This window comes from Carnobacterium divergens (assembly GCF_900258435.1).
Lineage (GTDB): Bacteria > Bacillota > Bacilli > Lactobacillales > Carnobacteriaceae > Carnobacterium > Carnobacterium divergens_A.
The window spans coordinates 1,451,014-1,508,684 of record NZ_LT992558.1; the positions used below are offsets into that span (position 1 = coordinate 1,451,014).

At 35.2% G+C, this 57,671-nt stretch carries 48 protein-coding genes (1 of these 48 running past the window's edge); 43 read left to right on the forward strand and 5 right to left on the reverse strand.

All coding sequences use genetic code 11. The features are described 5' to 3' along the window. The 5 genes from CDIMF43_RS13815 to CDIMF43_RS07405 form a co-directional block, all read left to right on the forward strand. Positions 1 to 507 (forward strand): hypothetical protein (locus CDIMF43_RS13815; protein WP_233218302.1); only part of this gene is annotated, 507 nt, incomplete at its 5' end. Positions 508 to 526: 19 nt separating this feature from the next. Continuing rightward, positions 527 to 895 (forward strand): hypothetical protein, encoded by a 369-nt coding sequence (locus CDIMF43_RS07390; protein WP_109841619.1) that lies wholly within the window; start codon positions 527 to 529, stop codon positions 893 to 895. 406 nt (positions 896 to 1,301) lie between these two features. Beyond that, complete coding sequence (locus tag CDIMF43_RS07395; RefSeq protein WP_074402880.1) at positions 1,302 to 1,538, forward strand: YneF family protein; 237 nt, start codon at positions 1,302 to 1,304, stop codon at positions 1,536 to 1,538. A gap of 181 nt (positions 1,539 to 1,719) precedes the next feature. Further along, a complete protein-coding gene (locus tag CDIMF43_RS07400; protein WP_109841620.1) occupies positions 1,720 to 3,471 on the forward strand; it encodes an ABC transporter ATP-binding protein in 1,752 nt (583 codons plus the stop codon). Further along, entirely contained in the window at positions 3,471 to 5,249 is a 1,779-nt protein-coding gene (locus CDIMF43_RS07405) for an ABC transporter ATP-binding protein (protein WP_109841621.1), read from the forward strand. The genes CDIMF43_RS07400 and CDIMF43_RS07405 overlap by 1 nt, the downstream gene beginning before the upstream one ends. Positions 5,250 to 5,438: 189 nt before the next feature. On the opposite strand, the gene CDIMF43_RS07410 is transcribed toward CDIMF43_RS07405, so the two are convergent. Next, positions 5,439 to 6,269 carry a hypothetical protein gene (locus CDIMF43_RS07410; protein ID WP_109841622.1) on the reverse strand — a complete coding sequence of 277 codons (831 nt, stop codon included), beginning with the start codon at positions 6,267 to 6,269 and terminating at the stop codon, positions 5,439 to 5,441. A gap of 245 nt (positions 6,270 to 6,514) precedes the next feature. On the opposite strand from CDIMF43_RS07410, the gene CDIMF43_RS07415 reads away from it, so the two are divergent. Continuing rightward, the gene (locus tag CDIMF43_RS07415; RefSeq protein ID WP_109841623.1) at positions 6,515 to 7,297 is read left to right on the forward strand and encodes a YdcF family protein; all 783 of its coding nucleotides are present in this window, start codon (positions 6,515 to 6,517) and stop codon (positions 7,295 to 7,297) included. A gap of 51 nt (positions 7,298 to 7,348) precedes the next feature. On the opposite strand, the gene CDIMF43_RS07420 is transcribed toward CDIMF43_RS07415, so the two are convergent. Next, positions 7,349 to 7,969: a lysophospholipid acyltransferase family protein gene (locus CDIMF43_RS07420; RefSeq protein ID WP_074402875.1), complete on the reverse strand. Its 621-nt coding sequence runs from the start codon at positions 7,967 to 7,969 to the stop codon at positions 7,349 to 7,351. Between the two features lie 224 nt (positions 7,970 to 8,193). Here CDIMF43_RS07420 and CDIMF43_RS07425 point away from each other — a divergent pair, with 224 nt between their 5' ends. Together CDIMF43_RS07425 and CDIMF43_RS07430 are read left to right on the forward strand one after the other, a co-directional pair. Next, positions 8,194 to 9,345, forward strand: a complete 1,152-nt coding sequence (locus tag CDIMF43_RS07425; RefSeq protein ID WP_074402874.1) for an exonuclease SbcCD subunit D — start codon at positions 8,194 to 8,196, stop codon at positions 9,343 to 9,345. Then, positions 9,342 to 12,476, forward strand: coding sequence for an AAA family ATPase (locus tag CDIMF43_RS07430; protein WP_109841624.1), 3,135 nt, complete (start codon positions 9,342 to 9,344; stop codon positions 12,474 to 12,476). Before CDIMF43_RS07425 ends, CDIMF43_RS07430 begins: the two co-directional genes overlap by 4 nt. Positions 12,477 to 12,539: 63 nt before the next feature. Here CDIMF43_RS07430 and CDIMF43_RS07435 read toward each other — a convergent pair whose 3' ends face one another. Beyond that, positions 12,540 to 14,159, reverse strand: a complete 1,620-nt coding sequence (locus CDIMF43_RS07435) for a leucine-rich repeat domain-containing protein (RefSeq protein WP_109841625.1) — start codon at positions 14,157 to 14,159, stop codon at positions 12,540 to 12,542. A 340-nt stretch (positions 14,160 to 14,499) separates the two neighbouring features. Here CDIMF43_RS07435 and CDIMF43_RS07440 point away from each other — a divergent pair, with 340 nt between their 5' ends. From CDIMF43_RS07440 to CDIMF43_RS07480, 9 genes are all read left to right on the forward strand, one after another. Continuing rightward, positions 14,500 to 15,315, forward strand: coding sequence for a hypothetical protein (locus CDIMF43_RS07440; protein WP_109841626.1), 816 nt, complete (start codon positions 14,500 to 14,502; stop codon positions 15,313 to 15,315). A gap of 238 nt (positions 15,316 to 15,553) precedes the next feature. Next, entirely contained in the window at positions 15,554 to 16,219 is a 666-nt protein-coding gene (gene isdC, locus CDIMF43_RS07445; protein ID WP_109841627.1) for a heme uptake protein IsdC, read from the forward strand. A 10-nt stretch (positions 16,220 to 16,229) separates the two neighbouring features. After that, positions 16,230 to 18,383: an NEAT domain-containing protein gene (locus tag CDIMF43_RS07450; RefSeq protein ID WP_109841628.1), complete on the forward strand. Its 2,154-nt coding sequence runs from the start codon at positions 16,230 to 16,232 to the stop codon at positions 18,381 to 18,383. Between the two features lie 58 nt (positions 18,384 to 18,441). After that, positions 18,442 to 19,320: a heme ABC transporter substrate-binding protein IsdE gene (gene isdE / locus CDIMF43_RS07455; protein WP_109841629.1), complete on the forward strand. Its 879-nt coding sequence runs from the start codon at positions 18,442 to 18,444 to the stop codon at positions 19,318 to 19,320. Further along, positions 19,310 to 20,284: a FecCD family ABC transporter permease gene (locus tag CDIMF43_RS07460; protein ID WP_109841630.1), complete on the forward strand. Its 975-nt coding sequence runs from the start codon at positions 19,310 to 19,312 to the stop codon at positions 20,282 to 20,284. The genes isdE and CDIMF43_RS07460 overlap by 11 nt, the downstream gene beginning before the upstream one ends. Next, a complete protein-coding gene (locus tag CDIMF43_RS07465; RefSeq protein WP_109841631.1) occupies positions 20,271 to 21,032 on the forward strand; it encodes an ABC transporter ATP-binding protein in 762 nt (253 codons plus the stop codon). The genes CDIMF43_RS07460 and CDIMF43_RS07465 overlap by 14 nt, the downstream gene beginning before the upstream one ends. Positions 21,033 to 21,046: 14 nt before the next feature. Beyond that, positions 21,047 to 21,769 carry a class B sortase gene (srtB, locus tag CDIMF43_RS07470; protein WP_109841632.1) on the forward strand — a complete coding sequence of 241 codons (723 nt, stop codon included), beginning with the start codon at positions 21,047 to 21,049 and terminating at the stop codon, positions 21,767 to 21,769. A gap of 209 nt (positions 21,770 to 21,978) precedes the next feature. Then, positions 21,979 to 25,212: a DEAD/DEAH box helicase gene (locus tag CDIMF43_RS07475; RefSeq protein WP_109841633.1), complete on the forward strand. Its 3,234-nt coding sequence runs from the start codon at positions 21,979 to 21,981 to the stop codon at positions 25,210 to 25,212. Positions 25,213 to 25,228: 16 nt separating this feature from the next. Further along, the gene (locus tag CDIMF43_RS07480) at positions 25,229 to 26,002 is read left to right on the forward strand and encodes a DUF2785 domain-containing protein (RefSeq protein WP_109841634.1); all 774 of its coding nucleotides are present in this window, start codon (positions 25,229 to 25,231) and stop codon (positions 26,000 to 26,002) included. A gap of 32 nt (positions 26,003 to 26,034) precedes the next feature. On the opposite strand, the gene CDIMF43_RS07485 is transcribed toward CDIMF43_RS07480, so the two are convergent. Then, a complete protein-coding gene (locus tag CDIMF43_RS07485) occupies positions 26,035 to 26,763 on the reverse strand; it encodes an HAD family hydrolase (protein WP_109841635.1) in 729 nt (242 codons plus the stop codon). A 357-nt stretch (positions 26,764 to 27,120) separates the two neighbouring features. Between CDIMF43_RS07485 and rpsB the strand changes: the two genes are divergently transcribed. The 17 genes from rpsB to CDIMF43_RS07570 all read left to right on the forward strand — a co-directional run bounded on the left by rpsB (position 27,121) and on the right by CDIMF43_RS07570 (position 47,071). After that, entirely contained in the window at positions 27,121 to 27,912 is a 792-nt protein-coding gene (gene rpsB, locus CDIMF43_RS07490) for a 30S ribosomal protein S2 (RefSeq protein WP_074402862.1), read from the forward strand. Positions 27,913 to 28,081: 169 nt separating this feature from the next. Then, the gene (gene tsf, locus CDIMF43_RS07495; protein WP_074402861.1) at positions 28,082 to 28,963 is read left to right on the forward strand and encodes a translation elongation factor Ts; all 882 of its coding nucleotides are present in this window, start codon (positions 28,082 to 28,084) and stop codon (positions 28,961 to 28,963) included. Positions 28,964 to 29,076: 113 nt separating this feature from the next. Further along, entirely contained in the window at positions 29,077 to 29,799 is a 723-nt protein-coding gene (pyrH, locus tag CDIMF43_RS07500) for a UMP kinase (protein WP_074402860.1), read from the forward strand. 3 nt (positions 29,800 to 29,802) lie between these two features. Next, a complete protein-coding gene (frr, locus tag CDIMF43_RS07505; protein WP_034570018.1) occupies positions 29,803 to 30,360 on the forward strand; it encodes a ribosome recycling factor in 558 nt (185 codons plus the stop codon). Positions 30,361 to 30,624: 264 nt separating this feature from the next. Beyond that, positions 30,625 to 31,401, forward strand: a complete 777-nt coding sequence (locus CDIMF43_RS07510) for an isoprenyl transferase (protein WP_074402859.1) — start codon at positions 30,625 to 30,627, stop codon at positions 31,399 to 31,401. An 18-nt stretch (positions 31,402 to 31,419) separates the two neighbouring features. After that, complete coding sequence (locus CDIMF43_RS07515) at positions 31,420 to 32,205, forward strand: phosphatidate cytidylyltransferase (protein WP_109841636.1); 786 nt, start codon at positions 31,420 to 31,422, stop codon at positions 32,203 to 32,205. 55 nt (positions 32,206 to 32,260) lie between these two features. Further along, positions 32,261 to 33,406, forward strand: a complete 1,146-nt coding sequence (locus CDIMF43_RS07520; RefSeq protein WP_109841637.1) for a 1-deoxy-D-xylulose-5-phosphate reductoisomerase — start codon at positions 32,261 to 32,263, stop codon at positions 33,404 to 33,406. 14 nt (positions 33,407 to 33,420) lie between these two features. Further along, complete coding sequence (gene rseP, locus CDIMF43_RS07525) at positions 33,421 to 34,698, forward strand: RIP metalloprotease RseP (RefSeq protein WP_109841638.1); 1,278 nt, start codon at positions 33,421 to 33,423, stop codon at positions 34,696 to 34,698. Positions 34,699 to 34,762: 64 nt separating this feature from the next. After that, positions 34,763 to 36,469, forward strand: a complete 1,707-nt coding sequence (locus tag CDIMF43_RS07530; RefSeq protein WP_074402855.1) for a proline--tRNA ligase — start codon at positions 34,763 to 34,765, stop codon at positions 36,467 to 36,469. A gap of 167 nt (positions 36,470 to 36,636) precedes the next feature. Further along, entirely contained in the window at positions 36,637 to 40,980 is a 4,344-nt protein-coding gene (locus CDIMF43_RS07535; RefSeq protein WP_109841639.1) for a PolC-type DNA polymerase III, read from the forward strand. Positions 40,981 to 41,170: 190 nt separating this feature from the next. Then, a complete protein-coding gene (gene rimP, locus CDIMF43_RS07540; RefSeq protein ID WP_074402853.1) occupies positions 41,171 to 41,644 on the forward strand; it encodes a ribosome maturation factor RimP in 474 nt (157 codons plus the stop codon). A gap of 39 nt (positions 41,645 to 41,683) precedes the next feature. Further along, positions 41,684 to 42,961, forward strand: coding sequence for a transcription termination factor NusA (gene nusA / locus CDIMF43_RS07545; RefSeq protein WP_109841640.1), 1,278 nt, complete (start codon positions 41,684 to 41,686; stop codon positions 42,959 to 42,961). Positions 42,962 to 42,975: 14 nt separating this feature from the next. Then, positions 42,976 to 43,260, forward strand: a complete 285-nt coding sequence (gene rnpM, locus CDIMF43_RS07550; protein ID WP_074402851.1) for an RNase P modulator RnpM — start codon at positions 42,976 to 42,978, stop codon at positions 43,258 to 43,260. Beyond that, the gene (locus CDIMF43_RS07555) at positions 43,257 to 43,565 is read left to right on the forward strand and encodes a YlxQ-related RNA-binding protein (protein WP_074402850.1); all 309 of its coding nucleotides are present in this window, start codon (positions 43,257 to 43,259) and stop codon (positions 43,563 to 43,565) included. Before rnpM ends, CDIMF43_RS07555 begins: the two co-directional genes overlap by 4 nt. Positions 43,566 to 43,580: 15 nt before the next feature. After that, on the forward strand, positions 43,581 to 45,995 hold the full coding sequence (infB, locus tag CDIMF43_RS07560; RefSeq protein WP_109841641.1) for a translation initiation factor IF-2: 2,415 nt from the start codon (positions 43,581 to 43,583) through the stop codon (positions 45,993 to 45,995). A gap of 35 nt (positions 45,996 to 46,030) precedes the next feature. Beyond that, on the forward strand, positions 46,031 to 46,378 hold the full coding sequence (gene rbfA, locus CDIMF43_RS07565; RefSeq protein WP_034569991.1) for a 30S ribosome-binding factor RbfA: 348 nt from the start codon (positions 46,031 to 46,033) through the stop codon (positions 46,376 to 46,378). Between the two features lie 96 nt (positions 46,379 to 46,474). Continuing rightward, positions 46,475 to 47,071 carry a hypothetical protein gene (locus CDIMF43_RS07570; protein ID WP_109841642.1) on the forward strand — a complete coding sequence of 199 codons (597 nt, stop codon included), beginning with the start codon at positions 46,475 to 46,477 and terminating at the stop codon, positions 47,069 to 47,071. A gap of 57 nt (positions 47,072 to 47,128) precedes the next feature. Here CDIMF43_RS07570 and CDIMF43_RS07575 read toward each other — a convergent pair whose 3' ends face one another. After that, positions 47,129 to 47,971: a DegV family protein gene (locus CDIMF43_RS07575; protein WP_109841643.1), complete on the reverse strand. Its 843-nt coding sequence runs from the start codon at positions 47,969 to 47,971 to the stop codon at positions 47,129 to 47,131. A 204-nt stretch (positions 47,972 to 48,175) separates the two neighbouring features. On the opposite strand from CDIMF43_RS07575, the gene truB reads away from it, so the two are divergent. The 9 genes from truB to dnaJ form a co-directional block, all read left to right on the forward strand. After that, on the forward strand, positions 48,176 to 49,090 hold the full coding sequence (gene truB / locus CDIMF43_RS07580) for a tRNA pseudouridine(55) synthase TruB (RefSeq protein WP_109841644.1): 915 nt from the start codon (positions 48,176 to 48,178) through the stop codon (positions 49,088 to 49,090). A 19-nt stretch (positions 49,091 to 49,109) separates the two neighbouring features. Beyond that, the gene (locus CDIMF43_RS07585) at positions 49,110 to 50,054 is read left to right on the forward strand and encodes a bifunctional riboflavin kinase/FAD synthetase (RefSeq protein ID WP_074402845.1); all 945 of its coding nucleotides are present in this window, start codon (positions 49,110 to 49,112) and stop codon (positions 50,052 to 50,054) included. A 24-nt stretch (positions 50,055 to 50,078) separates the two neighbouring features. After that, positions 50,079 to 51,221, forward strand: a complete 1,143-nt coding sequence (hemW, locus tag CDIMF43_RS07590; protein ID WP_109841645.1) for a radical SAM family heme chaperone HemW — start codon at positions 50,079 to 50,081, stop codon at positions 51,219 to 51,221. 317 nt (positions 51,222 to 51,538) lie between these two features. Next, positions 51,539 to 53,137, forward strand: a complete 1,599-nt coding sequence (locus tag CDIMF43_RS07595; protein WP_109841646.1) for an ABC-F family ATP-binding cassette domain-containing protein — start codon at positions 51,539 to 51,541, stop codon at positions 53,135 to 53,137. 147 nt (positions 53,138 to 53,284) lie between these two features. Further along, on the forward strand, positions 53,285 to 53,749 hold the full coding sequence (locus CDIMF43_RS07600) for an NUDIX hydrolase (protein WP_109841647.1): 465 nt from the start codon (positions 53,285 to 53,287) through the stop codon (positions 53,747 to 53,749). Positions 53,750 to 53,937: 188 nt separating this feature from the next. Beyond that, positions 53,938 to 54,975: a heat-inducible transcriptional repressor HrcA gene (gene hrcA, locus CDIMF43_RS07605; RefSeq protein ID WP_109841648.1), complete on the forward strand. Its 1,038-nt coding sequence runs from the start codon at positions 53,938 to 53,940 to the stop codon at positions 54,973 to 54,975. 20 nt (positions 54,976 to 54,995) lie between these two features. Next, the gene (gene grpE / locus CDIMF43_RS07610) at positions 54,996 to 55,577 is read left to right on the forward strand and encodes a nucleotide exchange factor GrpE (RefSeq protein ID WP_109841649.1); all 582 of its coding nucleotides are present in this window, start codon (positions 54,996 to 54,998) and stop codon (positions 55,575 to 55,577) included. Positions 55,578 to 55,654: 77 nt separating this feature from the next. Further along, positions 55,655 to 57,481: a molecular chaperone DnaK gene (gene dnaK, locus CDIMF43_RS07615; RefSeq protein WP_109841650.1), complete on the forward strand. Its 1,827-nt coding sequence runs from the start codon at positions 55,655 to 55,657 to the stop codon at positions 57,479 to 57,481. Positions 57,482 to 57,622: 141 nt separating this feature from the next. Beyond that, positions 57,623 to 57,671: the 5' portion of a molecular chaperone DnaJ gene (dnaJ, locus tag CDIMF43_RS07620; protein ID WP_074402839.1), read on the forward strand. Its footprint extends 1,127 nt past the window's final position; only the first 49 of its 1,176 coding nucleotides appear in the window; the start codon lies at positions 57,623 to 57,625; its stop codon lies off the right edge, out of view.

A 57,671-nucleotide genomic window follows, 5' to 3' on the forward strand; every position in this document is an offset into this window, starting at 1 on the left:
TATCAAGGTGCTAATATGGTGATTAAAGGTCTACAAGGAATGGCTGGAGCAACTGTTATGAGTGGTGGAGCTCTTGCACCTGGAGCTGGAGCAATTGCTGGCGCAGGCGCCACAGTCGGAGCTGAAGCACTGGCTCACGGTGGGCTTGTGTTTAGTAACACGATTCAGAACGGCATGGATAACATTCAGCAAATGCAAAATTCTAAAATAAAAGATCAAAGTGATTTAAAAAAATCTATTGAAGATGGAAAACCTGCAAAGAAACATACTCAACAAGTATATGATAAAAAGAAAGCTAGATTAGGATCTGAAGGTGAACCTAATTCTTCAAAAGACTTATTAAATCCAGATGGAAGTATAAAACAGAGAAGGTATTATGGTGAAGATGGAAAAGTAATAGAAGATATAGATTACAATCATTCTGATGATGGATCTCATACCTTTCCTCATAGACATAAATGGGATTGGACAAATCCTAAACCTAGACAATCAGAATCTAAATATTAAATAAAGTGAGGAAATAATTATGTTACATGACAATGAAATAATATCTTATGAAGTAAATTTAACGGACAAAATAATTAAAATGACAACTAAAACTGAATCAGGAGAACAAGTTGTGGTTATTTTTAGTGAGGTTTTTGCTTATTTTTTTGAAGACCAATTATTTGGTAGTGTGATCCTTGATTTATTTGAAGCACCTTTAGACGATTTTATTGAAGGAAACATGGAAATACTAAATAAAGGGAAAGAAAACTCATGGCCTATGAGTTACAAAAAAATTGATGAACTTTCAGATAAATTAAAATTAGAAAACTTTTCTTACTTCATTTTATCACCATCTTATGGCTTAGGAGGATGGGTTGTTGCTAAAAATTTAAGTATTCAAAAATAGATATAGATGATTATTTAATCAAGAAAATCTCAGCTACTTTTCACAAGGAACACTTGTCTCTAAAATTTGATTTCTCAACGTTACTCAACTAGACCAATTCCTTTTCGCAATCTTTCGTTGGGAATCGGTTGAAAAACTTCGGTTAATGGCGATTATGTAAAGAATTTTAACTAGAAAATAAAAGTTTAGAGAGAGACAAAGTAAAATGAAATAAACCTAATGACAACCTTACCCGTTAGTAGGTTTATTTTGCTGTTTTCCTTCTTTAAGTTTTCTAACCACTCAATTTTCTACTTAATGTTGCATAAAATCACATTTTTTTGAAATAATAGTCAGTATCTATTTATTTTTACCAAATAATCTAGTACAATTGATAAATGAGAAGTCTCGAAAGGAGTGAATGGAAATGTCAATCGGAATTGCTATTTTATTAATTGTACTTGCTTTAGTTGCAGGTTTAGTTGGTGGGTATTTTATTGCAAGAAACTATATGATGGATTACTTTAAAAAGAATCCTCCCGTTAATGAGGATATGCTACGTATGTTGATGATGCAAATGGGTCAAAAACCGTCTGAAAAGAAAATTAAACAGATGATGGCCTCTATGCAAGTTCAACAAGAAAAAGCGAATAAGAAAAAATAAACTCTAATTTTTTTGGAGTCTATCGATTCTTTCAAACGGGCAGAGGTTTTCTGTTCGTTTTTTTGTTGCAATAAACCACAAATTAAATGTATTTAGCTAAAAAGTGCGAATAGTTCTAATGATTAAGCACTTCTCTAAGTTGAATTTGAATATAAAAGAAATAGGTAGGTGAAAGAAACGAATGGGAATTTTTAAAAAGTTAGGTTGGTTTTTTAAACAAGAAAAAAAATCATATATAATTGGTATTTTCTTTTTAATTTTAGTGGCACTAGTTCAATTGGTCCCACCACGAATTATTGGAGTAGTTGTGGATGAAATCGCAGCTGGAAAAATGACGGCACATTCGTTAACAAAATGGTTGATTATTTTAGTAGCAGCAGCAATTGCACAATATATTTTCCGCTATATTTGGCGAGTGAATATTTGGGGAACTGCTGCAAAATTAGAACGAACCTTACGAACGAATTTATTTAAACATTTTACACAGATGGATCATGTCTTTTTTCAAAAGTATCGCACAGGGGATTTGATGGCACATGCGACGAACGACTTATCTGCGATTCAAATGGTAGCTGGTGGTGGAATTTTAACATTGGCGGATTCAATGATTACAGGAGGCGCTACAATTGTTGCAATGGCGTTATTTGTTGATTGGCGCTTAACACTGATTGCATTGATTCCTTTACCCCTCCTAGCCGTAGCTTCACGTATCTTAGGGCAAAAGCTACATGTTCGCTTTAGAAGTGCGCAGGCGGCCTTTTCTAGCATGAATGATAAGACACAAGAAAGTATCAGTGGGATTAAAGTAATTAAAACTTTTGGGCAAGAACAAGAAGATGTAGCTGATTTTAAAAAACAAACAGATAATGTGGTTGGGAAAAATAAAAAAGTTTATTTAGTCGACTCATTATTTGACCCTGCAATTACATTTATTATGGGTATATCGTATGTACTAACCATTGTTTTAGGCGGGAATTTTGTAATGAATGGAACGATTTCAATTGGACAATTAATTTCATTTATTAGTTATATTGCGATGTTAATTTGGCCGATGTTTGCAATTGGTCGTTTATTTAATATTTTAGAGCGAGGCAGTGCGAGCTATGACCGCGTTCAAGAGTTATTAAATGAAACGTCTGAAATTATTGAAAATCCTAATGCGATTACTACACCAGTACAGGGCAAAATTGACTACCGAGTTGATGCATTTAACTATCCAGAAGATGATTCCATAGCCTTAAACCATATTCATTTTGAGATTGATAAAGGCAACACTCTGGGACTTGTTGGGAAAACAGGGGCAGGTAAAACAACAATCTTTAAGCTCTTGTTAAGAGAATATGATGGTTATAATGGTCGAATTCAGTTTGGAAAAGCAGATATTCGTGAGTATTCCTTAAATGCTTTGTTGCACGGAATTGGTTATGTACCTCAAGACCAATTTTTGTTTTCAACTACCATAAAAGAAAATATTCGTTTTGCTGATCCAACGCTAAGTGATGAGGAAGTTGTGAAGGCAGCGAAGTTAACGGCGATTCATGAAGATATTTTAGCAATGCCAGAAGGATACGATACTCTAGTAGGGGAACGTGGGGTTTCATTATCTGGTGGACAAAAGCAACGTATTTCAATTGCAAGAGCGCTCATTACAAATCCTGAACTTTTAATTTTAGATGATGCCTTATCAGCAGTGGATGCTAAAACCGAAGAAGCGATATTGTCAGCTTTAAAAAAAGAACGTAGTGATCAAACGACCATTATTGCCGCTCATCGAATTAGTAGTGTGATGCATGCAGAAGAAGTGATTGTGATTGATGAGGGAGAGATTGTCGAACGAGGCAATCATAGTGAATTGATTCAATTAGATGGTTGGTACAAAAAAATGTATGAAAAACAACAATTAGAAGCAAAACTGGAAGGAGGAGCAAACTAATGGAAAAATCAGATTGGTCCAAATCCATTCCACTTAAAGAACAATTTCAAATCATCAAACGAATGTTTTATTATGCGAAGCCGTATAAAAAGCAATTTTTTATCGCGATCTTTTGGGGTGCTTGTTTAGCAGTTATCAATGTCATGTTACCTAAAATATTACAAGTCTTTATGGATGATTATTTGACTACAAAAACAGCTACATCTCAAGTGATTTTAACCTTTGCAGCTCTTTATTTTGGTGTTACTTTAGTCAAAATCGTTGTTTGGTTCTTGCAAATGTACCTCTACCAAATGGCGACAGAAAAAACTGTTCAAAATATTCGGAATCAATTGTTTGAAAAATTGCATACACTAGGAATGCGATATTTCGACCAAACACCAGCAGGATCAATTGTTTCAAGAGTGACGAACGATACCGAAACAATTAAAGACTTTTGGGGCGTGTATTTAACCGTCTTACAAGGATTGTTTGCAATTGTATCAGCTTTTACAGCCATGTTTTTATTAAATCGAACCATTGCGTTATGGTGTTTGCTATTTTTACCAGTTTTATTAGTTATTGTCTGGTATTACCAACGCTTTAGCTCAAAAGTCTATCGTGGCATGCGAGAAAAATTAAGTCAGTTAAATACTAAATTAAATGAATCAATTTCTGGTATGAGCATTATTCAACAATTTAGACAGGAAAAACGATTGCAGAAAGAATTTAATGAAACCAATGAATCATACTATAAATCAAGAGTCGCAATGGTAAAAACAAATGCTCTGTTATTAGGACCAATCATTAATTTATTGTATACCTTCTCATTAGCGGTTGTGTTAGGATTTTTTGGGTATGATGCCTTAAGAGAACCCGTTAGTGTCGGAGTGATTTACGCATTTATTTCTTACGTTCAAAGCTTCTTTAATCCAATGACAAATATGATGGATAATTTGAGTATTTTTCAAGACGGTATGGTTTCTAGTGGGCGTGTTTTAAGAGTGATGGACAATCAAGAACTAAGCCCAGCTCAAAATCAACAGGCAGATGAAACCATCCAAGACGCTAAAATTGAATTTAAAGATGTAAGTTTTTCTTATGATGGAGAACACAATGTACTGCATCATATTAGTTTTACTGCAAATCCAGGCGAGACAGTAGCTTTAGTAGGCCATACTGGAAGTGGAAAAAGTTCAATTATTAATGTCATGATGCGCTTTTACGAGTTCTATGAAGGAGACATTTTAATTGATGGAAAATCAATTAAAAACTATCCTATTACAGAACTTCGTCAAAAAATGGGACTTGTTCTTCAAGATTCCTTCTTATTTTATGGCAATATTAAAAATAATATTCGGTTGATGAATCCGTTAATTAGTGATGCGGCAATTGAAGATGCGGCTCGCTTTGTACAGGCAGATACGTTTATCAATCAACTGCCGAATAATTATGAAGCAAAAGTAATTGAACGCGGAGCTAGTTATTCAAGTGGGCAAAGACAACTAATTTCATTTGCCAGAACGATTGTGACTGATCCTAAAATTCTAGTATTAGATGAAGCAACTGCTAATATTGATACAGAAACAGAAACTCTGATTCAAGAGGGATTAAAAAAAATGCGTAAAGGTCGTACGACAATTGCAATTGCTCATCGACTCTCTACAATTCGTGATGCTAATTTAATCTTAGTATTGGATCATGGCGAAATCATTGAACGAGGGACCCATGATGAATTAATTGAGTATGGTGGAGTTTATTATGATATGTATCGTCTTCAAAATAGTGATGAAAGTTAATTTATAGATTATAAAAAGGAGGGGTTGGTTTTTTAACCAATCCTTTTTTGTTGAAATGATGACAATTAGATGGGAAATTGAATTTTTTATAAACTAAATCAGTTTTTGTCTTGTTCATTCAACTAAGAGTCAAACAAAAAAACTTCTTCAAACAAGAGCACTCCCATGTCTTCTGTTTGAAAAAGTTTTTTATGAATGATTCAATGAATGTTTGGTATCTTTTGATGTTTCAGAGCTAGCATGTTTCCAACAGATACGGCCTTTTTGACAATCGTTCTCAAAAAAAGCGTAGTCTATAATGTCACCTTCTTTAATGAAAAAAGGTTCAGTATCCCAATCATTTAGTAAAAATTTCATGGTTTGATTTTGATGTGTAATCGTAGGGAAATCCATTGTTGAATCAAAATAGAAACGATGGATTGTAGGATCAAATTTTACAATGCACTGATTTAATTGTAGGCGTTTTTCGCCTTCGTTACCAAGCGCACGTTCAAGAACTCTATAGTCGTATTTATTCCGTTTCGTTTCAGGGGTTTTAAAAAGTAACGTTGCCTCAATAGAGTCATTGTGATTTAAGCCTTGGCTTCGAATTACTGATTCAGGTACATAAACATTATTGTGAGGAGTTAAGAAGCCACCCTTTAATTGACGATTGAGTTTTCCAATGTAGGTTCGTCCTTGTTTTTTTCGCAATGGATTTTTTTCTTGAATAATACTTTTAGGATTGATTGACTGTTTTGAAGAAAATGTATTTATTTCGTCATCACTGTTAACTAACCAAGAAAAACTTAAATCAGTAGCTTTCTCATAGGGCGTATTTTTTAATTCAATCAGGGGTTCATGTGGCATTGCTTGAGTCGTTTCTAAAGTAACCTCTAAGTTGAGAGCATGACCATTTTCTAAAAAGCCTATATAGTGTCCAAATGCGCTACAAGTACTATGTACATTCGATTCATCTAGGTTTTTAACGAGATCAGCTAACTCTTTTTTTATGCTGGAAATCAGTTCTTTACTTAACATCACGATACTCCTTTTTTTATTTAATTATAGCATGTATTTAATAAAATGTAACACTAAAGGTATTTGATTCTATTTATTTATTTCGGAAAGTAAAAGTATTTCAAGGATTATATAATATCAATATTTTAAAAATAAATAAAGTTTTATGTCTTATAAGACATAACAATAGTAACGCTAGGATTTTAATGGAGCTTTGTGTATACTAATAATAAGAATTTAGCAAGTAAATTGAAGGAGTTAACAACATGACGATAGATCAATTAGTATCTGATTTAAATAAACTAATTCGTTTTTTAGCTTATCGAAATATAGCGGAATTATCAAAAGAAGCCTTTGAAAATAAATATGGAAAGAAAAAAATTGAGACGCTTGTTTTAGCTGGAAATGGCTTGCCATATACAAGTGAAGTCATCGCTAATAGTTACCGTCAAGGTTTAGTAGACAAAATTATCTTAACAGGTGGGGTAGGTCATACAACAGATTTGCTTCGAGAATTAATGGCAAATCATCCTATCTATCAAAAAATTGATGCAACAAATAAATCAGAAGCAGAATTGTTTCAAGAGATGCTTGTTCAATATGAATCGATTCCAGCTACTGCGATTTTTATTGAAACTACGTCTACAAATGGTGGCGAAAATGCAATGGAAGCTCGAAAAGTTATAGAAAGTGTCATGGAAGTTCCCGAAGAAATTCTCTTAATTCAAGATCCTACAATGCAAAGAAGGGCAGATGCTTGTTTTAGAAAATATTTTGCGAACACTAAGATAATTAATTATGCTCCATTTATTCCATTGGTAGAAAAAAAAGGAATGGAAGTATGCTTTAAAGAAACGAAAGGAGTAACTCATTGGGAGATGACGCGCTTTTTATCATTAGTGATGGGAGAATTTCCAAGGTTAGCAGATACGCCAGAAGGCTATGGTCCCAATGGTCAAAAATTCCAAGCCTACGTGAAGATACCTCATTCTGTTGAAGCGGCGTATTTACGAATAAAAGAGCGTTATCCAACAGTAGGAAGAAAATAAAAAAAGCGTTAAATTTAGCTAGTTAAGGCTAAATTTAATGCTTTTAAAAAATTACTTTTTTGGTTCGTATTTAAAAGTTGGATCAATTTCTTGATCTAATTGGTCGAAGGCACGTTGCATTTGATCTTCAATCAACTTTAAGCTTTCTTTATCTAACTTCATTTTGCGATCAATGTAAATCGGTTCCCCAAAATTAACTGTTACGGGCTTGCGAGAAAGCAATCCTTTAATGGTTAAAGGACCTTGGAAGACTGCTGGAACTAATGGAACCCCACTTAATTTAGCAATTGTAGCAGCGCCTCCTTTTAGTTCAGAAGAGTGTCTGGTACCACTAGGGAACATAATCAGACTTAATTCTCCTTCTTTTAAAATTTTCACTGGCTTCTTAATGACGCTAGGTCCTGGGTTTTCACGATTTACTGGAAAGGCGTTAGCATGAAGCATAATCCAACGTAGGAGTGGATTTTTAAATAACTCTTCTTTAGCCATAAATGAAAAACATTTTGGACTACCTGCCAGAGCGAAATAAATAGGATCAAACCAGGTTCGATGGGGTCCTACTAAAATATAAGAACCTTCAGTTGGAATTCGTTCTTTGTGCTGATAACGAGAATTTCCATTTAAAACAAATACTACAAAACGAGCCACTTGGCGAATAAAACGATAGAACAATTGCACTCAACCTTTCGTATTTAAATAAAATGATTATTTAAGCAATAGTAATTTTAAGAAAGCGACCTATTAAAAAGTCGTTTTATAGTTAATAGTATGCAAGAAAAGCTAGCAGATAGCAAGTGTTTAATTTGAAAAACAGTCCGTTTCAATGGAAAATAAACACTCCGTTTTAAAGTGGATTTTTGGTATACTAAATAGGATAAAGACAGGAGTTAAAAAGGATGAAATTTATTCACACAGCCGATTGGCATATTGGAAAAAAAATACACGGCTTTCAATTGTTAAAAGAACAAGAAGAAGTTTATCGACAATTAGTAGAAGTTGCCGTTAAAGAAAAAGTAGATGCAATCGTGATTGCAGGAGATTTATATGATCGCGCGGTTCCACCAGCAGAGGCAGTTTTACTATTAAATAAAATGTTAATGGAATTAAATATTGTTCAGAAAATCCCTTTGCTTGTTGTATCAGGCAATCATGACAGCAGCACTCGTTTAGCAACAGGAGGACCGTGGTATGAGTTTCTGAATTTTCACTTAGTTACAAAAATTGAAGATAGTTTAAAACCGATTGTTCTCGGCAATACGCAGTTCTTTTTACTGCCGTATTTTGAACCGATTGATGCGAGGCTTTATTTTGGTGACGCCAGTCTTACGACACATGAATTAGCAGCAAAACGCGTTGTTGAAGAAATGAAAAAATCTTTTGACCCAAATTATCATCAGGTGTTAGTTGCTCATTTATTTGTTGCAGGGAGTTTAAGAACAGATTCTGAAACAGAAGTAACCGTTGGAGGATTGGATCAAGTTTCAGCAAGTGTATTTAAAGATTTTGACTATGTTGCATTAGGGCATTTGCATAATCCAAATGCAAGCCGCCATGAACGGATTCAGTATTCAGGAACATTGTTAAAATTTTCAGTCTCAGAAGCAAATCAAGCAAAAGGATTTAAACTAATTGAGTTGACAGATGAGGGGACCCTAAAAAACACTTTCTATCCCGTTGAGTCAACAAAATCATTGCGAGTTTTAACAGGGCTTTTTGATGAACTGACAGCAAGAGATTATTATGAAACACAAAAAAAAGACGATTATTTATTTATTCAACTAAAAGATACCCAAATTATTCCTGATGCAATGAATCGGTTAAGAGAAATTTACCCAAATGTCTTAGGAATGGAACGTTTAGATAAAACAGGGTTACTTAGCAAAATGGGTCAGTTTAATAAAGAGAAAATTCAGCAAAGTTCCCCGAGAGCATTGTTTGAAAAATATTACCAAGAAGTAACTGGAGATTCTTTAAGTAAGCAACAAACAGACTTACTAACAACTATTTTTGCTCAATTAAAAATTGAAGAGGAGGATCAGACGCAATGAAACCAATTAAATTAACCTTGGAAGCCTTTGGTCCTTATTTAAATGAAACCATCGATTTCACTTCCTTTTATCAAAACCATATTTTCTTGATCTCAGGGAAAACGGGTGCGGGAAAGACGACGATTTTTGATGGTATGAGTTATGCGTTATTTGGAAGAACCAATGGTTTGAATCGTGAGCCAAAAGAAATGCGTTCAACCTTTGCAAAGCCTACTCAAGAAACAAAAGTAACGTTTGTCTTCACCGCTCAAAATAAAACCTATCAAATTGAAAGAGTTCCTGAACAAATTTTAGCAAAAAAACGTGGCGAAGGCACACGAGAAGTGAAAGCCAAAGCGACGATTACCATCTATGATGAAATGGGAGTTGAGCTAAATCATTTTTCAAAAACAACAGAAGTCAACCAAGTGATTCAAGAAGTCGTGCAACTAGAAGATGAACAATTTAGACAAATCATTATGTTGCCACAAGGCGATTTTAGACGTTTTTTAAATGCAAATAGCAATGAAAAAGAAAAAATATTGCGTAAACTTTTTGGAACAGAACCCTATCGTTTATTTAGTGAAAAATTGAAAGAACAAAAAAAGGAAATTAGCTTAGAAATCAAAGATCAAGAAAAAGAGCTTACGTTGATTTTAAATCAAGCGCAGTGGCTGGTTAAGCCCATAATCGATTTTGAAACGGGACAAGCTAAAACCCAAAAAGAATATGAAGCGTTGATTCAACAGCAAAATCAGTTGGAACAAGCCATTTTAATTACAGAAAAAGACATTCAACAGCTAAAAAAAGAAGAAGCAAAAGTGACTAAAAAATGGCAAACGAGTCAACGAATTTTGCAATTATTTATGGATAAAGAACGTTTAACAAATGATGCTGAACAATTAAAAAATAAGGAACCTGAAATAAAACAAAAAAAAGAGCAATTGCTAGAATATAAAGAAGCTAAAAAAATAGAGTTTAACTTGTTAAAACAACAAGAATTACTTGTTGAAAAAGAGGAGTTGACTAAAAAATTAAAAGCCATCACCTCAGAAAAATTAGAAACAGAGCAACAGTTAAAAATGGCAATGCTAGACTTAGAAAATGTTCAACAAATGGAACCAGAACAAGCAGCTAAAAAAATTGAAATCAATCAATTAGAACAGCAAAAAATCACCATAGAACAACTCGATGAATTGATGGAGTTAATAAATAAAACAACAAAAAAAATCGAAGCAGAAGAAACAGAGTTTGCTTCAATTAAACAAAGAATCATAGAATTAGAAACAGAAAAAAATAAAAAGAGTGTAAAGTTAGCTGACCTCGAAGAAAAACTTCAATCATTTAATGAGTTAGAAAAAACACGCTATCAATTAGATGCAAAGATGAGCAAATTATTGGAGCTTAGCTCACTAGAAAAGCAACAAGCTGAAAGCGAGTTGCTTGTAAAAAGAGGAATCAACCAATTAAAAGAGTTAAATGAACAGTTGTTCCAAGACAATGAACAGCTAAAACAAATTAAAAGTGATTGGGCAAAAATACAAATTTTACAATTAAGTGAAAATTTAATTGATGGCGAACCTTGCCCTGTTTGTGGTTCGATGGAACATCCTATCGAAAATTTAGGAACGCTTCCTCAAAAAACAAGTCAAGAATTAACCGAAGAACTAGAAATTTCTGAAGCAAAAGTTGCCCAACGAACTGAAGAAAAAATAGCGATTGAGGCTACTTTGAAATTACAAAACAGTCAAATGATAAAAATAAAAGAGGCCTTACAGAACGCAACAGATAGTTATTTTTCAGCTGAGCCACCACAGAAAATAAACAAGGAACTAGCCTTGATTCAACAACAATTATTAGCAATTAACGAACAATTGGAAACTAAAAAGGACGTTTTAAAAGAGCATCAACAAATAGAAAAACAGTTCACCACACTTACGGATACCCTACTAACGACTCAGACAAAAAAAGAAACCTTGCTCCAAACAACCCAATCTTCGAAATTAAATCTTCAACAATTAATCGGTGAAGAAAAGAGTTTAAGAAAATCAATTTCAACAGATTATCAAACGGTTGTAGATATCGAAACAGCCCTTATAAAACTCACTACAGAAGTTAAAAATTGGGATACGACCTATCAAGAGAAAATGGGACAAAAAACCGAAACGGAACAACTGTTCCAAAAATTAACATATGAAGAAAAGCATCTTAACGAAGCTGTGAAACAAAGTGAAATTCGTATTACTGAATTATCTGAACAAATTCAAAAGCAACTAAATGAGTCTATTTTTGCTCAGTTAAAGGACGTCAAAGAGCTTTTAAGCGAGTCAATTGATAGCGATCAATTAGAAAAAGAAATTCAAGATTTTGAAAAAGAACATTACCGTATTTCAAAAAGCTTACAAGAAGTTCAAGAGCAATTAAAAAATCAAGAAAAACCTGAATTAGAGTTAATTGAAAAAGTTTTAGCTGAACTAGAAGAGCAACTTGAAAAACAAGAGCATCATAAAATAGTGCAAGAACAAATGAAAAAAAACAATCAGGCCATTATTGAATCCGCACAAAAAATAATAGCAAGCACTGCTGAAAAGTGGCAGTTATTGACAGAAATCACGAACCTTTCAGCCGTTGCCAGTGGTGATGGAGATCAGAGTAAAATGGGATTTGAACGTTATGTACTGACCTATTTCTTGGAAGAAGTCTTGGTATTAGCCAATGAACGCTTGCAGCAATTAACGAATAACCGCTATTTATTTGATTTGAATCGGGAAGAAGGTAGTCGTAAAACGGATACCGGTTTAGAAATTAATATCTATGATGATAATGCGGGGGGAATTCGAAATGTTCGAACGTTATCTGGTGGAGAAAGTTTTATTGCGGCGCTATCCTTATCGCTTTCTTTATCAGAAGTTGTTCAACAACACGCAGGAGGCATTCAAATCGAAACCATGTTTATCGATGAAGGATTTGGTTCATTAGATGAAGATGCGTTAGAAGAAGCGATGAATGCACTTATGACTATCGAAGGAAGTGGTCGTTTAGTCGGGATTATCAGCCACGTCAAAGAACTAAAAGAGCGTATACCAGATCAATTACAAGTAATCTCGTCTGGAACAGGAAAAAGTCAGATTAAGAGTATTCATATAAACTGATTTATTTAAATTTTTAGATAAAAAGAGAACCAAAATAAATTTATTTTGGCTCTCTTTTTAATATTATTTTACAACTAGTTGGTTAACTGAACCAGAAAAAGAATCATCCAAACTTGAAAAATCTAAAGAATTCTCACCAACTTGATGCCATTGGACATAGTTTGTCTTTAATGGATGATTAGTTGAAATTTCCCCAGGTGTATTAAAATTGATAGTTGAAGGGAAATTATTATCTTTATCTAAAAGAGTTAGAATCGTTTTTTGCCCTAAAGCAACTTGAGGAAGTCTAATTTGTTGGTTTTTTACACTGTAAGTTTCAATTTTAGTTTGTCCAATTTTTGAAATATCAGAAACGGAGTGACCATCTATTGCTACTAACGTTAGCGCAGGGAAATCAGTTAAAAAATCTAAAGAAGATATTTTTGAATCATTAGCCACGTTTTTAATATTTGAAACAGCTAGTAGTTGCAACTGGTTCAAACTTCCTAATTGCGCGAGTTTAGCTGGAGTTACATTTGTATCGTTTGCCAATAATTGAATCAATTTGTTAGCAGATGATATTGGAGAAAAATCCATAATAGTTGGATTTTCTTGTATCACGAGACGTAATAAATTTGGTAAGGATTTAACTGCTGAAATATCGTTCAATTGATTCGAGAATAAATTAAGTTGAGTTAAATTTGTTGCTTTTTCTAAACCATCTAATGTTATTAATTTATTAGAACGTAACGACAAGTTAGATAAATAAGGAGCTGAGATGATATGAACTGAATCGATTTGATTGTTATCTAAATTAGCTTGCTGTAAAAATGGCGCATTTAAATCATTTAAGGTAGTGATTTTATTTGAATTTGCACTCAAGCCTTTCAATGTAGGTCGATTGATGATTGAGGTTAATTCGTTATTGTCAATGAGAATACTTTGAATTTGAGAGATATTTTTAACATGATCTAGAGAGGTAATGTTATTATTGTTTACAAATAATTTAGTTAAAAAATCACTATCTAGTTTATCAATAGTGGTCAAATGATTATTGTCTAAATGAATTTCTTTTAAAACATGCATCGTTTCAACAAAATCAATGTTGGATAAATTAGAGTTATTCAACCAAAGATTTCTCATTTCAGAATAAACAGAAAGTTTTGAAAAATCTTTCATGTTTGGATTATTCGATAGATTAAGTTCAGTTAAATTTGGTAACGCCAAAACGTCATCTAGTGTCAATTTTGGATTGTTTTCAAGTCCCACACTGGATAATAATTCTAGTTTTTCTAAAGGTTTTAATGAGTCAATTTGGTTGTCATTAAATGTAATCAGCATTAAATTTTTTGCATACTCTAATCCTGTTAAGTCGGTAATTCCTGTTCCACTTGAAACTAATTTTTGTAAATTCAGTATATTAACTGTTGTTACATGTTCATTTTCAGTTAAATTCAATTCTTTTTTTACTTCATTTTCTAAAGTAGAGTCTTTAAATGTGATATCAGTTTCTTCGCCTTCATGGGTAAATAATTTAGCTTTTTCGATAGAATCAACTTGTTCCTCTTGGAATGTTGAATCCAGTTGTGCAGTAATAGAAGAAATTCCTTCATTGTCTGTTGGAGTTGCAGCTTGATACTCCCCTCCAAGTCCTAAACTACCAAATAAACAAATTCCCATAAATACTAGCTTTTTTGTTTGCATTTTACATCCACCTTTATTTTATTTTTTAATACGTCTATAAGGTTACAAGTATAATTTTTATTATTCAACCATTTTATCTTAATCGTCAATTAAAATTTCTTATTCGTTTTTATAACATTTGAAATAATTTGTGTGAAATAATAATCGATTATTTGTTTATCTTCATTCAAATTAATAAAAAAGAATGTAACATAAAATATGAGTTTAATCGATTTTTAATGTTATTTCTCAAGTTAATGTAGGTTCTGTAATCTTTTTTTGATATAATAAAGTTCAGTCATAGAAAAAATTAAAAATTAATAGAAAAAATAAATCAATAGAAAAGTAGGGGGAAAAGACCATCGAGATTAAACTAACTGTTGCAATCACAAAAAACGCTACTACGATTCACTTCAGCAATAACCAATCTGTAATTGAGATCCAAGACGTCAAGGAGAAAGTAGTAACTGTTGATCAGCCTGTTATCTATTTTTTATTGAAAGATAGAACCGTTCTTTCAATCGGAAAAGCAGAACAAGCCATTACTATTGAAAATAGTACAATCAACAAATTGATTTTAGTAACACCTCCTTGGGAAATTGAGCTTGCCTATTTAGAAAAAAATTTGATTACAGAAGCAATAAAAAATGGCTTGAAGTTAGAAAATACCGAAACAGAACAACTTACGATTCCTACAAGTCATAAAAAAAATACAACAAACTACAAAGATGAACTATTACTAGTACTCGAGCGATTTGGCTACAATTTACTACCAAGTGCAGATTCAGAAAAACCAGCTAAAACAAAGCCTGCAAAAACGAGACATAAATGGACGAAAGAAATCAGTCAAATCGAGTTCTTTGTCGATACCAGAGAAAGCAAAGCGACGGTTTTGTGGCAAAAAAGAAATGAAATGCTTTTAAAAGCAGGCGCAAAATTAATGCCCATAGCGCCACTAAATAAAGATGGATCAGTGGGTTTTTCTGCAAAAATGGGAGAAAAATTACGGTTAGATTATCAAGATAAAATAAAGGATTTTGTAACCACAGAAGACATTGTGTTAAAAAGTGTGAATGAAGTAGGGTTATTATTGTACTTTGCTGGTACAAATAGTTGGCTTGAATTAGTGGATCGTGATGGAAAAAGTATTGATGAATGGACGAAGATTGAGGCATAGGACAAAAAGTAGAACCGCTGTTAATTCAGTGGTTCTTTTTTAGTTTTGTGTAGTAAGTAAATAGTTACTAATCCATTAATTGTTGTTATTAAAAAACAAAAAAGAGCTTAGAAAACAATTGACAATGAGAATCATTCTCAATATAATGAAATGGCTATCATTAAGATGCAAATAAAAGGTTAGAGATTTTTTTTTACTTATCTAGTGAGAATGATTCTCAACAAAAAGGAGGAGTACAATGAACAAGAGATTTTTAGTATTGGTTTCTGTGATGTTTTTCACGTTCATCTCATTTTCAGCACCTAAAAAAGCTCAAGCAGCTTTAGCAGACGGAACTTATTCCGTTAACTATACGGTACTACAAGGAGACAGTGATTCCGTTTCGATGGCCAATGACTATTTCGATAAACCAGCAACATTGATCGTTTCTGGAGGACAACAATCAATTGAGCTGACCGTCAATCATAGCACTTGGATTACCGGGTTATGGGTAAATTCAGGAAGTGGATTGCAAACCGAACAAGTGATTCAAACAGATGCAGCAAATGATTCAAGAAAGGCCCGATTTGCTGTGAATGACTTAGCTTCGCCAGTGGCTGCAAAAATAAAAGTCGATATTGATAATGAAAGTTTGAACTATCATCACGAGTATAAAATTACGTTGCAATTTGCAATGGATAGTGCGGCTTTGATATCTGGCGGCTCGAAAGTAGATGCTTCAGCTACATCAGAAGCAACAGCTGATGCTACTAAAATCAAGACTTCTGTAAATGAGCAAGCAACGACTGCTAAAGTAGCGAATCCAAAATCAGGTGATACAGCTTCTATCACATTATATATCGGACTATTTATCGTAGCATTAATTGGATTATTTACGATTAAAAAAACAAAAAAAGTGAACTAGGAGGAAGCAAATGACAACTAAAATAAAAAAAATCAGCAGTCTCTTATTGATTGGATTGCTATTTATCAATTTGTTCCCAACAACGATTGTCAAAGCCGACAATGTGTTAAAAGATGGTGGCGAATATAAAATTCAAGTCAACTTTTTTAAAGACAATACTGGCAATCGTACAAAAGAATCTTCTGCTGCCAATGGTTATATTCAGCAAGAAGCAACCATTAAAGTTGAAAATGGCCAACCCTATCTATATGTAACGCTTAAGAATAGCAATTGGTGGAAAAATTTTGCAACAAGTAAAAGTGGCGAACATCCAGTAGCGCCTAGTCCTGTAGAAAATTATCAAGGTACGTATCAAGATGTCGAATACAGCACGCCTAATAATGGAGAACGCGTTGCAAAAATTAAAATCAATTCAATAGACAATGTGGTTTATTCTTATATGCATATTAAAGTTGAAGGAATTCCAGGTTTTGACTATGATAACTGGTACCAAGTGGACTTAACAATGAATCCAAGTTCATTAACAGTAGTATCAGAACCTAGTAAGCCAGTAGAGCCAGAACCTCCAGTGACAACAGAACCACCAACGAATCCAGCAGAATCGACTGATCCAACTACACCAAAGCCTCTAGCAGATGGTCTTTACACAATCCCATTCACAGCTAAACATGCAACTCAAGATAAAGCGAGTAGCATGCAAGGCTATTTTGATAATCCAGCTTGGTTAAAAGTTGAAAATGGACATAACTTTGTTGCCCTTCGAATCAATAAATCAGAAACAGTGACAAGTTTGCAAACAACTTTAGGATCTTCTTTAACGGATGCTACAGTGCTTTCAACAGATGAAGGATCAAACAGTCGAATTGTACAGTTTGAAGTAAGCGACTTAAATCAAGAATTATTATCTCACGTGACGTATCAAGCACCGATGGGAAATGGGACAATTTATCAAGGAAAAGCGGACTTTCGTTTTATCTTTGATGGAACAAAAGCAATGCCAACTTCGGAATATCCAACAGCAACTCCGAAGAAACTGACAGACGGCTTATATACGATTCCGTTCACAGCTAAACATGCTACTCAAGATAAAGCGAGCAGTATGCAGGGCTACTTTGACAATCCAGCTTGGTTAAAAGTTGAAAACGGCCACAATTTTGTAGCGGTTCGAATCAATAAATCAGAAACGGTGACAAGCTTACAAACAACTTTAGGCACTGGTTTAACGAATGCTACCGTACTTTCAACGGATGAAAAAACCAATAGTCGCATCGTACAATTTGAAGTAACGGATTTAAATCAAGAGCTAGCATCTCACGTAACGTATCAAGCACCAATGGGAAATGGAACGATTTATCAAGGAAAAGCGGATTTTCGTTTTAGTTTTGAAACAGCGGCGGCAAAATCAGCTACAGAATACCCAACAGCTGAAAAACCAATAGAAAAACCAGATCCAACACCAACGCCAGATCCAATCCCTGACCCAACACCAGAAAAACCAGCGGAAACAAAAAAATTAATAAATGGACACCAATACAGCATTCAATTTCAAGTGAATCAAGAAAATTCATCGGAAAAATCAATGATGGATGGCTATTTGTTAAAACCAGGAATCATCAAGGTAGAAAACAACCAGCCGTACCTTTATTTAACAATGAAAGACAGTGATTGGATCAAAACGTTTGACCATTTAGAAAATGGTGTGTGGCAAGCTGCTGAACTAGTAAAAGCAGATAGTGTAGCGAATACACGAACAGTTAAATACAAAATTTCAGATGAAACAGCAGAAACGCAAGTTAAAACACATGTGAAAATAGAGAATGTACAAGGCTTTGAATACGATCATGACTATTTAGTTTCTGTAAAATTAGATCAAAGTACCTTACAAGATGTAACGGGACAAGAAATTATACCGACACAAACAACGCCAACTCCAGCTATTCCTAATGCAAGCTTAGTAGATTCAGCTCTTGCAAATCAAACAGCAGCTAAATTAGGGAAACCTGATTTTAACACAGGTGGAACAGTGAAAACGCTGGCTAAAAAACAAGAAAATCAAACACAAAATCCAAAAACAATGGACACAGCATCAATCGGCTTATACGGAACATTGTTTACAATAGCGACATTTTATTTTTTACGTCGTTACCAAGCAGCAAAAAAATAAAGAAAACGAGCCTTAGCAATTGCTAAGGCTCAATTTTCATAAATAAGGGAGGATTAAAATGAAGAAAATAACAACAATGTTTTTGATACTTATGTTGTTACTAGTTGGAGGTTGTAGATATGCGGCAACGGAAGTCCCTAATGACTCCGTAAAAAAAACACATACACCTAAAATTATTGCAACGACTGTTGCTAGCACCGAAATTATGGATCAGCTTGATTTACCACTTATTGGTGTTCCGACAACAACTAAAGAACTACCAAGTCGTTATCAAAAAGTTGAAGCTGTTGGCTCGCCAATGGGGCCTGATTTAGAATTGATGCGTACCCTACAGCCAGATTTAATTTTATCGACGAAAACGCTAGAAGCCGATTTAGCAGAAGGGCTGACAAATGCAAATCTTAAAACTAAATTCTTAGATTTTCGCAGTATTGCTAAAATGGAAAAAGAAATTTCAGCTTTAGGGAATGAATTTGATCGTAAACAGCAAGCGACAACCTTAAATCAATCGATAGAAAAACAAATTAAAGACGTTCAAAAAAAATATGAGGGCAAAGAACAACCAACCGTTTTAATTTTAATGGGTATTCCTGGAAGTTATTTAGTCGTCACTGAAAATGCTTATTTAGGTGATTTAGTTAAAAGAGCGGGAGGAAAAAATATCATAGAAGGTCAAAAACAAGAATATTTAGCTTCGAATACTGAATTTTTACAACAAGCAAATCCTGATATTATCATTCGTGCCGCTCACGGAATGCCAAAGGAAGTTGTTGAAATGTTTGATGCTGAATTTAAGAAAAATGATATTTGGCAACATTTTAATGCAGTAAAAAATAAACGAGTTTATGATTTAGATGAAAATCTATTTGGTATGACTGCGTCATTAAATGCACCAGAAGCACTGGCTCAGTTAGCGGAGATTCTATATGAAAAATAAACTTCTTCTTTTTATTATTTTTAGCTTATTACTTATTGGAACTTGTTTTTGGGCGATTCAGTCTGGAAGCTTACAACTTTCGTTTAGCGAATTGATTCAAGGAACGAGTGAAAAAGCAACCATTGTGAAAGATCTTCGTTTACCGCGGATTGTGTTAGCTATATTAGCAGGTGCAGCCTTATCAGTAGCAGGATTGTTATTTCAAGCAGTTTTAAGAAATCCATTGGCGGATGCAGGAATTATTGGGATCTCAGCGGGTGCGCAATTTTTTTCATTAGCTATTTTATTATTTTTCCCAAAATTTTATTTTTTGACGCCACTTTTTGCTTTTATTGGTGGGAGCATTGCCTGTTTACTAGTATTCAGTTTTAGTTATTCATCGGGGTTAAAACCGTTGCAATTGATTGTTACTGGAGTAGCCATCAACGCTATTTTTAGTGGGTTAAATGAAATTTTCGCCAATCAAATCACACAAGTTTCTAGTCAAATAGTGGGTAAATCCATCGGCTTTGGCATGAAATCGTGGGGAGATGTTCGTTTCTTATTTGTTTACGTTGCAATTGGATTAGCATTGGCATTATTTTCGGCTAGATGGTGCAATTTACTAGCCTTGTCGGATAAAAATCTAACAAGTTTAGGTTTATCTTTAACTAAAACGCGCATCATTATTGCTGGGATAGCAGTAGTACTAACAGCGATTACGACAGCGATTGTCGGCGTTATTGCATTTATCGGTTTACTTGTGCCTCACATTGCTAGAGGACTGCTGAAAACTAGTGATTATCGTTTGCTGATTCCTTTTTCTAGTTTACTTGGTGCTTTGATACTACTAGTTGCGGATACGCTAGGAAGAAGTATATTCCAAATGATGGAAATTCCAGCAGCAACAGTAATGATGCTGATTGGTGGACCTTGTCTGATTTTTTTACTTTGGAAAGGAGGAAAGATGGATGGAAATCCATAACTTGAGTTACGCATATCCAAAACAAGCGCCTGTTCTAAATCGGATTAATTTAACTATTGAGGCAGGGAAAATCACAACAATTATCGGACCAAATGGTAGTGGAAAATCAACATTACTCAGTATTTTAACGCGTCATTTACAAGCAAAAAAAGGAACGGTTATTCTTGACAAACAAGAGCTACATCAGTTTAGTAAGCAAGATTTTTCAAGGAAATTAGCCGCTTTACAACAAGAAAATATAGCACCAGGTGACTATACAGTTAAACAATTGGTGATGTATGGACGTCTGCCTCACCAGCATTTTTTAAGAAAGACTACTAAAGATGAAAAAATTGTTCAGCAAGCATTGCAACAAATGAAATTAGTAGAAAAACAAGAGAGTCTATTGGCTGAATTATCTGGAGGAGAACGACAACGAGCATGGCTCGCGATGGCACTCGCTCAAGAAACAGAGTATTTAATTTTAGATGAACCAACAACCTATTTGGATTTAACCTATCAAATTGAGTTGCTTAAATTAATTCAAACATTAAATCAAACTCAAAAGCTAACGATTATTATGGTGTTACACGATCTTAACCAAGCCAGTCAATATAGCGACGAAATTATCATCATGCATCATGGTGAAATTAGTGCGAAAGGAACGCCCAATGAGGTTATTACGCCAAGGATGCTTCAAGATGTTTATGGTGTTTCGGGGGAGCTTATTCAACATCCTTCAGGAAGACCTTATATTTTGCCTTACTAGAAGGAGTGAAACAAATGAAACGAAAACTACTTAGTGGCGTGATGCTGATTGTATTGCTTTTTTCAGGTTGGAAAATTCTTACGATTTTAACAGAAAACCAGCACAATCAGCGAATATTAGCAGATGTTCAAAAGGTTTATCAAAAACAAGCTCAACAAACAAGGTCAGTAACGAGTAAAAAACCAGCATTTGTCGAATTAAAAAAAATCAATCCAGATATTAAAGGCTGGATTTCAATTCCTGATACAGCCATTGACTATCCTATTTTACAATCTTCAGATAATGATTTTTATTTAAAGCACAATTATCAAAAAGAAATAGCCAGAGCGGGCAGCGTTTTTAAAGATTTTCGCAATCAGTCCGAGTCTGAATTCAATACGATTTTATATGGTCACAATATGAAGGATGGCTCGATGTTTGCGGATTTACAAAACTATTTAGATGAAGATTTTTTCAATAAACACCCAACGTTTGATTACGAAACGGAAACTAAAAGCTATCAAGTAGAGGTTTTTGCTGCCTATGAAACGACAACTGATTTCTATTACATCGAGACAGATTTTAGTCAGCCTCAAGCTTATTCAAATTATTTAACAACAATCAAGCAACAGTCAAAATTTCAAACCAATGTCATCGTCACGGATCAAGATCAGATAATAACGTTGTCCACCTGTGATACAGGTTTTGATTATGAAAAAGGGCGATTTGTTATTCAAGGGAAGTTAATTGAAAAGTAAACAAATTCTTTTTGCTATCAAAATAATGATTAAGCAAAGAGAATTTTTTATTAAACTTGATTTTTAATATAATTACATAATACAAACCAACAAAAAACAAAGAAACTTGTGTATTTTTCCAGTTAAATAGCGTACAATGAAGAGATAGAAAAAAGCAAAGTTGAACTTAAAAAGCTGACTATTGATAGAAGAAAGTAGGAGAATTTCAAATGAAGTGGAGCATACCTGAACGAATCATTGAACAAGGCAGAGTGTATGTAAATGAAAAACGCATACTTTCCATCACTCCTTTTTTAGAAAAGAAGATGTGGACTGCAGATGTGATGGGGAGTGAAATCTATCATGTGGAATTAGATGGAACTACTAGAGAAGAAGATTTTTGCGAATGTCCTTATTGGAAGGACCATGGGTACTGCAAACATACAGTTGCAGTTGAATTGGCATTAAAAGAACAAGGAGTTAGTCGCATTATAACAGCAGAAAGTGCCACGGCTATTGCGAGTGAATTGCCAGAACCTGGGCATGAATTAACCGAATCTTTTTCGCGTGTTTTTCTAAATGAAAATCGAGAAACCATGACTGCTAAATCAATAAAATCAAACCTATCTATTGAATATAAAATTGAAATCAAACCTAAACAGGCGACGATTATTCGGAACAATGAAGACCTTTTAGTTTTAAGCATTCGAGCAGGGGTTGATAAACTTTATATTGTAAAAGATGTGAATCAATTTTTAGAAAGTGCGGTTAATCAAGGAAGAATTGAGCTGAAAAGTGGAGTCACTCTTGATTTCAAACAAGTTGAGATTACAAGTGGCGATCAATTAATCTTAACGTATTTATACAAACAAGCAGTATCAAACCAAATGATGGGAGTAGGAAGTAAGGAACCAAAATCAATCTATACAAACCATCGGTACCTTGTACTATCTCCTGTTTTAGCAGAAGACACCATTAAGTTGATTCAAGAAGCAGGAAAACTTCAATTTTATGTGAAAGACCATAAATACAAAGAAGTTCTCTTTGTTGAAGAGCAATTGCCATTCTCCTTTGAATTATTTCAACATGAAAAAAACATCACACTTTACATTGACAACCAGATTGATGCTCAATTAAAAAATTACCAATGGTTTGTAGCGAATCAGGTTATTTTCCAACCTTCAAAAGAGCAACTAAGAGCCTTTCAGCCATTACAAAACTTTTTACAACGATATGATGGAAAAGAAGTTAAAATTGATTCCATTGATATGCCTGACTTTACAAGTTATGTGATGCCTTTGTTAGCTAAAATTGGAGAGGTTTCTATTGATGATGATTTAAAGGAATCTTTTATCCAGGAACCATTAAAAACGGCTATTTACTTTTCTTATCAAAAAGACAACGTTCATGCCGTTGTTGACTTTAATTACGATCACTTAACGCTTTCGACTGATCCTTCCCATAATCGCTTGGCTAAAGATGATACACAAGTGATTAGAGATAGCCAAACAGAAATGCGCATCTTAAATATACTAAAAGAATACGATTACCATCGCCTTGAAACGAGTTATTCAAAGCGTTTAGTGAGGGACGATGATTTTTATACATTATTTACTAAAGAGATTCCAACCCTTGAAATGGATGCAGAAGTTTTTGTTGATGATGTCTTAGATCAACTATTTCTAGATCAAATTGATCCAGAAACATCCATTGATGTGCAGAATGACGGTTCGCTTCTTGATGTGAAATTTGATATCAAAGGCATTACCCCAACAGAAATTGATCAGGTTTTACGTAGTTTAGTTGAAAAGAAATCTTTCCACAAGTTAGATAATGGAATGATACTATCTTTAGAAACAGAAGGTTTTAAACAAGTGAGCGACATTTTAAATGAATTGCGAATCACTAAAAATTTTCAACAAGGAAAAGTCGAATTGCCAAGTTATCGAGGCCTTGAGATTCAGGAAAAACTAGGATTAGAAGATGCGAATCGTCGTAAGTTGTCACGCAAGTTCAGAACACTTGTAGAGGATTTAAATCATCCTGATTTGTTTGAAGTTGACCTGCCTAAGAATTTGAATGCCAGCTTAAGACCCTACCAAATAACCGGTTTCAAGTGGCTCAAAATGCTTTCTAAATATGGTTTTGGTGGGATTTTAGCAGATGATATGGGGTTGGGGAAAACAATTCAAGTCATTACCTTTATCCTTTCAGAAATCGAAGAAAATAAAACCAACGATCCTTTTTTAATTGTAGCACCAGCGTCACTAAGCTACAATTGGCAACACGAACTCAAAAAATTTGCCCCTTCAATTGAAAATGTTGTTGTTGTAGGGTCAGCAGAAGAACGGAAGGAATTGATTGCCAATGCAAAAGCCAATCAAGTTTTGATTACGTCCTATCCAAGTTTTAGACAAGATGTGGAACAGTATAAAAAACAAACCTTCGGTACCTTAGTGTTAGATGAATCTCAAATGGTAAAAAACTACCATACAAAAACTGCTCAGGCGCTAAGAGAATTAACCACAAAAAAACGTTTTGCTTTAAGTGGGACACCCATCGAAAATAAAATTGAAGAGCTATGGGGTATTTTTCAATTGATCATGCCTGGATTTTTCCCAGGAATCAAACAATTCAAAACGTTGCCTTACCCACAAATAGCAAAAATGATTCAACCTTTTGTACTGAGAAGAATCAAAAAAGATGTTCTAAAAGATTTACCAGATAAAATTGAAACGGATTTATATAGCACTTTGACGAAGGAACAAAAAACCGTTTATTTAGCTTATTTACAACGAATTCAAGACAGTGTTTCAGGAATGAGCCAAGACGAATTCAAACGCAATCGAATCGAAATATTGGCTGGTTTAACTAGACTAAGACAAATTTGTTGTGATCCACGCCTATTTATTGACAATTATGAAGGACAATCAGGAAAATTAGAGCAATTAAAAGAAATGTTGCAAACTGCAAAAGAAAATGGCCAACGAGTGCTACTATTTTCACAATTTACGTCCATGCTTTCCATTATTGAAAAAGAATTAGCTGAAGCTGAATTTGAAACCTTCTATTTAAACGGTCAAACAAAACCAAAAGAACGTTTAGAAATGGTGAATCGTTTTAATGAAGGGGAAAAAGAAGTGTTCTTAATTTCATTAAAAGCTGGAGGAACAGGTCTCAATTTAACAGGTGCGGATACCGTTATTTTATATGATTTATGGTGGAATCCAGCTGTTGAAGAACAAGCTACCGGTCGAGCGCATCGTCTTGGTCAAAAAAAGGTTGTTCAAGTTTGGCGCTTGATTGCAGAAGGTACAATTGAAGAAAAAATCAATTTGTTGCAACAAGAAAAGAAAGCGTTGTTTGATCAAGTCATTACAGCAGACGGATCACCAGATCAACAATTGAACCAATTAACAGAATCGGATATCCGAGAAATTTTAAGTATTGGTGAAAATTTTTAAGATATGAGGTGTGAAAATGATTGAAAAAATCAAAAAGAATCTTGAAAAGACCTCTTATCTTGAAGATGCTGATTTAGATTGGTTGTTAGAAAATATAGGCAATCCTGTAGGAGAAATTAGAGACCAAGGTGTCTATCCATTATTTTGTTCAGTCATTAAACATCAACAAATAAAACCGAAGAAAATGAAAAAAATGTTGTTGCTACTATTGTCAAATGATTTTCTTTTTAAATCAATCGAAACGCCGATAAGTGATGCCGTCTTTTACCGTTCATTCAGTGCACTTTTAATTGCAGTATTAATTGATTCAGATGCTAAACAGCCAATTTTAACTTCAAAAGAGTTAGAAAAAGTTGTTTTAACTCTATGTGCATACTATGTAATGGAACAAGATACTCGCGGTTTTGTGACGTATAAAGGGTGGGCACATGCAATTGCCCATGGAGCGGATGTTTTTTTATCCCTCGCAGAGCACCCTCTTTTAGAGTCAGAAAATCAGTTAATCATTATGTTGACGGTGTTATCTAAACTAGAAGCTACGAAGAGTCCTCTAAATTTTGGTGAGCCAATGCGTATGATGGAAATTTTTAATCAATTATTTCAAAAAGATCCTAGTAATGAAGAACGTTTTATTCGACTAGTGACCAATTTAAACGAAAGAATAAAAAATTCACTTGAAAAAAATCAAGAAAACTACTGGATAAGATTTTATAACCTGCAACAGTTTTATAACAGCTTTCTACAAAATTCAGCAACGCCAGAAAAGGTTCGACATTTTTTAGCAAAATGAATAAAAGAAGATAGCCAACTGGCTATCTTCTTTTATTTCACTAGTTTGGTTTCAATAATTTCATCAATCAGCGCTGGAAGTTCAGTAAAGCAAGTAATTTCATAATCACAATCCCATCTACTGATAGGTTTTAGACGTTTCCGATGATTGAACCAAAGAGCATTCCAACCAGCAGCTTTTGCACCATCAACGTCATTGTCAAAATTATCACCAACATACAGTGTCTTTGAAGATTCAAAATGAAATTCTTTTGTTGCAAGATGAAAAATCTGTGGGTCCGGTTTAGCATACCCAGAGCTTTCAGAAATAATCATATTTTCGATTGGAATCCATTTTTCAAGTTGCAACTGTTTAATTTTTCGTAATTGATGATCAGTCGGACCATTCGTAATAATTCCTAAGTCTATTTCTTTATTGTTAGCTAACTTAGTCAAAATGGCTTCAGCTTCTGGTAAAAGTTGGATTTGATCCAACTCTACTTCATAAACCTCCTGAAAGGACAAGCCTTCTTCTTCTGTAATGGTAAAACCACGTTCTTTTAAGACTTCGGCAATCCGATTAAAACGCATAAAAGGTAAGGTCCATTCTCCAGAAATATACTTACAGAAAGTCTCATCGCTGTAAAAACGGAAGCGAAGATACGCATGGTGTAAATCGATTTTTTTTGCAGCCTCCGGAAAACAAATCGTCAAAGCATTATTAAACGGGGCTTGTTGATCGTAGAGTGTATCGTCAACATCAAAAACAATGGCATTAATCAAAATTAGACAAATCCTTCCATCAAGTTACTTTTTTCACACGCTTACTAGTATAGCAAAACAAACCGTATAAAAACACGGTGTTTTGTATAAAATAGAATTGAAAACGATTTTAATTAAAAAAGGATGAGGAATTTATTGGTTTTTCCTTTATTCATGAAAACAATCATTTAGTTGTTAGAAAAGCAAATAAAAACTCTTGCAACAAATCCATTGGTGTAGTACAATTATAGACGGTGTAAAACACCAATTAATTTCACACCTTAAAGGATGTAAAGGAATGGTGCTTGAGTATCTCAAGTCTCCTTACAGTTGAATTTGAGGGAGGAAAATAAAAAACCATATTGGAGGAAATTTATCATGGCAGTAATCTCAATGAAACAATTGCTTGAAGCCGGTGTACATTTTGGTCACCAAACACGTCGTTGGAACCCAAAAATGAAACGCTACATTTTCACAGAAAGAAACGGAATCTACATTATTGATTTACAAAAAACTGTTAAATTAGTAGACGAAGCTTACAACTACATGAAAAATGTTGCTGAAGACGGCGGAATCGCTTTATTCGTAGGAACTAAAAAACAAGCTCAAGAAGCTGTTAAAGACGAAGCAATTCGTTCAGGTCAATACTTTGTAAACCACCGTTGGTTAGGTGGAACATTAACTAACTGGGATACAATCCAAAAACGTATCAAACGTTTGAAAGAAATCAACAAAATGGAAGCAGACGGAACTTTTGAAGTCCTTCCTAAAAAAGAAGTTGGAATCTTAAACAAACAACGCGAACGTTTAGAAAAATTCTTAGGCGGTATCCAAGATATGCCAAGAATTCCAGATGTAATGTTTATTGTTGATCCTCGTAAAGAACGTATTGCTGTTCAAGAAGCTCACAAATTAAACATTCCTATCGTAGGTATTGTTGATACAAACTGTGATCCTGATGAGATTGATGTTGTAATTCCAGCGAATGATGACGCAATCCGTGCCGTTAAATTATTGACAGCTAAAATGGCTGACGCAATGATCGAAGGACGTCAAGGTGAAGATGAAATCGTTGAAGAAACTTTTGTTGCTGAAACAACAGAAGCTAGTACTGAAACTGCATCAATCGAAGAAATCGTTGAAGTAGTTGAAGGCGACAACGCTGAATAATCAACCAATATAAAAATCTTTAGGCTGTCTCCAGTAAAAGAGAAGTGAGTAGCGACTTTTTACGAAGCGGCGTCATTTCCTTTTCAAGAGACGGCCTATTTTTTCTGTATAGGATAAAACCTACTGAAAAACTAAAGACAACTACACCTAAACCTAGGAGGAAAATAAAATGACACAAGTAACTGCACAATTAGTAAAAAAATTACGTGATATGACCGGCGTTGGTATGATGGATGCTAAAAAAGCTTTAGTAGCTGTAGAAGGTGACATCGACAAAGCAATTGATCACTTAAGAGAAAACGGAATGGCGAAAGCTGCTAAAAAAGCAGACCGCGTTGCAGCTGAAGGTTTAGCTAGCGTTTATGTTGAAGGAAACAATGCAGCAATCGTTGAAATTAACTCAGAAACAGATTTCGTTTCAAAAAATGAACAATTCCAAACATTAGTTGCTGAAGTAACTCGCCAAGTAGTTGAAGCAAACCCAGCTAACATGGAAGAAGCGTTAGAAATCAAAACTGCTAACGGAACAATTGGTTCAGAAATCATGGAAGCAAACACTGTTATCGGTGAAAAAATTAGCTTCCGTCGTTTTGAACGCGTAACTAAAGATGACAATGCTGCATTTGGCGCATACTTACACATGGGTGGACGTATCGCTGTTTTAGTTCTTTTAGATGGAACAACAGATGAAGAAGTTGCTCGTGACGTTGCTATGCACATCGCTGCAATCAATCCTAAATATGTTTCTCGCGATCAAGTTTCTCAAGAAGAAATTGCTCACGAAACAAAAGTTTTAACTGAACAAGCACTTAATGAAGGCAAACCAGCTAACATTGTTGAAAAAATGATTCAAGGTCGTTTAAACAAATATCTTGCTGAAATTAGCTTAGTTGACCAATCATTTGTTAAAAACCCAGATCAAACTGTCGGTGAATTCGTAGCTTCAAAAGGCGCTACAGTGAAATCATTTGTACGTTTTGAAGTTGGAGAAGGTATTGAAAAACGTGAAGATAACTTTGTTGATGAAGTTATGAGTCAAGTGAATAAATAAACCTTAGGCGTATTATGTAGAAGGGAACGCATCAGTTAATGAGCGCTCCCTTTTTTCTTGCAGTTATGGTAAAATAAGACTAGAGTAGCATAGTTAATGGAGGGAATTAAAATATGGATCAACCAAAATATAAACGCGTAGTATTAAAAGTTAGTGGAGAAGCACTTGCTGGCGAAGATGGTTTTGGAATTAAACCTCCAACCATCAAAGAGATTGCAAAAGAAATCAAAGAAGTACATGATCTAGGTGTTGAAATTGCAATCGTCGTTGGTGGAGGAAATATTTGGCGTGGACAAGTTGGTTCTCAAATGGGAATGGAACGCGCTCAAGCAGACTACATGGGGATGCTTGCAACAGTGATGAATGCATTAGCATTACAAGATAACCTTGAAAATGTAGGTGTGCCAACACGAGTTCAAACATCTATTGAAATGCGTCAAATCGCTGAACCATACATCAGAAGAAAAGCAGTTCGTCATTTAGAAAAAGGACGTGTTGTCATTTTTGCTGGTGGGACGGGAAATCCATATTTTTCTACCGATACAACTGCAGCTTTACGCGCAGCTGAAATTGATGCAGATGTTATTTTAATGGCGAAAAACAATGTAGACGGAGTTTATTCAGCTGATCCTAAATTAGACATTACAGCTGTTAAATTTGAAGAATTAACACATTTAGAAATTATCAACAAAGGCTTGCAAGTAATGGATACAACTGCAAGTTCGTTAAGCATGGACAATGACATTCCTTTAGTAGTCTTCAACTTAAATGAAGCAGGCAATATTAAACGTGTTGCACTAGGTGAATGCATTGGAACTACAGTAAGGGGGAAGTAACATATGAGTGAAGCAATTTTACAAGCGACAAAAGAAAAAATGACAAAAACTGAGCAATCATTACAACGCGAACTAGGTACAATTCGTGCGGGTCGTGCGAACGCTAGCATCTTAGACCGTATTCAAGTTGATTATTATGGTGCGCCAACGCCCTTAAATCAAATGGCTTCTATCACGATTCCAGAAGCGCGTGTATTAATGATTACACCTTTTGATAAAACAATTATTCAAGATATTGAAAAATCATTGATGCAAAGCGATATCGGAATTAGCCCAGCAAATGACGGAAATGTGATTCGTTTAGTTATTCCAATGCTAACAGAAGAACGCCGTAAAGAATTAGCAAAACGCGTTAAAAAAGAAGCTGAAGGTGCAAAAGTAATCACTCGTAATATTCGTCGTGATGCAATTGAAGACTTGAAAAAAGCTGAGAAAAACAAAGAAATGACTGAAGATGATTTACGTAATTACGAAACTAAAGTACAAAAATTAACAGATGAAAGTGTTAAAAATATTGATGCAATCGCTGCTGAAAAAGAAAAAGAAATTTTAGAAGGTTAATTAATTACAGAAAAAACAGAGAGAACTCACTTCTTTCTGTTTTTTTTTATTAAAAAACAGATAAATAGTTATGCTGCTAAGCAACTTTTTTTGGGCATGATTTTATTGTTAAAAAAAGTAGCAATTAAAGAATAAGTGGGATAAAAACCGATTTATTATCATAAATATGCAAAGAAAATCTTTATTTTTCGCAAAATTAATAGGAAAGTTCCCAACTTTTTGCTACAATAGATAGAGCTAAAGAAAGAAATTGGAGGGAACTGCTTGAGAAGTTTATTTAATAGAAAAGGAAGAAAAGATTCTCCAACAAATGAAGCTCCTTTTCAACCAAATGAAGCAATCCCAAACCATATTGCAATTATTATGGATGGGAATGGACGTTGGGCTCAAAAAAAATTCTTACCGCGAGTTGCAGGACACCGTGAAGGAATGAATACTGTAAAAAAAATAACAAAACATGCCAGTAAATTAGGAGTAAAAGTATTAACGCTTTATGCTTTTTCTACTGAAAATTGGAAAAGACCAAATGATGAAGTGAATTTTTTAATGCAATTGCCAGTTGATTTTTTTGATACATTTGTTCCTGATTTAATCGAAGAAAATGTGCAAGTAAATGTGATGGGATTTATTGATGAATTGCCAGCACACACGAAAAAAGCAGTTGAAAATGCGATTCGAGATACAAAAGACAATACAGGAATGATTTTAAATTTTGCATTAAATTATGGTAGCCGTAGTGAGTTGATTGAAGCGACTAAAAAAATGGCAGAAAAAGTACAGCAAAATGAAATAACGCTTGATGAAATTAACGAAGAAACATTTGAAAAAGAATTAATGACCTCTTCTTTAGGTGAGTTTCAAGAACCTGATTTACTTGTTCGTACCAGCGGAGAAGAAAGAATCAGTAATTTCTTACTGTGGCAAATTGCATATAGTGAGTTTTATTTCACAAAAATATTGTGGCCTGATTTTAGTGAAGAAGTGTTAGAAAATGCGATTGGAATTTATCAAAAGCGTAATCGTCGTTTTGGTGGTTTGTAATTTGAGGAGGAATTTTTTGTGAAACAACGTGTAATTACAGCAATTGTGGCGTTGATTTTCTTTATCCCAGTTTTATACGTTGGTTCGTGGGTGTTAGAAATCGTTGCCGTTTTAATGGGGTTAGTTGGAATGTATGAATTGTTAAAAATGAAGGGCATTTCTATTTTTTCAATTGAGGGAATAATTGCTTCAATCGGAATGATGTTGATTTTAGTTCCAAAACAGTATTTAAACTTTATTCCACTATCTCTTTCAACGCTATTTTTATTCTATATTTGTGGGATTTTATTATTAGTTTGTACTGTTTTTTCAAAAAATTCATTTACAATTGATGATGCAGGTGTTGCGATTTTAGGCGCCTTGTATATAGGAACAGGATTTCACTACTTTATTGAAACAAGAGCAGCAGGGTTGCCCTTGTTGATGTTCGTTCTTTTTGTTGTTTGGGCAACAGATATTGGTGCTTATATGGTTGGACGTAAAATTGGAAAAACAAAGTTAGCACCTGCTATTAGTCCGAATAAAACGATTGAAGGATCATTGGGTGGAATGTTTTCGGCTATTATTGTTGCAGCTATCTATTTATTCTTTTTCCCACAGGTCTTTTCAATGGGTGTCATGTTAGCTTTGACTGTTTTGTTTTCGATCGCAGGACAATTGGGAGATTTAGTAGAATCAGCTTTTAAACGTCATTATGACGTGAAGGATTCAGGTACAATTTTACCAGGACATGGCGGTATATTAGATCGATTTGACAGTTTGTTATTTGTACTACCAATTGTTCATTTGGTGACGTTAATCTAATGTTGAAGGGAAGTGTAAAAGTAGTTATCGTTTGTGATGACTACTTTTGTTCTATATGAAAAATATTTGTTTGCTTGGAGCAACTGGGTCTGTAGGTGAAAATACAGTTGATGTTGTATTGGCTCATCCTGAAAAATTTACAATTCATACGTTTTCCTTTTTCAATAATATACGGCGCGGACGTCAATTGATTCAACTATTAAAACCAAAAATGGTGGCAGTCGGAACAAAAGACATGGCGGAACAATTAAAAATTGATTACCCTTTTGTAACCTTCACATATGGAGTAGAAGGACTCTCTGAAATTGTTGCACTGGAAGCAATTGATCTTGTATTAACAGCTGTTTCAGGTAGTGTGGGGTTATTGCCGACTTTGACTGCAATCAAAGAACGAAAACAAGTTGCTATCGCCAATAAAGAAACATTGGTAATGGCAGGTGAACTTGTGATGGAATTAGCAGCAAAATATAAAGTTCAAGTGCTTCCTGTTGATAGCGAACATTCAGCAATCTTTCAATGCTTAAATGGCGAAAAATTAACGGAGGTAGACCATTTATTGATTACAGCTTCAGGAGGTAGTTTTCGGACTAAATCACGCCAAGAGCTTGTTTCTGTAACGTTAGAAGATGCTTTAATTCATCCAAATTGGTCAATGGGACAGAAAATCACGATTGATTCAGCAACGATGATGAATAAAGGGTTGGAAGTTATTGAAGCTCATTGGTTATTTGGGCTAGATTATGATAAAATAAAAGTTGTTTTACACAAAGAAAGCATTGTTCATTCAATGGTTAGCTTTGTTGATGGAGCAGTGATGGCTCAATTAGGGGCAAGCGATATGCGAGAACCAATACAGTATGCTCTTTCTTACCCACATCGAATTGAAATGAAGGAACCAAAGCCATTTAATTTAGCAGACATTGGCGCTTTACACTTTGAAAATATGGATTTCAACCGATTTCCGTTGTTGCAATTAGCCTACACGGTTGGGAAAATGGGTGGTACAGCGCCGACCATGATGAATGCGGCTAACGAAGTAGCCGTTGCTGCATTTCTTGAGAAAAAAATTTCATTTCTTACGATTGAAGAACTTGTTGAAAAGGCCATTCAAGAAGTGCATTATAGTAAACAACCAGATTTAACTACTTTAATGGAAGTAGATAAAGAAACAAGAAAACTAGTCACCAGTTGGCTAACATAGAAGGAGCGTGTCAAATGATTACAACCATTATCACATTTATTATAGTTTTCAGTATTTTAGTTGTTGTCCATGAGTTTGGACATTACTATTTTGCTAAAAAATCGGGCATTTTAGTTCGAGAATTTGCGATTGGTTTTGGTCCTAAAATCTTTTCTTATCGAAAAAATGGAACAACCTATACTTTGCGTATTTTACCAATAGGTGGATATGTCCGTATGGCAGGTTTTGGAGAAGAAGAAACCGAAATCAAACCGGGCATGCCAGTAGGTTTAGTGATTAATTCCGACAATCTTGTTACAACTATCAATACATCTAAAAAAACGCAATTATTAAATGCTGTTCCGATGGAAGTTGTTGCCTTAGATTTAGAAAAAGAATTATTTATTGAAGGATACTTAGCGGGGAATGAAGATGAATTAATTCGTTATTCAGTATTACGCGAAGCAACAGTGATTGAAGAAGATGGTACGGAAGTACAAATCGCACCGATTGATGTTCAATTCCAATCAGCGAGTCTTCCAAAACGTATGATGACTAATTTTGCTGGCCCGATGAACAATTTTATTTTAGCGATTATTGCCTTTACGATTATGGCTTTTATGCAAGGTGGAGTCGTTTCTCATGAAAATCAATTGGGCGAAATTATGCCAAACAGCGTAGCTGCTAAAGCTGGATTAAAAGAAGGCGATAAAGTATTAGAAGTTGCTGGTAAAAAAACAACCACTTGGGTTGAAATAGCGCAAGAAATTCAAAAACATCCAGCAAAAAAAATCAATTTAAAAGTAGAAACTACAAAAGGGGAAACGAAAGTCATTTCCTTAACTCCTGAAAAACAAGACACAGGAGACGGCAAGAAAGTCGGCATGATTGGCATAAAAGCGGCAATGGATACATCCTTTATAGCTAAGATCAGCTACGGATTCACACAAACATGGTTTGTAATTGTCCAAATTTTAACAATTCTTGGGTCTATGTTTACGAAAGGTTTTTCAATCAATATGTTCTCAGGTCCGGTAGGGATTTATGCAACAACCCAACAAGTCGTTCAAACTGGCTTTTATGGTGTGTTCAATTGGCTAGCATTCTTAAGTGTCAATTTAGGAATCGTCAATTTACTACCAATTCCAGCTTTAGATGGCGGGAAGTTATTATTGAACATCATTGAGGGCATTAGAAGGAAACCGTTGGATCCTGAAAAAGAAGGAATCATTACAATGGTTGGTTTTGGTTTGTTAATGTTATTAATGGTCTTAGTAACTTGGAATGATATTCAGCGTTACTTTTTTAATTAAAGCGGTAAAGTAAATTTCAAATGAAAAATTAATGATTTTTCATTTTTATAAAAGGAGAAAAATAATGAAACAGTCAAAACTATTCGTACCTACATTAAGAGAAGTTCCAAATGATGCTGAGGTAATCAGCCACCAGATGCTATTGAGAGCGGGTTATATTAGACAAGTGTCTAGTGGTGTGTATAGTTATTTACCACTAGCAAATCTAGTTCTTGAAAAGTTAAAAACGATTATCCGTGAAGAGTTTGAAAAAATAGATGCAGTTGAGATGCTAATGCCATCACTGTTGCCCCGTGAACTTTGGGAAGAATCTGGGCGTTATGAAACGTATGGTCCCAATCTAATGAAACTAAAAGATCGTAGCCAACGCGATTTCTTATTAGGCCCAACACACGAAGAAGCTTTTACAACATTGATTCGTGACGAAATCAATTCATACAAGCGATTGCCATTATCACTTTATCAAATTCAAACAAAATTCAGAGATGAGAAACGTCCTCGTTTTGGTTTGTTAAGAGGTCGTGAATTTATCATGAACGATGCGTATTCATTCCATGATAGTGATGAAAGTCTAGACGTAGGTTACCGTCAATTTGAACAAGCGTATAACCGTATTTTTGAACGCTGTGGACTAGAATTCCGCAGCATCATTGGAGACGGTGGTGCTATGGGTGGGAAAGATTCCAAAGAATTTATGGCGATTTCTGATATTGGTGAAGATACGATTTGTTATTCTGATGCTAGTGATTATGCAGCTAACTTAGAAATGGCTACTAATTTCTATATGCGCAAAAAATCTCATGAAATCGAAAAAGAGTTAGAAAAAGTTGCAACACCAAACGTTGGTTCTGTTGAAGAAGTCGCAACATTATTAGAAGTTGAAACAAACCGTGTTATGAAGAGTATGCTATTTATTGCAGATGAAAAACCTGTTTTAGTGGTAATTCGAGGCGATCATGAAGTCAATGATGTAAAATTAAAAAACTTCCTTGGAGCAGATTTCTTGGAATTGGCAACAGATGAAGAAGCCGTTAAATGGATAGGTGCAGAATTTGGTTCAGTCGGGCCGATTAACGTCAATGAAGAGATTCGTGTGATTGCGGATCGTTATGTCCAAGATTTAGCAAATGCAGTTTGTGGCGCTAACGAAACGGGTTTCCATTACGTAAATGTCAATCCAGAACGTGACTTAACGATTGAAAGCTATGAAGATTTACGTTTTGTTATGGAAGGAGAACTTTCACCTGATGGACAAGGTGTGATTCAATTTACAAAAGGAATTGAAATCGGACATATCTTTAAATTAGGAACACGTTACAGTGAATCAATGAATGCTACTATTTTAGATGAGAATGGACGTTCAATTCCAGTGATTATGGGTTGTTACGGAATTGGTGTGAGCCGATTGCTTTCAGCAATTGTAGAACAACAAGCAGATGAAAAAGGGATTAACTGGCCACGTAACATTGCCCCATATGAAGTGCATTTAGTACCAGTCAATATGAAGGCAGAAGAACAAGTTAACTTAAGCGCTGAACTTTACACAAACCTTGAAAATGCAGGTTTATCAGTTTTAATGGATGACCGAAATGAACGTGTGGGCGTGAAATTTGCTGATTCTGATTTAATTGGAATTCCAGTTCGAATTACAGTAGGTAAAAAAGCGAATGAAGGCATTGTGGAAATTAAATTACGTAAAACAGCCGAAACGATTGAAGTGAAAAAAGAAGAATTAATTGATACCTTAAATATTCTTTTAAACACAATCTAAACAAATAAAAGCGAAATGAAGAGTGCTTCATTTTGCTTTTATTTTTAATTGTACTAAAATGAAATATCGTTTTGCTTTGAAATTTGGTACAATATTAGACGTAGTCATCAAAGATAAGCAAACAAATTAAAACCTTGTTAGCATGTAGATAAAGGAAGGGGTATCCCATGAGTTTAAATCAACAAGAATTGTTTCAAAAATTACTGGAACAAGTAGACCTACATCATGAAGCAGGCTACCGCCCTTATTTTGAAAATGCAAGTATAAAAAAAGTCACGGTGCATAAGCAATCCAAAGTTTGGCATTTCGATTTTTTATTTCAAGATATATTGCCATTTGAAGTTTACCAAAATTTGTCAGAGCGTTTGCAAATTTCATTTCGAAACATTGCCGATGTTACATTTTCAGTTGAAGCAGAACAGCCACAGCTAACGATTGAAAAACTAGAACATTATTGGCCGGAAGCCGTAAAAAAAAGCGGAGTCTCTTCCCCATTAATTAATAACTTATTTTCGAAACAATTGCCTATCATGAATGTAAAAAAAGTTCAGCTTTTTGTTGAAAATGAAGTTGTTAAAAGCCATCTGTTAAATGAATATTTGCCTCCAGTAGAAGCGGAGTATCAAAGACTTGGTTTTCCTCGCTTTAAAATCGAACCGATTATTGATGAAGTTGCGAATGCTGAAAAATTAGCTCAATTTCAAGCAAAAAAAGAAGAGGCTGATGCGCTATTAGCAATCAGAGCTTCAGAAAATTTGCAAAAAGCAGAAGAAGAGAAAAAGCGCAATAAAGATCAAAAACTGGTGAATTTGCCAAAAGGACCAATTGTTTTAGGTCGACAAATCAATGCTAAAGAAGAAGTAAAACAAATGAGTGAAATCATTGAAGAAGAGCGTCGTGTCACAATTGAAGGATACGTTTTTGACAAAGAAATTCGTGTGCTGCGCTCTGAACGTCAGATTATGATTTTAAAAATTACCGATTATACCTCTTCTTTTTCAGTTAAAATGTTTTCCAATTCCCCTGAAGACGAAGCGGCTTTTGCTGCACTACAAAAAGGAATGTGGGTTCGAGCTAGAGGGAGCGTTCAAGAAGATAGCTTTATGCGAGATTTAGTGATGAGTGCTCGTGACGTAACCGAATGGAAACACGATGCTCGTAAGGATACAGCTGCTGAAGGAGACAAGCGAGTTGAATTACATCTTCACTCAAACATGAGTCAAATGGATGCAACGAACAATATTACTGATTTAGTTGCACAAGCTGCTAAATGGGGCCAACCTGCTATAGCGATTACGGATCATGGCGGAGCGCAATCTTTCCCAGATGCTTTTCACGCGGGACAAAAACATGGTGTGAAAATTTTATATGGAATAGAAGCGAATATCGTTGATGATGGGGTTCCAATTGCATATAATCCCGATCATATTGAATTATCCGATGCAACCTATGTCGTTTTTGATGTGGAGACAACTGGATTATCAGCAGTTTACGATACCATTATTGAATTGGCAGCCGTTAAAATGTATAAAGGCAATGTTGTAGAAACCTTTGAGCAATTTATTGATCCTGGTCACCCATTGTCTCAAACGACCATTAATTTGACTGGTATTACAGACGATATGGTGAAGGGCTCTAAATCAGAAGAAGAAGTGTTAAAACTCTTTAAAGAATTTTCTGAAAATCATATTTTAGTGGCTCATAATGCGAGTTTTGATATGGGCTTCTTAAATACTAGTTACGGAAAATATGATATTCCAGAAGCTATAAATCCTGTAATTGATACATTAGAATTATCAAGATTTTTACATCCACAATTAAAAAGCCATCGTTTAAATACATTATCTAAAAAATATGGTGTTAATTTGGAGCAACATCATCGAGCAATTTATGATTCAGAATCAACGGGACAATTATGCTGGATTTTCCTCAAAGAAGCAAAAGAAGAACATAATATGCACTATCACGATGAATTAAATCTGCATATTGGTGAAGGGGATTCTTATAAACGAGCAAGACCTTTCCATGCAACAATTCTCGCGACAACGCAAGCGGGGTTAAAGAACTTATTTAAATTGGTATCAATGTCAATGGTGGATTATTTTTACCGTGTGCCTAGAATTCCAAGATCAAAATTAAATGAGTTACGAGAAGGTTTAATTATCGGATCCGCTTGTAGTCAAGGCGAAGTTTTTGAAGCCATGATGCAAAAAGGCTATGACGAAGCTAAAAATAAAGCTAAATTTTATGATTATCTAGAAGTAATGCCAAAACCAGTGTACGCGCATTTACTAGCTCAAGAGTTAGTTAAAAGTGAATCCGACTTAGAAGAGATCGTCCGAAACATGGTGAAGATGGGAGAAGAGCTAGATAAACCGGTTGTTGCGACAGGAAATGTTCATTACTTGAATGAAGAAGATGCAATTTACCGTAAAATTTTGATTCATTCCCAAGGAGGAGCAAATCCTTTGAATCGTAGTATTTTACCAGAAGTTCATTTCCGAACAACGAATGAAATGCTGACAGAATTTAGTTTTTTAGGTAAGGAAACAGCCCATCGAATTGTTGTTGAGAATACTCAAAAAGTCGCCGATATGGTAGAAGAAATGACACCAGTTAAAACGGATTTATATACGCCTAAGATTGAAGGGTCAGAAGAAGAAATTCGAAAACTAAGTTATGATGAAGCGAAAAGACTATATGGTGATCCACTTCCTGAAATTGTTGAAAAACGAATTGAAAAAGAATTGAATAGTATTATAGGAAATGGCTTCTCCGTTATTTATTTGATTTCTCAAAAATTGGTGCATAAAAGCCTGAATGACGGCTATCTAGTTGGATCACGTGGTTCTGTTGGATCTAGTTTTGTTGCAACGATGACAGGAATTACCGAGGTTAACCCGATGCCTCCTCACTATCGTTGCCCAGACTGTCAATATTCTGAATTCTTTGATGATGGTTCAGTGGGCTCAGGTTTTGATTTGCCAGAAAAACCCTGTCCAAAATGTGGGGCGAGATTATTTAAAGACGGACATGATATTCCATTTGAAACGTTCTTAGGATTCCATGGCGACAAAGTACCCGATATTGATTTAAACTTTTCTGGAGATTATCAACCTCAAGCACATAACTATACCAAAGTTCTTTTTGGCGATGAATATGTTTTTCGAGCAGGAACAATTGGTACGGTAGCAGATCGTACGGCATATGGTTTTGTAAAAGGGTATGAACGGGATATGAACTTGAATTTTCGAGCAGCAGAAATTGACCGTTTAGCCAAAGGATCTACAGGCGTCAAAAGAACAACTGGACAACATCCAGGAGGAATTATTGTTATTCCAGATTATATGGATGTTTACGACTTTACGCCAATTCAATTTCCAGCGGATGCTCAAGATTCTGAATGGAAAACGACTCATTTTGATTTCCATTCAATCCACGATAATGTATTAAAACTGGATATTTTAGGGCATGATGATCCAACGGTAATTAGAATGTTACAAGATTTATCTGGAATTGATCCAAAGACTATCCCAACCGATGATCCAGAAGTAATGAAAATATTTGGTGGACCTGAGATACTAGGCGTGACCAGTGACCAAATTGAATCCAATACCGGAACACTTGGAATTCCCGAATTTGGGACCAGATTTGTTCGAGGAATGTTGGAACAAACCAAACCAACAACGTTCACTGAATTATTACAAATTTCAGGACTATCTCATGGAACCGATGTATGGTTAGGAAATGCAGAAGAGTTGATTCGTACTCAAAACATCCCACTGTCGCAAGTAATTGGTTGTCGGGATGACATCATGGTTTATCTTATTCACAATGGATTAGATGATGGATTGGCCTTTAAAATTATGGAAAGCGTTCGTAAAGGAAAAGGTATTCCTGATGACTGGCAAAAATCAATGCGTGATGAAAAAATACCTGAATGGTATATTGATTCTTGTTTGAAAATCAAGTACATGTTCCCTAAAGCCCATGCTGCGGCCTATGTTTTAATGGCACTGCGAGTAGCCTACTACAAAGTCCATTTTCCAATTCTTTATTATGCAGCATACTTTTCTGTTCGAGCAGATGACTTCGACTTAGTGGCAATGAGCCAAGGAAAAGATGCAATCAAAGCAAAAATGAAAGAAATTATGGATAAAGGGTTAGATGCTTCAACAAAAGAAAAAAATCTATTAACGGTTTTAGAATTATGTAACGAGATGGTTGAACGAGGATTTGAATTCAAAATGATTGATTTGTATAAGTCAGATGCCAACGATTTTGTTATTGACGGAAACTCCTTAATAGCACCATTTAGAGCCGTTCCAAGTTTAGGAGCCAATGTGGCGAAACAAATTTGTATCGCAAGAGAAGAAAAGAAATTCCTTTCAAAAGAAGATTTAGCAACAAGAGGAAAGGTCTCAAAAACATTGATTGAATATATGACTGAAAATAAAGTACTAAAAGACTTACCAGATGAAAATCAATTGTCCTTGTTTGACATGTTTTAAAATAGCAGGCTAATTTTGAAAACGTGGGATGAAAAAGCCCTTTTTGTAAGATAGAACCAGTCCTATAGTTGCATTTAGCGTGAAATCGTGTTAATATAGTACTGTATTTAGATATTCTGTTGAGAGTGAGCGGCGACGCTCACTCTTTTTCGGCAGTCAGGTGAAAAGTGTCTAAAGGGAGGCGATGGATTTGAGTAATGTGGTTGATACGGTTAAAAATATTGTTCAACCAATCGTTGACGAATTTCAGTTTGAATTAGTTGACGTAGAGTTTGTAAAAGAAGGTAAAAATTGGTTTTTAAGAACCTATATCGATAAGCCAGGTGGCATTGATATCGAAGAATGTGCATTAATCAGCGAAAAAATTAGCGAACGCATGGATCAAATCGATCCAGATCCGATCCCACAAGCGTACTTCTTAGAAGTATCAAGTCCAGGAGCGGAACGTCCACTTAAAAAAGAAGCAGATTATCAAAATGCAATTGGCTCTTATATCAATATTTCATTATACGAACCAGTTGAAGGTCAAAAAGTATACGAAGGCACGTTAAAAGAATTAACAGAAGAAACCTTAACCTTAACGATTCGTATCAAAACAAGAGAAAAAGAGATAGAATTTAATCGTAAAAAAATTGCAAAGGCTCGATTAGCAATTAAGTTCTAAACTTATTGATAATGAGAGAAGATAGGAGAGAAATCACAAATGAGCAAAGAAATGTTAAATGCTCTTGATGCTTTAGAGACCGAAAAAGGAATTGCTAAAGAAATTGTCATTGACGCACTAGAAGCTGCTTTAGTTTCTGCATATAAACGTAATTATGGTCAAGCCCAAAACGTGGAAGTTGAATTTGATATGAAAAAAGGAAACATTCACGTATACGCTGTAAAAGAAGTCGTTGATGTCGTTTTTGACTCACGCTTAGAAGTGAGTATTCAAGACGCAATGGAAGTAAATGCAGCTTATGAAGTTGGCGATCATATTCGTTTTGAAGTAACCCCTAAAGACTTCGGTCGTATTGCAGCTCAAACTGCGAAGCAAGTAATTATGCAACGCGTTCGAGAAGCGGAAAGAAGCATTATCTATAATGAATTTGTAGCTTATGAAAATGACATTATGCAAGGAATCGTAGAACGTCAAGATAACCGTTACATTTACGTGAATCTTGGCAAAATCGAAGCGGTTCTTTCAAAACAAGAGCAAATCCCGAATGAAGTATACAAACCACACGATCGTATTAAAGTTTATGTGACGAAGGTAGAAAACACTTCAAAAGGACCTCAAATTTTTGTAAGTCGTAGCCACCCTGATTTATTAAAACGCTTATTTGAACAAGAAGTACCTGAAATTTACGATGGAACCGTTGAGATTGTATCTATTGCAAGAGAAGCAGGCGACCGTGCAAAAGTTGCCGTGATGTCTCGTGAAGAAAATATTGATCCAGTAGGTACCTGTGTAGGACCTAAAGGACAACGTGTCCAAGCTATCGTAAATGAATTAAAAGGCGAAAATATGGATATCGTTGAGTACAATGAAGATCCAGCAGTTTATATCGCAAATGCGTTAAACCCAGCACAAGTCGTTAGTGTAACTTTCAATGAAGCAGCAGGTAGTTGCGTTGTTGTAGTTCCTGACTATCAATTGTCATTAGCTATTGGTAAACGTGGGCAAAATGCTCGTTTAGCCGCTAAATTAACTGGCTTTAAAATTGATATCAAATCAGAATCTGATATGAAAGCCTTAGAACTTGCAAAAGAAGAAGCTGAATTAGAAGAAGCCGCAGATTATGCAGAAGCAGTTGAAGCAGTTGACCAAGATATGGAAGCTGTGGATGTTGAAGAAGTGATTGAAAATATCGAAGATTTAGATGGAATCGAAGAAGTCTCTGAATTAGATTCAGAAGTGGAAGAAAATATTTTAAATCCTGAAGATGCTGAAAGCATGATTGAATTAGGTGAAGAGCGAGCTGGACACGAAGAATAAAAAGAGGTGATTAGATGCAAAAGCGAAAAATTCCAATGCGCAAATGTGTTGTAACAAACGAAATGAAACCTAAGAAAGAAATGATTCGGATTGTTAGAAACAAAGAAGGACTAGTTTCCATTGATCCAACTGGAAAACTACCTGGCCGTGGTGCTTATGTTTCTATTGAACCAACAGTTGTTCAAAAGGCTTGGGATAAGCGAGTGCTAGATCGACAAATAAATGCAACGATTACGGAGGAGTTCTATCAAGAACTACTTGATTATGTTACTCACCAGAAAGCACGGATGAGCCTATGATAACAAACGATCAAAAAATCTTAAATCTTTTAGGAATGGCTCAACGAGCTGGAAAACTTGTTACCGGAGAAGATTTAAGTTTGAAAGAGATTCGAAACGAACAAGCGAAATTAGTAATTGTGGCAACTGACGCCAGTGAAAATACAATCAAAAAAATATCAGACAAATGTCAATACTATGAAATTCCAGTTGCAGTGCGTTTCACGAAAGCTGAAATTAGCCATGCAATTGGTAAAGAACGGACAATTTCAACCATTATGGATAATGGTTTTGCCAAAAAATTTCGTGAATTACTATCAATTTAATTGGAGGGTGATTACATGGGGAAAAAACGTGTCTACGAATACGCCAAGGAACACGACGTGTCAAGTAAACGTGTGATTGAAAAAGCAAAAGAACTAGGCTTTGACTACAACAGCCATATGTCTTCTATGGAAGACAGTCAAGTTCAAAAATTAAACCAAAGTTTTGCTTCTAAAAAAGAGCATGTAGCTCCTAAAAGCAGTCAAAATGAAGTTAAACAAAAAACAAATCGTTCACCTAAAAGTGACGTAGGAGGTACTACTACGAACTCAAAAGACAATAAACAGCAACGTCCAGCAACAACAAGTGGACCGAAGACTGGAAATCAGACAACACAAGCAAAATCAACGAATCGCCCTGCGACTCAAAGCAAACCAAGTCAATCAACATCAGCTCGTCCAGCTCAAAGTGGCACAGCAAACCGTTCACAAAGCAACAGCGGAAGTGCTAACGCTCGTCCACAAACGACTGGCACAGGAACTACACGTCCGCAATCAAACGGACCTGCAGCAAGTAACAATCGCGGTGGTCAAAGTAGCAACAATCGTGGTGGTCAAGGTGGAAACCGTGGCGGCTATAATAGCTACAACAACCGCAATAATTTCAGAAAACGTAAAGGGAAACGTGGCGAAACTAAACCAGTAGCACCGCCAGTACCTCGTAAATTTAAAGAATTACCAGAAGTTCTTGTTTATTCAGATGGAATGACAGTGGCAGAATTATCTAAAAAAATCTACCGTGAACCAGCTGAAATTATTAAAAAATTATTCTTGTTAGGCGTAATGGCAACATTAAACCAAGCTTTAAGCAAAGACGCAATCGAATTACTAGCTGCTGATTACGGAATTGAAGCAGAAGAAAAAATTGAATTGGATGTTTCTGATCTAGATGTTTACTTTGAACAAGAAGTAAACGAAGAAGCGCTAGTAACGCGTCCACCAGTAGTTACAATTATGGGGCACGTTGACCATGGTAAAACAACTTTATTAGATTCATTAAGAAATTCAAAAGTAAGTTTAGGTGAAGCAGGCGGAATCACGCAGCATATCGGAGCTTATCAAATTGATTTTGATGGCAAACCAATTACGTTCTTAGATACACCAGGACATGCGGCATTTACTACAATGCGTGCTCGTGGAGCAGGTATTACAGATATTACCGTACTAGTAGTAGCTGCAGATGATGGCGTTATGCCACAAACAATTGAAGCGATTAACCATGCTAAAGCGGCTGAAGTTCCAATTATTGTTGCAGTAAACAAAATTGATAAACCAGCAGCAAACGCTGAAAAAGTGATGCAAGAATTAACTGAATATGGTTTAATTCCTGAAGCATGGGGTGGCGATACGATTTTCGTTGAAATTTCAGCTAAATTCGGTCAAAATATCAATGAATTGTTAGAAATGATTCTGTTAGTAGCAGAAGTCCAAGAATTAAAAGCTGATCCAACTCGTTTAGCACTTGGAACAGTGATTGAAGCTCGTCTAGATAAGAGCAAAGGTCCAGTTGCAACCTTATTAGTTCAAGAAGGAACGCTACATGTTGGAGATCCAATCGTAGTTGGGAGCACGTTTGGCCGTGTCCGTGTAATGGCAAATGAAATTGGTCGTCGTGTTAAAACGGCAGGACCAGCAGCACCTGTGGAAATCACTGGATTAAATAACGCACCTCAAGCAGGGGATCGTTTTGTTGTCTTTGAAGACGAGAAGACCGCTCGTGCAGCAGGTGAAGAACGTGCAAAACGTGCGATGGTTGAACAACGCTCATCAACGAACCGTGTAACCCTTGATAATTTATTCTCAAGCTTACAAGAAGGCGAATTGAAAGACGTTAATGTTATCATCAAAGCAGATGTACAAGGTTCAGTTGAAGCGTTAGCAGCAAGTTTACAAAAAATTGAAGTTGAAGGTGTCCGTGTTAAAATTATCCATACAGCGGTTGGAGCTATCAATGAGAGTGATATCACATTGGCTGCAGCAAGTAACGCGATTGTCATTGGATTTAACGTTCGTCCGACAACTCAAGCAAAACAACAAGCAGAGCAAGAAGAAGTAGATATTCGATTACACCGTATTATTTACAACGCAATTGATGAAATTGAAACAGCAATGAAAGGGATGTTAGATCCTGAATACGAAGAAGAAATCACTGGACAAGCAGTTGTTCGTGAAACCTTCAAAGTATCAAAAGTTGGTGTTATTGCTGGGGGTTATGTAACGGATGGTTTCATTACTCGTAACAGCAGTGTTCGTTTAATTCGTGATAGCATTGTTATTTTTGAAGGCGAATTGGCAAGTTTGAAACGCTTTAAAGATGATGCAAAAGAAGTTAAATTAGGATATGAATGTGGCTTTATGATTAAAGATTTCAATGATTTAAGAGTAGACGATGTAGTGGAAGCTTATCGTATGGTGGAAATCAAACGTAAATAATCAAATAGCTTCATTCAGCAGAAAGAAGGGCTATTATGGCAAATTTTAGAGTTGGTCGTGTTACCCAAGAAGTACAACGTGAGGTAAATGATATCTTAAAGAAAAAAGTGAGAGACCCTCGCGTTCAAGATGTTACCATTACGGATGTACGTGTAACTGGGGATTTACAACAAGCAACCATTTATTACAGCATTTTATCTGATAAAGCAAGTGATCTTGAAAAAGCACAATTAGGGCTTGAAAAAGCTTCTGGCTTAATCAGAAAAGAATTAGGGCATCGTTTAACATTGTACAAAACACCAGAAATCATGTTTGAACGTGATGAATCAGTGGCATATGGCAATCGCATCGATGAACTATTGCGTAATTTAAATAAAGACTAAAAAAAAACTAAGATTAGTTTAGGCTAATCTTAGTTTTTTTACTGTTTAATATTTGTTATAATAGCTATACACTAACAATCAAAAGGAGCAAAAATAATGAATGTAGTTTCATATTTAGGTACAAATACGCCTTTAACTCTTTCAAATACTGGAAATCAAGAAGTGGTTGCCATGATTGCCAGAGATACACTAGAAGCAGGGGTTACCGATGAAATGGTTTTAGATTATTTAAAAGAAGAAACGCAAAATCCAGAACTAACAATGAAGCAAATTTTATTCTATGACACAGAAGCCGAAATTATGGGAGGCTTTGAAATTTTGAGAGAAGTGGAAGATCAAGATCTTTTGAAGCATTTTTCAACGTCATATGTATACGAAACAACGGATTTTCCAGTTTGGGAACCTATCGAAGACGATCCTGATTTAGAAAGTTATCCGCAAGAACAGATTGTACAATATAAACAAATGATGGATGAAGCAAGGGCAGTGAATAAGGCACAACAAGTGGGCTTTTTGAAAATTCTTACTAAGTGTTTCACTGAAACAGATAAAGTTGAATTCTATACATGTGATTCAACCAAAACTAAAGAACGAGAAAAAAATCGCCGTTTAGAAAAATGGGCGACGATTCAACAAAATAAACGCTTATTGGATAGCCAAGAACAAGAGTTTTTATTGATTGAAAAAGAATAATAAATAAGGTCAAGTTAAGGAGATTTCCCTAACTTGACCTTTTAATTATCGATTAAATTAAATCGTTTCATACATAATAGAAAAAGCATCTCGTCCAGCATGAGTCATAATACTTGGACTAGCATAATTAATGGCATAGTCAGCATGTGGAAAATGTGTTTTTAAATTTTCAATTAAGCTTACTGTAAAAGGAGTCAAACCAATATGTGTAATCCCGATGGCTTTAATGCCACTTGTTTGTTTCATTTCATCGATTAACTTATCCATCCTTTTTTGGATAGAACGCATACCGCGTCCTTTAGTGTCCGGTTCTAACCCAGTATCAGTTAAGCGCAACAAGAGTTTCATATTTAAAAAGCTGGATATTTTTCCAATTGTAGGGCTAATTCGACCACCTTTGATGAGGTTTTCAAGGTTTACCACACAAATATACAGCACGGTTTTATGTTTGATTTCATTCATTTTTTCAAGAATTGTTTCCATTGAGGCGCCCTCTTTAGCTAATTTAGCAGCAGCTAACACTTGAAAGGCCATAGCGCGATCAATAAACTGGCAGTCAATGACAGAAACGTCTGTATGGGATAAATGAGAAGCTTGGTGAGCCGCTTGAACAGTGCCACTTAAGTGCTCTGTCAAGTGAATGGATAAGACTTGGCTGCCATCTGCTCCTAATTCATTATAAGTGTCAACAAAGCGTCCGATTGGAGGTTGTGACGTTTTTGGAAGGGTAGGGCTTTCATTCATTTTTTCTAAGAATTCTGATTTTGTAATTGTTTCATCATCAATGTAAACAACGCTATCAATCATAGCGGACAATGGCACTACAGTGATATTATAGGTTTCAATTTCTTCTTTTGATAGTTGAACTGTAGAGTCCGTTACAATCTTAATGTTTTTCATTTAGTTGCCTCCTTAAATAGAGTAGCTTTTATGAAAATGCTACCATCTTAAGAATACCAAATTTCACTTTAAAAAGACATCCATTTTGAAAAATTTTGTAGAAACCTAATAAATAACCAAAGAAAAATCAAGAATAGTAGATTCTTTTATTTTCTTAACTATGTTATAATAGCGTGGTTATGAAACAAGAAAGTTGGGTTGCAAATGGACGGAATTCTTCCACTTTGGAAAGAGCGTGGCATGACAAGCCATGATTGCGTTTTTAAGTTAAGAAAAATTTTAAATACAAAAAAAATAGGCCACACAGGAACGCTTGATCCAGACGTAGACGGTGTTTTGCCAATATGTGTTGGAAAAGCAACTAAAGTTGTTGAATATATGATGGAAACGGGAAAAGCATATGTAGGAGAAATTACTTTAGGGTATTCAACTACTACAGAAGATGTCAGTGGTGAGAGGGTTGAAGTAAAAAAAGTAACTAAAGCCCCTACAATTGAAGAAATTGATCACCAAATGAAAAACATGGAAGGTACAATCATTCAAGTCCCTCCCATGTTTTCGGCAGTCAAAGTAAATGGCAAGCGCCTATATGAATACGCACGAAACGGTGAAACAGTAGAACGACCTAAAAGAAAAGCTGAGATCAACTCTTTTATACGAACTAGCGAACCTATTTTTAATGAGGATGCTGGAACAGTAAAATGGCGATTTGAAGTAGCTTGTGGCAAGGGGACGTATGTCCGAACGTTAGCTGTTGATTTAGGTGAGGCACTAGGTTACCCTGCACATATGTCTGATTTAACCCGTATTCTAAGTGGAACATTTAAAGCAAGTGATTGTTTGACTTTGGAACAAGTAGCCGAAGCAATGAAAGCGGAGAGTATTCAGAAAAAGCTCTTCCCATTAGAATTTGGTTTGAAAGAATTTGAAACAATGGAAGTCTCAGATGAATTGTGGCAAAAGGTGAAGAACGGAGTCCCACTTCCTAAGAGCCTGTTCAATACCTACAGTCGCTTCCCAGTCGTGATGATGTATCAAGGGCAAGCAACAAGCTTGTATGACGTTCATCCTACTAAACCACAATTAGTAAAACCAACAAAAGTCTTACGAAATCAATAGATTAAAGGGGTTCTTTTTTATGAAAGTTGTCAATATCCATCATCCGTACCAATCAAATCAAATTCCAACAGATGATGTTGTTTTAGCCTTAGGTTTTTTTGATGGAGTCCATTTAGGGCATCAAGAAGTCATTGCAACAGCAAAAAAAATCGCGAAGAAAAAAAATCTAAAATTAGCGTTAATGACATTTAATCAGCATCCTTCGATTGTATTTCAAAAAATTGATCCCGATCAAATGAAATACTTGTCTACAATTAAGAGAAAAGAAGAATTAATGGCTGCACAAGGCGTTGATATTCTTTATGTAATTGAATTTACTTCAGCTTTTGCCAGTTTATCGCCAATTGAATTTGTAAACCAGTATATGGTGGATTTACATGCTAAAGTGGTTGTTGCAGGATTTGATTATACCTATGGACCAAAAGATACAGCTAATATGGAACAATTGCCACGTTATGCAGACAAACGTTTCGAAGTGGTTACAGTTGAAAAGCAGGAAACCGCTGATGAAAAAATTAGTTCTACCCGTATTCGAAAAGAATTAGCAGCTGGAAATATGAAAACCGCAAATGAATTACTAGGCTATGCCTATGAAGTTCCTGGAAGAGTCGTTCACGGAGATGCGAGAGGACGATTACTAGGATTTCCTACAGCAAATATTGAAGTAGACGCAGGTGTACGTTTGCCAAGAGTCGGCGTGTATGCGGTGAAAATTAAAGTGGGCAACCAATGGCATCTAGGCATGGCTTCGATTGGCTATAACGTGACCTTTGGTGACAATCGAGACATGACGGTTGAGGTCTATATTTTAGATTTCAATGAAGATATCTATGGAGAACGTGTTTCTGTTTCGTGGCACCATTATTTAAGAGATGAATTAAAATTCGATTCTGTTGTCGAATTGATTGCACAATTAAAGCAAGATGAAGTAGACACAACCGTTTACTTTAACAACGAAAAATAAAAGCGAGGAAAGGATCGTGAACTCATGACAGCAACCTATATTCATATTCCTTTTTGTGAGCATATTTGTTTTTACTGTGACTTTAATAAGGTCTTTTTAGAAGGACAACCAGTAGACGAATATGTCGATATGCTTTTAAGAGAAATGCAGTTAACAATGGCTCAAACACCAGATGAAAAAATTGAGACCATATATGTGGGTGGCGGTACACCGACCACATTGAATGAAAAGCAGTTAGATCGATTGTTAACAGGAATGAAAAAAATTCTACCTTTCCAACTAGGAAATGAATTTACTTTTGAAGCAAATCCCGGAGATTTATCCGTTGAAAAATTAAAAGTCTTACACGATCATGGCGTGAATCGTCTCAGTATGGGAGTCCAGTCTTTCAATGATGATTTGCTAAAGAAAATCGGTCGTATTCATAAAGTAAAAGATGTCTACCAATCAATTGCGAATGCGCGACAAGTGGGTTTTGAAAATATTAGCATTGATTTAATTTACCGATTGCCAGGACAAACAGAAGCGGACTTCAAGAACAGCTTAGTAAAAGCACTGGAATTAGAACTGCCCCATTACTCTACGTATTCATTGATTTTAGAAAATAAAACCATTTTTTACAATTTGATGCGACAAGGGAAATTGCCTTTGCCAACGGAAGATGAAGAGGCAAATATGTATCAAATGGCCATTGATTTAATGGCTGAAAAAGGGCGCAAGCAGTATGAAATAAGCAACTATGCTTTACCAGGATTTGAATCTCAGCATAATCTGATTTATTGGAAAAATGAAAAATATTATGGGTTTGGTGCAGGCGCTCATGGCTATTTAGGAGGGCACCGTTATCAAAACAACGGACCAATTCAACAGTATTTAGAACCCCTTAGAGAAAATCGGTTGCCTATCTTAAGAACCCAACAATTATCGATAGAAGAAAAAATTGAAGAAGAAATGTTTTTAGGGTTGAGAAAACTAGAAGGCGTTTCAATTCAACATTTTTTTGATAAATTTCAGGTGCCTATTTTTGAAGTCTATCAAGAGGTTATCAATAGCCTTGTGACAGATGGATTGCTTGAAGTTACCCCTGATAAAATTCGCTTAACAGAAAAAGGGAAATTTTTAGGAAATGAAGTTTTCCAAGCCTTTTTATTAAGTAGCCCCAAATAAAAATAACGACTAAAACTTACCTGAATCAGGGAGTTTTAGTTTTTTTTTGCCTCAGAGTATCAACTCATTAAAAAATGTCAATTCTTGTTATTTCTATTTTAACGAGTTAAGATAAGGAAGAATCTATGAGTAGGGGGGCTTAGGAATGAAAACAGCAATTGAACTTCAATTTGTATTTAATATCGGGAACAATTTACCATTGCTTCATTGTGGAAAGACGAATCTCCTTTGAGATGAGTTATTCGATAAAAAGCAGTAAATAATCATCGGCTTGCTCATCTCTAGTCATTTAAAAAAAGTAACTAGGAGATGAACAAATGTTAGTACAATTAAATTCTGTAACAAAATACTTCGATGGCAACACGATTTTAAATAAAATCAACTTTAAAATTGAGGAAGGCGAAAAAATTGGATTAGTTGGAGTCAACGGTTCAGGAAAATCAACTTTATTAAGTTTATTAATGAACGAGATGGAAGTAAGTGAAGGGTCCATTTATCGAAATCCACACCGTAAAATTGGTTTTGTTAAGCAGATGTCAGATTTGACTATGACAAATACAATCAAAGAAGAATTAACGACGGTTTTTAGTGGATTGATTCAATTGCAACAGGAAATACAGCGGCTTGAAGTTCAAATGAGCCAATCAGAAACACAAGATTTAGAGAACCTTTTAACTGAATACGGTCAAAAAACGGAATCCTTTGCAATGCTTGGTGGATATGAATTTGAAGCTAAAATTGATTCTATTATTTCAGGGATGGGATTCAATTCTTTAAAAGAAACTAAAATCCAACAATTAAGTGGTGGACAAAAGACTAAATTGTCTTTAGCCAAACAATTACTAGAAGAGCCTGATTTATTAGTGTTAGATGAACCAACCAATCACTTGGATCTAGAAGCCATTTTATGGCTGGAGAATTTCCTGTTTCAATATCGTGGCGCTATTCTAGTAGTGTCACACGACCGTTATTTCTTAGATAAATTTATTCAATCGGTTGTTGAGTTGGAAAGAAACCAAATCACTCGTTACAAAGGGAATTATTCGAGCTATGTCAGTCAAAAAGAAAAAAATGAACAACTTCATTGGTCAAGATTTAAGCAACAAGAAAAAGAAGTGAAACGTCTTGAGACATACGTTGAAAAGCATATAGTTCGAGCAACCTCAGCTAAAAGTGCTAAAAATAAACAAAAACAACTAAATCGTATCGATCGTATCGATGCTCCACTAGCTTCTTTAAAAAGTGCTTATTTAAATTTTGAAATGGAGTACCCTTCTCATAAAGCTGTTCTAGCACTTGAAAATGTTGCATTATCAGTTAAACCAAATGAGTTATTACTAGAAAATGTTCAATTTAAAATAGAGCGAGGCGATCGGGTTGCTTTATTAGGAAGCAATGGAGTCGGAAAATCAACTTTGTTAAAATCAATTATTAAGGAATTGCCCTATGCTGAAGGCTCAATAAAATGGGGAGGCAATACAAAAATAGGGTACTATGACCAAGAATTTCAATCATTAACCCCTGAGTTAACTGTATTGGAAGAAATGCGTCAAACATTTCCCAAGGAAGATGATTTAACAGTTAGACAAACATTGGCTAGCCTGTTATTTACGCAAGAAAATGTTGAAAAACGAATCAAAGATTTAAGCGGTGGTGAAAAAGGAAAATTGATTTTTGCTAAATTGATGTTAGCAAAACCAAATGTTTTAATTTTAGATGAACCAACCAATCATTTAGATTTAGCAACTAAAGATATGTTGGAAAAATCATTAATTAACTTTGAAGGAACCATTTTCTTTGTATCTCATGATCGCTATTTTATCAATAAATTGGCCACTCATGTATTAGAGTTGACCCCCAAAAAAACAACAATGTATCTTGGTGATTATCAGGATTATCTTGCTAAAAAAGAGTGAAACTCCACTTAATGAAAGAAGAGAAATTAAATCTCTTCTTTTTTTATTTCTAATTACGTAAAATACGATATAATAGAAGTTAATGAACTAATGATGAAAGCTACTATATAATAATCGTTAACTTAAAAGATGAAAGAAGGCATATTTATGCAATGGTACACATTGTGTTTTTTAAAACAGGGCACTAAAGTCCTACTGCTTAATCGACAAAAAAATCCATGGATGGGGCGGTGGACTGGAGTTGGCGGGAAAATTGAAGTGGGAGAAGCGCCATTAAATTCTGCGATTCGAGAAATAAAAGAAGAAACAACAATTGACGTAAGTGAACTTTTTTATGGCGGCCAACTTCTTTGGACCGTTGATCACGAAATCACAGGTGGCTTGCATCTGTTTCTAACGGAGTTACCAGAAAACGAATATTTTTCAACACCAATCGCTACGAGAGAAGGGATTTTAGACTTTAAAGAAATTGACTGGATTCTTGATTCTAAAAATCAAGGAATGCCAGATAATATTCCATTTGTACTGAAAGATCTTTTACTCAACCGTCAAGAAAATCGCTACATGTGTTACTTTGAAAACAATCAATTTTTAAAAGTCGAAAAACAGTAAGCAAAGAGTGACAATGCTTATCCTGCTTAGTACGTAGAGCGTTCTAGGTACTAAGTAGGATTTTAACTATTTTTTGGAAAAACTCGTAAAAAAATAAGGGAATATTGTTGACAAAGTCTGACTAATTTGTTAAATTAATAAATGTATTAGCACTCGTTGTTGTTAAGTGCTAAAAAGAGGTGAACCAAATGTTAACAGAAAGACAGATCCTGATTCTCAAATCAATTATTCGATTGTATACAGATTTTGGAAATCCTGTTGGGTCTAAAACTTTGATGAATGAAGCAGGACTAGATTTTAGTTCAGCGACGATCCGTAATGAGATGGGGCGCTTAGAAGAGCTTGGTTACATTGAAAAAACACATTCTTCTTCTGGACGAATTCCGTCAATAAAGGGCTATCGTTTCTATGTGGATCATTTAGTACACCCAGACAAAGTCAATTCAAAAGATCTTGCAACCATCAAGTCATCTTTTAATTCACCTTTTCACGAATTAGATGAAATTGTTGCACAATCTGCTGAAGTTTTGTCAAACCTAACCAGTTACACGGCAATTACGTTAGGTCCTGAGTTGAAAGACAGTAAATTAACTGGTTTTCGCTTAGTTCCATTAAGTAATTTCCAAGTAATGGCCATCTTGGTAACAGATAAAGGGCACGTTGAAAATCAAATTTTTAATTTGCCAAAAAACATCAATAGTTACGAATTAGAAAAGATTGTTGCAATCTTTAATGATGAATTGATTGGATATCCTCTGGTTCTAGTTTATCAAAAACTAAAAACAGAAATTCCACAGCTGATTCAAAAGTATGTTCGTACGCCATCTGGAATTCTAGATGTATTTGATGACATCATCATGAAAGCCGCTAAAGAACGAGTCTTTGTTGGAGGTCGCATGAATATCTTAGATTTTTCAAATGCACTTGATGTCGAAAAATTTAAGTCGATCTATACACTGATGGAAAAAGATTCAGGTTTAGCCTCGCTGATTACCCAAAATCAAGAAGGAATCGAAGTCAGGATTGGGCAAGAGCTAGAGAATACCTTGTTTCAAGATTTTAGTTTAATTACAGCAACTTATAGTGTAGTGGGACATGGAACGGGAACGATTGCTCTGTTAGGACCAACGAGTATGCCGTATTCAAGAATGATTGGATTAGTCGATGCTTTTAGAAATGAGCTTTCACAGAAAATGATGGATTATTACCAAGGAATGGAAAAATAATTTAAAAAGGAGATTTTGTCGTGTCTAACAAGAAAAATGAAAGTTTCCAAGAAGAAAAATTAGATGAAGAAATCAAAGCAAGCATGGATGAAATAGATGAAGCAACTTCCGTTGAAGAACCAGAAAAGGACGAGCAAGAAACAGCTCCAGTGGATGAATTAACTGAAGCAAAAGCAGCCTTTAGTGACATGGAAGATCGCTATCTACGCATTCAAGCAGAAATGGCAAACATGCGCAAGCGTAACCAAAAAGAACGCGAAGACGCAGCGAAATACCGTTCACAAGACATTGCCAAAGAATTGTTACCAGTGATTGATAACTTGGAACGCGCGATGGCAATAGAAGTGAGTGATGAACAAGGCGAAAGCTTGAAAAAAGGTTTAGAAATGGTCATGAATACCTTTAGAACAGCCTTGAAAAGTGAAGGAATTGAAGAGATTAACCCAGTTGGTGAAAGCTTTGATCCAAATTTCCATCAAGCAGTACAGACAGTGCCGACAGAAGACGGTCAAGCAGCAGATACTGTCGTAAACGTTCTACAAAAAGGGTATATTTTGAAGGATCGCGTATTGCGTCCTGCCATGGTTATAGTGTCACAATAAGTTTTAACTAAAAAACGGAGAAGCTGATTTTTATCAGCGAATAAACTAAAAAATAACTAGTAAAGAGGGAATTTAAAATGAGTAAAATTATCGGAATCGATTTAGGAACAACAAACTCAGCAGTAGCAGTATTAGAAGGCGGAGAAGCAAAAATTATTGCAAATCCAGAAGGAAACCGCACAACACCTTCAGTAGTATCATTTAAAAACGGAGAAATCCAAGTAGGTGAAGTTGCAAAACGTCAAGCAGTAACAAACCCAAATACAATTGCTTCTATTAAACGCCATATTGGTGAAGACGGTTATACAGTTGAAGTTGAAGGTAAAAAATATACACCACAAGAAATTTCAGCTATGACGTTACAATATTTAAAAGGATTTGCTGAAGAATATCTAGGTGAAAAAGTTGAAAAGGCAGTTATTACAGTTCCAGCTTACTTCAACGATGCACAACGTCAAGCAACAAAAGACGCTGGTAAAATTGCTGGTTTAGAAGTAGAGCGTATTGTTAACGAACCAACTGCAGCAGCATTAGCTTACGGTTTAGATAAAACAGACAAAGATGAAAAAGTATTAGTATTTGACTTAGGTGGCGGTACTTTTGACGTATCTATCCTTGAATTAGGTGACGGCGTGTTTGACGTATTGTCAACAGCTGGTGACAACAAACTAGGTGGAGATGACTTTGATAACAAAATCATCGATTACATGGTTGCAGAATTCAAAAAAGACAACGGCATTGACTTATCAAACGACAAAATGGCTGTTCAACGTTTGAAAGATGCAGCTGAAAAAGCGAAAAAAGATTTATCAGGTGTAACTTCTACTCAAATCAGCTTGCCATTTATCACAGCAGGCGAAGCAGGTCCATTACACTTAGAAATGAACTTAACTCGTGCTAAATTTGATGAATTAACACATGATTTAGTAGACCGTACAAAAGGTCCAGTTCGTCAAGCTCTTAAAGATGCTGGTTTATCAGCAAGCGAAATTGATGAAGTGATCTTAGTCGGTGGATCAACTCGTATTCCAGCTGTTGTTGAAGCTGTTAAAAAAGAAACAAATCAAGAACCAAATAAATCAGTTAACCCAGATGAAGTGGTAGCAATGGGTGCAGCAATTCAAGGTGGCGTTATCACAGGTGACGTTAAAGATATCGTGTTACTTGACGTAACTCCATTATCACTTGGTATTGAAACAATGGGTGGCGTGTTCACTAAATTAATTGACCGTAACACAACAATCCCAACTTCAAAATCTCAAGTCTTCTCAACTGCAGCAGATAACCAACCAGCAGTAGATGTACACGTATTACAAGGTGAACGTCCAATGGCAGCAGATAACAAAACATTAGGTCGTTTTCAATTAACAGATATTCCAGCAGCACCACGTGGCGTTCCACAAATCGAAGTATCTTTTGATATCGATAAAAACGGTATCGTAAACGTACGTGCAAAAGACATGGGAACTGGTAAAGAACAAACCATTACAATCAAATCTTCATCAGGCTTATCAGACGACGAAATCGAACGTATGGTAAAAGACGCAGAAGCAAATGCTGAAGCAGATAAAGCTCGTAAAGAAGAAGTTGATTTACGTAATGATGTAGACCAATTGTTATTCTCAGTTGATAAAACATTAACTGAATTAGAAGGCAAAGTAGATGCTGACGAAGTTAAAAAAGCAGAAGAAGCACGCGATGAATTAAAAGCGGCTGTTGAAGCAAACGACATCGAAGCAATGAAAACAAAACGCGATGCTCTTAACGAAATCGTTCAAGCATTAACAGTTAAACTATATGAACAAGCTGCACAACAACAAGCAGAAGAAAACCCAGAAGCTGCTCAAGGTGGCGCTGATGATGTAGTTGATGCTGATTTTGAAGAAGTAGACGACAACAAATAATTTAATAAAGCTTAAAGAAGAAAAGCCAAGGCAAAATGCTTTTGGCTTTTTCTTCTAGATGTGTTATGATTTTAAACGATAGTCGGCGTATCAGTCTATTCAATCAAAAGATTATGTTTACGTAACGATGGAGGGAAAGCAATGGCAAAAAGAGATTATTATGAAGTGTTAGGTGTCGCAAAGGACGCAA

What these genes read in the sequence shown, in the direction of transcription:
- CDIMF43_RS07390 (WP_109841619.1), top strand. Translation starts at nt 527, where the DNA reads ATGTTACATGACAATGAAATAATATCTTATGAAGTAAATTTAACGGAC.
- CDIMF43_RS07395 (WP_074402880.1), top strand. Translation starts at nt 1,302, where the DNA reads ATGTCAATCGGAATTGCTATTTTATTAATTGTACTTGCTTTAGTTGCA.
- CDIMF43_RS07400 (WP_109841620.1), top strand. Translation starts at nt 1,720, where the DNA reads ATGGGAATTTTTAAAAAGTTAGGTTGGTTTTTTAAACAAGAAAAAAAA.
- CDIMF43_RS07405 (WP_109841621.1), top strand. Translation starts at nt 3,471, where the DNA reads ATGGAAAAATCAGATTGGTCCAAATCCATTCCACTTAAAGAACAATTT.
- CDIMF43_RS07410 (WP_109841622.1), bottom strand. Translation starts at nt 6,269, where the DNA reads ATGTTAAGTAAAGAACTGATTTCCAGCATAAAAAAAGAGTTAGCTGAT.
- CDIMF43_RS07415 (WP_109841623.1), top strand. Translation starts at nt 6,515, where the DNA reads ATGACGATAGATCAATTAGTATCTGATTTAAATAAACTAATTCGTTTT.
- CDIMF43_RS07425 (WP_074402874.1), top strand. Translation starts at nt 8,194, where the DNA reads ATGAAATTTATTCACACAGCCGATTGGCATATTGGAAAAAAAATACAC.
- CDIMF43_RS07430 (WP_109841624.1), top strand. Translation starts at nt 9,342, where the DNA reads ATGAAACCAATTAAATTAACCTTGGAAGCCTTTGGTCCTTATTTAAAT.
- CDIMF43_RS07435 (WP_109841625.1), bottom strand. Translation starts at nt 14,159, where the DNA reads ATGCAAACAAAAAAGCTAGTATTTATGGGAATTTGTTTATTTGGTAGT.
- isdC (WP_109841627.1), top strand. Translation starts at nt 15,554, where the DNA reads ATGAACAAGAGATTTTTAGTATTGGTTTCTGTGATGTTTTTCACGTTC.
- CDIMF43_RS07450 (WP_109841628.1), top strand. Translation starts at nt 16,230, where the DNA reads ATGACAACTAAAATAAAAAAAATCAGCAGTCTCTTATTGATTGGATTG.
- isdE (WP_109841629.1), top strand. Translation starts at nt 18,442, where the DNA reads ATGAAGAAAATAACAACAATGTTTTTGATACTTATGTTGTTACTAGTT.
- CDIMF43_RS07460 (WP_109841630.1), top strand. Translation starts at nt 19,310, where the DNA reads ATGAAAAATAAACTTCTTCTTTTTATTATTTTTAGCTTATTACTTATT.
- CDIMF43_RS07465 (WP_109841631.1), top strand. Translation starts at nt 20,271, where the DNA reads ATGGAAATCCATAACTTGAGTTACGCATATCCAAAACAAGCGCCTGTT.
- srtB (WP_109841632.1), top strand. Translation starts at nt 21,047, where the DNA reads ATGAAACGAAAACTACTTAGTGGCGTGATGCTGATTGTATTGCTTTTT.
- CDIMF43_RS07475 (WP_109841633.1), top strand. Translation starts at nt 21,979, where the DNA reads ATGAAGTGGAGCATACCTGAACGAATCATTGAACAAGGCAGAGTGTAT.
- CDIMF43_RS07480 (WP_109841634.1), top strand. Translation starts at nt 25,229, where the DNA reads ATGATTGAAAAAATCAAAAAGAATCTTGAAAAGACCTCTTATCTTGAA.
- rpsB (WP_074402862.1), top strand. Translation starts at nt 27,121, where the DNA reads ATGGCAGTAATCTCAATGAAACAATTGCTTGAAGCCGGTGTACATTTT.
- tsf (WP_074402861.1), top strand. Translation starts at nt 28,082, where the DNA reads ATGACACAAGTAACTGCACAATTAGTAAAAAAATTACGTGATATGACC.
- pyrH (WP_074402860.1), top strand. Translation starts at nt 29,077, where the DNA reads ATGGATCAACCAAAATATAAACGCGTAGTATTAAAAGTTAGTGGAGAA.
- frr (WP_034570018.1), top strand. Translation starts at nt 29,803, where the DNA reads ATGAGTGAAGCAATTTTACAAGCGACAAAAGAAAAAATGACAAAAACT.
- CDIMF43_RS07520 (WP_109841637.1), top strand. Translation starts at nt 32,261, where the DNA reads ATGAAAAATATTTGTTTGCTTGGAGCAACTGGGTCTGTAGGTGAAAAT.
- rseP (WP_109841638.1), top strand. Translation starts at nt 33,421, where the DNA reads ATGATTACAACCATTATCACATTTATTATAGTTTTCAGTATTTTAGTT.
- CDIMF43_RS07530 (WP_074402855.1), top strand. Translation starts at nt 34,763, where the DNA reads ATGAAACAGTCAAAACTATTCGTACCTACATTAAGAGAAGTTCCAAAT.
- CDIMF43_RS07535 (WP_109841639.1), top strand. Translation starts at nt 36,637, where the DNA reads ATGAGTTTAAATCAACAAGAATTGTTTCAAAAATTACTGGAACAAGTA.
- nusA (WP_109841640.1), top strand. Translation starts at nt 41,684, where the DNA reads ATGAGCAAAGAAATGTTAAATGCTCTTGATGCTTTAGAGACCGAAAAA.
- rnpM (WP_074402851.1), top strand. Translation starts at nt 42,976, where the DNA reads ATGCAAAAGCGAAAAATTCCAATGCGCAAATGTGTTGTAACAAACGAA.
- CDIMF43_RS07555 (WP_074402850.1), top strand. Translation starts at nt 43,257, where the DNA reads ATGATAACAAACGATCAAAAAATCTTAAATCTTTTAGGAATGGCTCAA.
- infB (WP_109841641.1), top strand. Translation starts at nt 43,581, where the DNA reads ATGGGGAAAAAACGTGTCTACGAATACGCCAAGGAACACGACGTGTCA.
- rbfA (WP_034569991.1), top strand. Translation starts at nt 46,031, where the DNA reads ATGGCAAATTTTAGAGTTGGTCGTGTTACCCAAGAAGTACAACGTGAG.
- CDIMF43_RS07570 (WP_109841642.1), top strand. Translation starts at nt 46,475, where the DNA reads ATGAATGTAGTTTCATATTTAGGTACAAATACGCCTTTAACTCTTTCA.
- CDIMF43_RS07575 (WP_109841643.1), bottom strand. Translation starts at nt 47,971, where the DNA reads ATGAAAAACATTAAGATTGTAACGGACTCTACAGTTCAACTATCAAAA.
- truB (WP_109841644.1), top strand. Translation starts at nt 48,176, where the DNA reads ATGGACGGAATTCTTCCACTTTGGAAAGAGCGTGGCATGACAAGCCAT.
- CDIMF43_RS07585 (WP_074402845.1), top strand. Translation starts at nt 49,110, where the DNA reads ATGAAAGTTGTCAATATCCATCATCCGTACCAATCAAATCAAATTCCA.
- hemW (WP_109841645.1), top strand. Translation starts at nt 50,079, where the DNA reads ATGACAGCAACCTATATTCATATTCCTTTTTGTGAGCATATTTGTTTT.
- CDIMF43_RS07595 (WP_109841646.1), top strand. Translation starts at nt 51,539, where the DNA reads ATGTTAGTACAATTAAATTCTGTAACAAAATACTTCGATGGCAACACG.
- CDIMF43_RS07600 (WP_109841647.1), top strand. Translation starts at nt 53,285, where the DNA reads ATGCAATGGTACACATTGTGTTTTTTAAAACAGGGCACTAAAGTCCTA.
- hrcA (WP_109841648.1), top strand. Translation starts at nt 53,938, where the DNA reads ATGTTAACAGAAAGACAGATCCTGATTCTCAAATCAATTATTCGATTG.
- dnaK (WP_109841650.1), top strand. Translation starts at nt 55,655, where the DNA reads ATGAGTAAAATTATCGGAATCGATTTAGGAACAACAAACTCAGCAGTA.